The sequence below is a fragment of the Thalassospira sp. MCCC 1A01428 genome, from assembly GCF_002115825.1.
In the GTDB taxonomy this organism is placed as follows: domain Bacteria; phylum Pseudomonadota; class Alphaproteobacteria; order Rhodospirillales; family Thalassospiraceae; genus Thalassospira.
Genome location: NZ_JFJZ01000020.1, coordinates 1 through 57,671 on the forward strand (window position 1 = coordinate 1; position 57,671 = coordinate 57,671).

49 protein-coding genes (1 of these 49 running past the window's edge) are annotated in these 57,671 nt (G+C 52.7%); 23 read left to right on the plus strand and 26 right to left on the minus strand.

The annotated features are described in order from the left end of the window. Positions 1–276 precede the first annotated feature (276 nt). Together THS27_RS15185 and THS27_RS15195 are read left to right on the plus strand one after the other, a co-directional pair. Positions 277–786 carry a group III truncated hemoglobin gene (locus THS27_RS15185; protein WP_085592322.1) on the plus strand — a complete coding sequence of 170 codons (510 nt, stop codon included), beginning with the start codon at positions 277–279 and terminating at the stop codon, positions 784–786. Positions 787–1,157: 371 nt separating this feature from the next. After that, a complete protein-coding gene (locus THS27_RS15195) occupies positions 1,158–1,850 on the plus strand; it encodes a cysteine hydrolase family protein (protein ID WP_085592326.1) in 693 nt (230 codons plus the stop codon). Here the strand turns inward: THS27_RS15195 and THS27_RS15200 are convergent. The 5 genes from THS27_RS15200 to betI form a co-directional block, all read right to left on the minus strand. Next, on the minus strand, positions 1,847–3,160 hold the full coding sequence (locus THS27_RS15200) for an FAD-binding oxidoreductase (protein WP_210402918.1): 1,314 nt from the start codon (positions 3,158–3,160) through the stop codon (positions 1,847–1,849). The genes THS27_RS15195 and THS27_RS15200 overlap by 4 nt on opposite strands. A gap of 84 nt (positions 3,161–3,244) precedes the next feature. Beyond that, positions 3,245–4,855, minus strand: a complete 1,611-nt coding sequence (locus tag THS27_RS15205) for an L-serine ammonia-lyase, iron-sulfur-dependent, subunit alpha (protein ID WP_085592331.1) — start codon at positions 4,853–4,855, stop codon at positions 3,245–3,247. Between the two features lie 168 nt (positions 4,856–5,023). Next, positions 5,024–6,703 (minus strand): choline dehydrogenase, encoded by a 1,680-nt coding sequence (gene betA, locus THS27_RS15210; RefSeq protein WP_085592333.1) that lies wholly within the window; start codon positions 6,701–6,703, stop codon positions 5,024–5,026. A gap of 55 nt (positions 6,704–6,758) precedes the next feature. Further along, positions 6,759–8,216, minus strand: coding sequence for a betaine-aldehyde dehydrogenase (gene betB, locus THS27_RS15215; protein WP_139835600.1), 1,458 nt, complete (start codon positions 8,214–8,216; stop codon positions 6,759–6,761). A gap of 57 nt (positions 8,217–8,273) precedes the next feature. After that, entirely contained in the window at positions 8,274–8,864 is a 591-nt protein-coding gene (gene betI, locus THS27_RS27415; RefSeq protein ID WP_139835601.1) for a transcriptional regulator BetI, read from the minus strand. 344 nt (positions 8,865–9,208) lie between these two features. Here betI and THS27_RS15225 point away from each other — a divergent pair, with 344 nt between their 5' ends. The 3 genes from THS27_RS15225 (at position 9,209) to choV (ending at position 12,349) form a co-directional block, all read left to right on the plus strand. Further along, positions 9,209–10,171, plus strand: a complete 963-nt coding sequence (locus THS27_RS15225) for a choline ABC transporter substrate-binding protein (RefSeq protein ID WP_085592337.1) — start codon at positions 9,209–9,211, stop codon at positions 10,169–10,171. A 146-nt stretch (positions 10,172–10,317) separates the two neighbouring features. Next, on the plus strand, positions 10,318–11,166 hold the full coding sequence (gene choW / locus THS27_RS15230; protein WP_085592339.1) for a choline ABC transporter permease subunit: 849 nt from the start codon (positions 10,318–10,320) through the stop codon (positions 11,164–11,166). A 1-nt stretch (position 11,167) separates the two neighbouring features. Next, entirely contained in the window at positions 11,168–12,349 is a 1,182-nt protein-coding gene (gene choV / locus THS27_RS15235; RefSeq protein WP_085583424.1) for a choline ABC transporter ATP-binding protein, read from the plus strand. Positions 12,350–12,426: 77 nt separating this feature from the next. Here choV and moaD read toward each other — a convergent pair whose 3' ends face one another. Both moaD and THS27_RS15245 read right to left on the minus strand, forming a co-directional pair. After that, positions 12,427–12,678 carry a molybdopterin converting factor subunit 1 gene (gene moaD / locus THS27_RS15240; protein WP_085583426.1) on the minus strand — a complete coding sequence of 84 codons (252 nt, stop codon included), beginning with the start codon at positions 12,676–12,678 and terminating at the stop codon, positions 12,427–12,429. 71 nt (positions 12,679–12,749) lie between these two features. Beyond that, positions 12,750–13,694, minus strand: coding sequence for a LysR family transcriptional regulator (locus THS27_RS15245; RefSeq protein ID WP_085583428.1), 945 nt, complete (start codon positions 13,692–13,694; stop codon positions 12,750–12,752). Positions 13,695–13,868: 174 nt separating this feature from the next. Here THS27_RS15245 and THS27_RS15250 point away from each other — a divergent pair, with 174 nt between their 5' ends. From THS27_RS15250 to THS27_RS15305, 12 genes are all read left to right on the plus strand, one after another. Further along, complete coding sequence (locus tag THS27_RS15250) at positions 13,869–14,744, plus strand: ABC transporter permease (RefSeq protein ID WP_085592341.1); 876 nt, start codon at positions 13,869–13,871, stop codon at positions 14,742–14,744. Between the two features lie 13 nt (positions 14,745–14,757). Next, positions 14,758–15,564: an ABC transporter permease gene (locus tag THS27_RS15255; RefSeq protein WP_085592343.1), complete on the plus strand. Its 807-nt coding sequence runs from the start codon at positions 14,758–14,760 to the stop codon at positions 15,562–15,564. A 75-nt stretch (positions 15,565–15,639) separates the two neighbouring features. Next, on the plus strand, positions 15,640–16,794 hold the full coding sequence (locus THS27_RS15260; protein WP_085592345.1) for an extracellular solute-binding protein: 1,155 nt from the start codon (positions 15,640–15,642) through the stop codon (positions 16,792–16,794). Between the two features lie 96 nt (positions 16,795–16,890). Next, complete coding sequence (locus tag THS27_RS15265) at positions 16,891–17,988, plus strand: ABC transporter ATP-binding protein (protein ID WP_085592347.1); 1,098 nt, start codon at positions 16,891–16,893, stop codon at positions 17,986–17,988. Between the two features lie 27 nt (positions 17,989–18,015). Continuing rightward, a complete protein-coding gene (locus tag THS27_RS15270; protein ID WP_246832979.1) occupies positions 18,016–19,407 on the plus strand; it encodes an aspartate aminotransferase family protein in 1,392 nt (463 codons plus the stop codon). Next, complete coding sequence (locus THS27_RS15275; protein ID WP_085592349.1) at positions 19,400–20,329, plus strand: 3-keto-5-aminohexanoate cleavage protein; 930 nt, start codon at positions 19,400–19,402, stop codon at positions 20,327–20,329. Before THS27_RS15270 ends, THS27_RS15275 begins: the two co-directional genes overlap by 8 nt. Positions 20,330–20,403: 74 nt before the next feature. Further along, positions 20,404–21,438 carry a histone deacetylase family protein gene (locus THS27_RS15280; protein ID WP_139835602.1) on the plus strand — a complete coding sequence of 345 codons (1,035 nt, stop codon included), beginning with the start codon at positions 20,404–20,406 and terminating at the stop codon, positions 21,436–21,438. Further along, positions 21,435–22,571 (plus strand): FAD-binding oxidoreductase, encoded by a 1,137-nt coding sequence (locus THS27_RS15285; RefSeq protein ID WP_085592353.1) that lies wholly within the window; start codon positions 21,435–21,437, stop codon positions 22,569–22,571. The genes THS27_RS15280 and THS27_RS15285 overlap by 4 nt, the downstream gene beginning before the upstream one ends. A gap of 18 nt (positions 22,572–22,589) precedes the next feature. Next, positions 22,590–23,879, plus strand: a complete 1,290-nt coding sequence (locus THS27_RS15290; protein WP_085592355.1) for an ArgE/DapE family deacylase — start codon at positions 22,590–22,592, stop codon at positions 23,877–23,879. A 43-nt stretch (positions 23,880–23,922) separates the two neighbouring features. Next, a complete protein-coding gene (locus THS27_RS15295) occupies positions 23,923–24,267 on the plus strand; it encodes a RidA family protein (RefSeq protein WP_085592357.1) in 345 nt (114 codons plus the stop codon). A 363-nt stretch (positions 24,268–24,630) separates the two neighbouring features. Beyond that, entirely contained in the window at positions 24,631–25,119 is a 489-nt protein-coding gene (locus tag THS27_RS15300; RefSeq protein WP_085592359.1) for a MarR family winged helix-turn-helix transcriptional regulator, read from the plus strand. A 2-nt stretch (positions 25,120–25,121) separates the two neighbouring features. Then, a complete protein-coding gene (locus THS27_RS15305; protein ID WP_210402919.1) occupies positions 25,122–27,197 on the plus strand; it encodes an FUSC family protein in 2,076 nt (691 codons plus the stop codon). 47 nt (positions 27,198–27,244) lie between these two features. Here the strand turns inward: THS27_RS15305 and THS27_RS15310 are convergent, their stop codons facing one another. Next, a complete protein-coding gene (locus tag THS27_RS15310) occupies positions 27,245–28,498 on the minus strand; it encodes a bifunctional alpha/beta hydrolase/OsmC family protein (protein WP_085592361.1) in 1,254 nt (417 codons plus the stop codon). 110 nt (positions 28,499–28,608) lie between these two features. On the opposite strand from THS27_RS15310, the gene THS27_RS15315 reads away from it, so the two are divergent. Continuing rightward, positions 28,609–29,136 (plus strand): GNAT family N-acetyltransferase, encoded by a 528-nt coding sequence (locus tag THS27_RS15315; protein ID WP_168184910.1) that lies wholly within the window; start codon positions 28,609–28,611, stop codon positions 29,134–29,136. A 15-nt stretch (positions 29,137–29,151) separates the two neighbouring features. On the opposite strand, the gene THS27_RS15320 is transcribed toward THS27_RS15315, so the two are convergent. The 8 genes from THS27_RS15320 to THS27_RS15355 all read right to left on the minus strand — a co-directional run bounded on the left by THS27_RS15320 (position 29,152) and on the right by THS27_RS15355 (position 36,226). Next, positions 29,152–29,649: a thioesterase family protein gene (locus THS27_RS15320; protein ID WP_085592365.1), complete on the minus strand. Its 498-nt coding sequence runs from the start codon at positions 29,647–29,649 to the stop codon at positions 29,152–29,154. Beyond that, positions 29,646–30,587 carry an ornithine cyclodeaminase family protein gene (locus THS27_RS15325; RefSeq protein ID WP_085592366.1) on the minus strand — a complete coding sequence of 314 codons (942 nt, stop codon included), beginning with the start codon at positions 30,585–30,587 and terminating at the stop codon, positions 29,646–29,648. Before THS27_RS15325 ends, THS27_RS15320 begins: the two co-directional genes overlap by 4 nt. 137 nt (positions 30,588–30,724) lie before the next feature. Then, complete coding sequence (locus THS27_RS15330; RefSeq protein WP_085592368.1) at positions 30,725–31,573, minus strand: alpha/beta hydrolase; 849 nt, start codon at positions 31,571–31,573, stop codon at positions 30,725–30,727. Positions 31,574–31,605: 32 nt separating this feature from the next. Further along, positions 31,606–32,292 (minus strand): ABC transporter ATP-binding protein, encoded by a 687-nt coding sequence (locus tag THS27_RS15335; RefSeq protein WP_085592370.1) that lies wholly within the window; start codon positions 32,290–32,292, stop codon positions 31,606–31,608. Next, a complete protein-coding gene (locus THS27_RS15340) occupies positions 32,292–33,053 on the minus strand; it encodes an ABC transporter ATP-binding protein (RefSeq protein WP_085592372.1) in 762 nt (253 codons plus the stop codon). The genes THS27_RS15335 and THS27_RS15340 overlap by 1 nt, the downstream gene beginning before the upstream one ends. Then, positions 33,046–34,053: a branched-chain amino acid ABC transporter permease gene (locus THS27_RS15345; protein ID WP_085592374.1), complete on the minus strand. Its 1,008-nt coding sequence runs from the start codon at positions 34,051–34,053 to the stop codon at positions 33,046–33,048. The genes THS27_RS15340 and THS27_RS15345 overlap by 8 nt, the downstream gene beginning before the upstream one ends. Further along, complete coding sequence (locus THS27_RS15350; protein ID WP_349594604.1) at positions 34,046–34,966, minus strand: branched-chain amino acid ABC transporter permease; 921 nt, start codon at positions 34,964–34,966, stop codon at positions 34,046–34,048. Before THS27_RS15350 ends, THS27_RS15345 begins: the two co-directional genes overlap by 8 nt. A gap of 69 nt (positions 34,967–35,035) precedes the next feature. After that, entirely contained in the window at positions 35,036–36,226 is a 1,191-nt protein-coding gene (locus THS27_RS15355; RefSeq protein WP_085592378.1) for an ABC transporter substrate-binding protein, read from the minus strand. A gap of 236 nt (positions 36,227–36,462) precedes the next feature. Here THS27_RS15355 and THS27_RS15360 point away from each other — a divergent pair, with 236 nt between their 5' ends. Further along, positions 36,463–36,951, plus strand: a complete 489-nt coding sequence (locus tag THS27_RS15360) for a hypothetical protein (RefSeq protein WP_085592380.1) — start codon at positions 36,463–36,465, stop codon at positions 36,949–36,951. Between the two features lie 73 nt (positions 36,952–37,024). On the opposite strand, the gene THS27_RS15365 is transcribed toward THS27_RS15360, so the two are convergent. The 5 genes from THS27_RS15365 to THS27_RS15385 all read right to left on the minus strand — a co-directional run bounded on the left by THS27_RS15365 (position 37,025) and on the right by THS27_RS15385 (position 42,666). Continuing rightward, entirely contained in the window at positions 37,025–38,089 is a 1,065-nt protein-coding gene (locus THS27_RS15365; RefSeq protein WP_085592382.1) for a D-TA family PLP-dependent enzyme, read from the minus strand. 16 nt (positions 38,090–38,105) lie between these two features. Next, on the minus strand, positions 38,106–39,572 hold the full coding sequence (locus THS27_RS15370; RefSeq protein ID WP_085592384.1) for a M81 family metallopeptidase: 1,467 nt from the start codon (positions 39,570–39,572) through the stop codon (positions 38,106–38,108). A gap of 127 nt (positions 39,573–39,699) precedes the next feature. Beyond that, on the minus strand, positions 39,700–40,758 hold the full coding sequence (locus THS27_RS15375; RefSeq protein ID WP_085592386.1) for a DctP family TRAP transporter solute-binding subunit: 1,059 nt from the start codon (positions 40,756–40,758) through the stop codon (positions 39,700–39,702). A 109-nt stretch (positions 40,759–40,867) separates the two neighbouring features. Then, on the minus strand, positions 40,868–42,148 hold the full coding sequence (locus tag THS27_RS15380; protein ID WP_085592387.1) for a TRAP transporter large permease: 1,281 nt from the start codon (positions 42,146–42,148) through the stop codon (positions 40,868–40,870). Continuing rightward, positions 42,145–42,666, minus strand: coding sequence for a TRAP transporter small permease (locus THS27_RS15385; protein WP_085592389.1), 522 nt, complete (start codon positions 42,664–42,666; stop codon positions 42,145–42,147). Before THS27_RS15385 ends, THS27_RS15380 begins: the two co-directional genes overlap by 4 nt. Positions 42,667–42,849: 183 nt before the next feature. On the opposite strand from THS27_RS15385, the gene THS27_RS15390 reads away from it, so the two are divergent. From THS27_RS15390 to THS27_RS15400, 3 genes are all read left to right on the plus strand, one after another. After that, positions 42,850–43,236 (plus strand): RidA family protein, encoded by a 387-nt coding sequence (locus THS27_RS15390; protein ID WP_085592391.1) that lies wholly within the window; start codon positions 42,850–42,852, stop codon positions 43,234–43,236. Positions 43,237–43,298: 62 nt separating this feature from the next. Next, positions 43,299–44,183: a MurR/RpiR family transcriptional regulator gene (locus THS27_RS15395; RefSeq protein ID WP_085592393.1), complete on the plus strand. Its 885-nt coding sequence runs from the start codon at positions 43,299–43,301 to the stop codon at positions 44,181–44,183. A gap of 90 nt (positions 44,184–44,273) precedes the next feature. After that, the gene (locus THS27_RS15400; protein ID WP_085592395.1) at positions 44,274–45,275 is read left to right on the plus strand and encodes a sugar kinase; all 1,002 of its coding nucleotides are present in this window, start codon (positions 44,274–44,276) and stop codon (positions 45,273–45,275) included. Between the two features lie 87 nt (positions 45,276–45,362). Here the strand turns inward: THS27_RS15400 and THS27_RS15405 are convergent, their stop codons facing one another. Together THS27_RS15405 and THS27_RS15410 are read right to left on the minus strand one after the other, a co-directional pair. Beyond that, entirely contained in the window at positions 45,363–49,793 is a 4,431-nt protein-coding gene (locus tag THS27_RS15405; protein ID WP_085592397.1) for a translocation/assembly module TamB domain-containing protein, read from the minus strand. Next, positions 49,793–51,826: an autotransporter assembly complex family protein gene (locus THS27_RS15410; RefSeq protein WP_085592399.1), complete on the minus strand. Its 2,034-nt coding sequence runs from the start codon at positions 51,824–51,826 to the stop codon at positions 49,793–49,795. The genes THS27_RS15405 and THS27_RS15410 overlap by 1 nt, the downstream gene beginning before the upstream one ends. Positions 51,827–52,189: 363 nt before the next feature. Between THS27_RS15410 and THS27_RS15415 the strand changes: the two genes are divergently transcribed. After that, a complete protein-coding gene (locus tag THS27_RS15415) occupies positions 52,190–54,151 on the plus strand; it encodes a GNAT family N-acetyltransferase (protein WP_085592401.1) in 1,962 nt (653 codons plus the stop codon). Between the two features lie 68 nt (positions 54,152–54,219). Here the strand turns inward: THS27_RS15415 and THS27_RS15420 are convergent, their stop codons facing one another. From THS27_RS15420 to THS27_RS15435, 3 genes are all read right to left on the minus strand, one after another. Then, a complete protein-coding gene (locus tag THS27_RS15420) occupies positions 54,220–55,329 on the minus strand; it encodes a GNAT family N-acetyltransferase/peptidase C39 family protein (protein ID WP_168184911.1) in 1,110 nt (369 codons plus the stop codon). Between the two features lie 108 nt (positions 55,330–55,437). Next, entirely contained in the window at positions 55,438–57,174 is a 1,737-nt protein-coding gene (locus tag THS27_RS15425) for a SulP family inorganic anion transporter (protein ID WP_085592405.1), read from the minus strand. A 211-nt stretch (positions 57,175–57,385) separates the two neighbouring features. After that, positions 57,386–57,671: the 3' portion of a TIGR01244 family sulfur transferase gene (locus THS27_RS15435; protein WP_085592409.1), read on the minus strand. The gene runs 128 nt beyond the window's last position; 286 of the gene's 414 nt are visible here — the last part of the coding sequence; the start codon falls outside the window, past its right edge; its stop codon occupies positions 57,386–57,388.

Sequence of the window (57,671 nt, forward strand, 5' to 3'; positions counted from 1 at the left end):
ATTGAGTCCAGACCCTAGTGATATTGGCCCGATTATGGGTACCCCGCCAAAAAGGTTTCCCTTCGCCGGATTACGCCGCCAATATCGATGGATGGCCTATGCTGCCTATGGTTTGCGCGACCGGTTTCTATAATGGCACTTTCGCTGACTTGCCGCCGTCATTTTATGACATATGTCATGTTAAGATCAAAAATCACGTTTTATAAGCACCCAAAAATTTGCCTGTATGCCGGTTGCGTACATGGGCACTTCTGACCAAGGGATAATATTACTATTATGACGGATCGACCCCATTCCATCGATGATAACGGCGATAACGACGGCCTTAGCCATCAGGAACGCCGCGAACGGGCAACGCGCAAAATCATGGATGAAACGGGAATTGACCAGCAAATGATCCATAATGTTGTCCATGGATTTTACACCAAAGTCCGCGCCGATCCGTTTTTAGGCCCTATTTTTGATGCCCGCATTAGCGATTGGGATGGGCATTTGCAAAATATGTGTCAATTCTGGTCGTCGGTGGCTCTGGCCAGTGGCGCTTATTACGGGCGCCCCATGCAAAAACACATGCCCCTTCCCATTGACCGCCACCATTTCGATCAGTGGCTGGCCCTGTTTGCTGAAACGCTGGCCGAACTTTGCCCCCCGGTTGCCGCCCGCCATTTCATGGAACGTGCCCTGCGAATTGCACAAAGTTTTGAAGTTGGCATCGCCGCCCATAACGGCGTTATCCTTTCCAAAGGCGAACGATACGATCCGGTTTCCAGTTGGCAACCGAAATAACATTGCCTGAACAGACCAAAATATCATCATACACATAACCCGATCAGCGTTGCCAACCGGGTTGACAATGATTTGCGTATCCCGCCTAATACAAATATGGAAAACCAGCGTAACCTAACAAAGGAAATACGCAATCGTGTCCGGCTAAAGGCACGATCCCTGTCGCAGCGCGCAACATCGAAACGGAATACTTTTCAAAATCTGACGAATACCAAAAATATTTCTAATATTCCGGCAATTTTGGTTATTCTGATTTACCGTTACTTTCAACGCCTGAAATGCGTGTGCGATGCACTTGAACATACAGCCAGTTCGCTGTTCCTGTTTCAAAATACTCGCCCCCTGACCTACCCGACGCGGAGAAAGACAATATGTGGCTTGTAATCCTTCTTGCCGCCCTTCTGATAATCGGCTTGATCGGCTACACCATTTATGGACATCGCCGTCACCTGATGACAACCACCGGAACAAAAATAGACCTGAAATCCCGCCCCAATAGCGCGCTTCTGATTATCGATCTTCAGGAAGATTTTACCAATGCAACCGGACGACACAGTTACGATCCAGACCTGGTTAAAAAGGTTATTACCGCAATCAATGATCTTGTGATGTTTGCCAATGAAAACGGGCACCCCGTTATTTCCATCCGGCAAACATTTGCCGGGTGGTACATCAATTTACTGGTCAGGTTCCTTAACAAAGGACGGGGCGGCCCCAAATCCGGTGGATTGGATATTGACGCCCGACTGGATGGAGATATCGACCATGATATCGTTAAATCGCACGCAGATGCCTTTCGTGAACCCAAACTGGAAGCTGTTCTTGAACGGCAAAAAGTTGGCAATCTGATCATTGTCGGGCTTGATGGCAATTATTGTGTAAATGCTACTGTCACAGCCGCCCTGAACCGCGGTTATAAGGTCGCCTTTAGCGACGCAACCACACTGGCTATCAAACCGTCTTCGTGGCAGGCAACAAAATCCCGTCTCATGGCACGGGGCGCTTACGATCAGATAAAAAACACACCGGCCCCATCGGAAGTTACATCGCAAAAATCGGCTTAAAGCCGGTCACGCAATGAAAACCATGTCATCGCCAGCACCAGCAACGGGTATCGCAGGCTTTTACCTCCGGGAAATGTCGGAACAGGCACTTTAGCCATTATGTCGAACCGCTCCATTGTTCCCGAAACAGCTTCAGCCATGATTTGCCCGGCAAGTGTTGCCATGGCAACCCCGTGCCCGGAATAACCGCTGGCGGAAAACACCCGGTTTTCAACCCGGCGAAAATACGGCATCCGGTTCATGGTAATCGCCAGTGTCCCCCCCCAGCCATAATCAATCCGGGTATCGCGTAATTGCGGGTAAACTTCCAGCATATAGGGTTGAACGAAACTTTTGATGTCTTTGGGAAAATGATAGCTATAGGTTTCGCCACCGCCAAACAGCATGCGGTTATCGGCACTTAACCGGTAATAGTTGATCACGAATTTTGAATCCGCCACCGCAACATCATCGCGGATAAGTTCACGGGCGACATCATCGTCCAGTGGTTCGGTTGCAATAATAAAATTATTAATCGGCATCACGCGCCGGGCCACCCGGTCATCCAAACTGTCAAGATATCCGTTACAGCCCAAAATCAGCATTTGGCCCGTAACATTCGGGCCACCGCGCACCTTTACATTAACATTTTCACCCGTGGTATATTCGCTCACCATGGCATTTTCGTAAATGCGCACCCCCGCCTGACGCGCCGCCACAGCCAGACCAAGGGCGAAATTTAACGGGTGCAGGTGCCCTGCCCCCATATCAAGCGATCCGCCATGATAAAATTCAGACCCGACCATTGCGCGTATCTCATCGCAATTCACCTTGCTAATCTGGTCATAGCCATATTCATCGCGCAATTTGTCGGCATATTCGTGGGTACCTTTTACAAACCGTTCTCTATGGTCGGCATGTAAAATGCCCGGTTTCCAGTCGCAATTAATGCCATGTTTTTCAATCAGGCTTTTTACAATATCCTTGGATTGTTCGGCGATATCCCACAATTTGCGGGCATCATCCACACCCAGCATTTTTTCAAGCTCGTCCTGTTCGCGCCGCTGGCCGGACCCAACCTGCCCGCCATTGCGCCCGGACGCACCCCAGCCAACCTTGTGGGCTTCAAGCAACACCACATCATAGCCCTGTTCCGCCAAATGCAATGCCGACGACAAACCGGTAAACCCGCCCCCAATCACCACAACATCACATGTGACGTCCCCATCAAACGTATCAAAACCATAAATGGGATTTGCCGATGCGGCATAATAGGATGCCGGATAAGCACCGACCTTGTCGTTCGCCGTTAAAAAATTGGGGGTAAACACAATTTGCCTCGGTGTTATGGAGCGTGCCCAAGTGTGCGCCATTCGCGATGAAAGGCCAAGGGGGCAGGTCAATTATTTGCGCATTCACTGCACCTTAGCGGTCAATTCTTCAACCATTTTTTGCGCTGTCTTTGTTGCGGCACAGCCCCCGCGTGCCGTGCAGCGTAAATCGGGGTGCATCATGCTGCCAATTTTAACAGTTTGATCGACCAGTTCGTCATATCCCAAAACCGCATCAAACCCGGCAATCACCGCCATCGCAGATGAATAGGCGTGCGATACCCCCGCAACATTGCGCGCATGACAGGGAATTTCAACATCTCCCCCCACCGGGTCGCAAACCAGTCCCAATGTATTCATCAGGCACATGCTGGCCGCATCAAAACATTGTTCCGCACTGCCGCCATAAGCCTGCACAACCCCGGCCGCCGCCATGGCCGCCGACGCCCCGGTTTCCACCGAACATCCGCCGCATTCAGCGGCGAATGTGCCACGTGCGGCAAAAACCGCACCAATCAACGCCATCACCTGCAGAGCATCCGTCGCACCATCAATGTCAATGCCGTGGCGCACCAGCCCATACAACGTGCCTGGCACGACCCCGGCACTGCCAGCCGTTGGCGCCGCTACTACCAAACCCCGGTTTGAATCACGCTCCATCGCGGCCAGGGCCCCGGCAATCGCATCCTGCAATACAGTGCCCCCCAACCCGGCAGGTAAATTGGCATCACGCACCCGCCGTGCGCGCAAGGTCAAAAACCGCATCACATTGTCAGCTTCGCGGGCGGCAAACCCTTCATCAACAACGCGCAGCATCAATTGCGCGCGGTCGACAAACAATTGCCGGGTTTCATCACGCCCCAGGCCCAGACGCTGCGCCTCCAGTGCCAATGCTGTTTCTGCCAGCGATCCGTGATGGTCCTTCACAACATCAAGCACACCGTCTGTTGTTGAAAACAGATCATCCGTGGCACAAACCGGATATTGCGCCGCATCTGCCACCAACACCGTATCGATCCCGGCAGTAGCGCGCAATTTTGCAATAACATCACTATCCGGTACGCGCTGTAACGATATTTCCAGCCGTTCCGTCGCCGCGCCCCCCGTCGTTACGATGGTCGCTATATTGCTCCCCAGAAACTGGTTATTCGGTGCAGACAGCGCAACAATGTCCTGTGCCAATGCGCCCGTTTCCGGACCATATACAAAGACACTCGCCGTTTTCCCGGTCAGATAAACATCCTGCCCGTTCATCTGATCGATATAAAACATGCCACCGCCAACTGACGCGCCCTGATACACGTCCGTTCGTACTGTGCCATCAGCCTGCTTTACCTGTAATTCCAAATCAACCCGGTTGGGGTGGTTATTCCGACCCAGTTCTGTAATAGACACGGTAAAGGCAAAGCCTTCGCCCTTGATAACTTTCCCCAGAACATCGCGAAACCCCGGATCGGTCAGAGCTACATCTGCAAGCCCGGCGGCAAAATTCTCGTCCGAACTTTGCGCCTGATAAACCGGCGCAAACGACCCACGCGGATCAAAACGGATTTCGGCACGCGTTAGCACTTCGCCATTCGATGTTGAAAGCTGACGCACCAGCCGCGCCATCATATAGGGTGCTGCACAATGCGAACTTGATGGCCCGCGCATTACCGGCCCGATTACGGAATTTAACAGGCTGATTTCCTGCATGGTCCCTCGCCTATAATTAATTGCATAAAATATTCGCAATCATTGCTGCAATGATGCGAAAAAGCAATGCAGGCGGCACATCGATGACACCAGAAAACCCCAAAGGCAAAAGGCCGGGTATCTGCTATGGTGATACCCGGCCTGCACAACATGGAATTGCAACAAGTATTATCGTTGCTGTGTTTCCCATTCGGGGTTTACCCAAAAGGGCGCATCTGATGGTGGCAAGGATTGACCACGAATAATATCAGCGGCTTTTTCACCAATCATAATCGTTGGTGCGTTCAAATTGCCTGATGAAATAGTCGGCATGATCGAACTGTCAACAACCCGCAAACCTTCAATACCATGCACTTTGGTATCACCATCCACGACCGACATATCATCGCTGCCCATTTTACACGAACAGGACGGATGATAGGCACTTTCGGTATGTTGGGCGACCCAGGCATCAATTTCAGCATCGGTTTGCACATCCTTACCCGGTGAAATTTCGCCACCACGCAAATCATCAAAGGCATTTTGAGCAAATATTTCCCGGGTTAATCGCACCGATGCCCGCATTTCTTCCCAGTCTTCCGGGTGGCTCATGTAATTAGGGTCAACAATGGGGCGGTCTGCCGGGTTGGCCGATGCCAAACGAATTGTCCCGCGCGATTTTGACCGCATCGGGCCAACATGGGCCTGAAAACCATCATTTTCCGCCGCACCCGAACCATTATAATTCATGGCTGCCGGCAAAAAATGATATTGAATATCAGGATGCTGCACGCCGGCACGCGACCGGATAAAACCGCCAGCCTCAAAATGGTTGGATGCCCCCAACCCGGTTTTAAACAGATACCATTCCAGCCCAACCTTCAGCTTGCCCCACGGGTTCAATACCCGGTGCAAACTAATCGGCTGGCTGCATTCCTGCTGTACGTAAAGTTCCAGATGGTCCTGCAGGTTTTCGCCCACACCGGGTAAATCCTGCACCACCGCAATATCATGTTCTTTAAGATGTGCCGCTGGGCCAATGCCCGAAAGCATCAACAGTTTGGGCGAATTGATCGACCCGCCCGATACAATAACTTCGCGGTCGACCGTGGCGCGTTTAACCCCGCCCTGATGCTGGTAATCCACCCCAACCGCACGTTTGCCATCAAACACAATGCGCAATGCCAGCGCCTTGTGATGCACGGTCAGGTTTGCCCGTTTCATCGCCGGGCGTAAATAAGCCCGGCTGGTGGACCAGCGACGGCCTTTGTAAACCGTCATATCCATGGTGCCGACGCCTTCCTGACGATAACCGTTCTGGTCCGACGTCACCGGGTAACCGGCCTGTTCGCCTGCCTTTATCCATGCCTTGTAAAGCGGGTTTTTACAGGCCCCGGTCGTTACATGCTGCGGGCCATCGCCACCGTGATAATCATCACCCTGGCTATCCTGATTGCGGGTATTGGCCTTGCGAAAATAGGGCAGGCAGTTGGCATAATCCCACTGGGCCAACCCCGGGTCCGTTGCCCAGCGATTATAATCCAGTGCATGCCCGCGCACATAGGCCATACCGTTAATCGAGCTGGACCCGCCATAAACCCGGCCACGCGGTGTTTCCATGCGGCGATTGTTCAGGTTTTTTTGCGCCGTGGTCCAATAGGCCCAGTTATAACGTTCGGACTGCATCGGATATGACAGCGCGGTGGGCATATGAATGCGCCAGTCCCACGTATGGTCCACCGGCCCGGCCTCGATCACCAGCACATTCACATTGCGGTCTTCGGTTAACCGGTTGGCCAAAACAGCCCCGGCCGACCCGGAACCGACAATGACGTAATCGTAATTGCGTGTAGGGGGAGAATTATTCATTTTCAATCCTTGTGTCTGGCAATACGGGGGAGCGGTGGCGCGTCACGCTGAACGCTTAATAGGGCGCTTCCACATCCCCGGTTTCGACATAAACGGATTTAACACGGGTATAATGATCAATTGCCGCGCGGCTGTTTTCCCGGCCCACACCCGATTTTTTAACCCCGCCAAACGGCATTTCAATCGGAGTGATGTTATAGGTATTGATCCAGCACGTACCGGCTTCCAGCTGTGCGACCACCCGATGCCCGCGCGACAAATCACGGGTAAACACACCCGCCGCCAGCCCGTATTCGGTGTCATTGGCACGGCGAATGGCTTCTTCCTCGGTTTTGAAGGTTAAAACCGACATGACAGGGCCAAAAATTTCTTCGCGCACAATGGTCATATCATCGGTGCAATCGGCAAATACGGTGGGTGCCACATAATAACCGCCCTTGGGCATGTTCTCGCTTACGGCTTCGCCGCCCAGAACAACGGTCGCGCCTTCTTTTTTACCGATTTCGATGTAGGACATGATCGTGTCAAACTGCGTTTTGCTGACAATTGGGCCAACCTGGGTTTCGGGTTTTTCCGGGTCGCCCAGCACAAGGGTGTTGCTGCGCGCCACCAGCTTTTCCAAAAATGCATCCTTGACGCTTTCATGCACAAACACCCGCGTCCCGTTCGAGCAAATCTGGCCGGACGAATAAAAATTCGCCATTTGCGCACCCGAAACCGCATTATCAAGATCGGCATCTTCAAATACAATCATCGGCGATTTACCGCCCAGTTCCATGGTCACGGCCTTCATGCCGCCCGCCGCGACCGATGCCACCTTGGCGCCTGTTTGCGCCGAACCGGTCAATGAAACCTTGTCCACACCGGGATGTTCGACCAACGCCGCCCCGCATTCACGCGCGCCCTGCACCACGTTATAAACCCCGTCAGGCAAACCGGCTTCCTGCAAGGCCTGCGCCACGGCAATGGCCGATAACGGCGTTACTTCAGACGGTTTGTAAACAACCGCATTGCCACATGCCAATGCCGGGGCGGCTTTCCAGCACGCAATCTGAATCGGATAATTCCACGCGCCAATGGCGGCACAAACACCCACCGGCTCGCGCCGTGTATAGGCAAAATTCCCGGCAAGGTCGATATGCTCGCCCGTGATGCTGCCTGCCACACCGGCAAAATATTCCAGGCATTCAACACCCGAAACCACATCAACAATTTCGGTTTCCTGAATGGCACGGCCAGTGTCGCGGGTTTCAACCAATGCCAGTTCGTCGTTACGGTCACGCAAAATCTGTGCGGCCTTAAACAGCACCCGGGCGCGCTGTGCGCTCGGGGTGGCCTTCCAAACCGCCAAACCTTTGCGCGCGGCTTTTACGGCGGCATCAACATCGCCCGCCGTGCTTTCAAAACCCGATGCAAGAACTTCGTTATTGGCCGGGTTCAGGGTCGTCATGGCAACGCCGTTGCCTGGCTGTAATTTACCGTCGATAAAATTTCTAATCTGATAAAGGGTCATATTCATAAACTCCTGCAAGCATCGCGAAAGGTGCAACGCGCTTTGGGATAATTTCTGTTACGGGGCCGCGGCCGCGTTTAATCGCAGGTGCAGCGTATCAAGCACCATCTTGCGCGCAGCCGTCACATCCGCCTGCCCTGGCGACAAACCGGACCGCACCCAGATGCCGTCAATCATTGCGGCCATCACGTCGGCAATTTCATTGGCCTTTTCATCGCTGGTCAGAATGCGCAATTCATGGCGCAGGTTCGAGGCCAACCGGCGAAAATACACGGTGTTCAACCGCCGCAACCCTTCGGAAAAAGGCACCTGCGCCCAAAAGGACAACCAGGCAACTGTCACCGGCGGCGTGCATTGTTCTTCATTAAAATTGGTGTTCACAATGGCTTCGAGACGCTGCATGGGCGTTGCGCATTGTGCCACCCGCTTTAAAAAGTCGGCTCGCAATTCCTGCAATAAAAACAGCATCGTTGCTTCAAGCAGGGCATTTTTGCCGCCGAAATAATGCGAAATAATTCCCGATGACATTCCGGCAGCACCGGCAATGCGACTGATTGTCGCATCGGCAAAACCATACTGATGAATGGTCGTAATCGTCGCGTCTATCAATTGCCTGCGACGGACAGGCTGCATTCCAACCTTGGGCATTCTGGTATCCAAAAACGTGCGATCCGAAGAACCAAAAACCTCGATATCGGGTTTTTTGTCCTTCGCAATTGACCTTCCGTAAATATGCTGTACTTTAATTGAACATTCAATCAATAAAAACAGACAGGGCTGTCATCCGCATCACAGCGCGCATTTGCGCCCTTTTCAGTATGTGTCTCTGTTTGTTTATATTTATTCCGGCCCGCAACACCGTGTTGTGTTGTGGTTCTGGACGGATATTGGCGAGTAAGACCGTTGATGTTCGTCTGGCCTCCGGAACCGAGAGTCTGTTGCCATGTTTGGCAACAGTAACCGTCAGGTCCACATAAGGGAGAACCAGAAGCATGATCCGTCACAAAACCATCAACCGCCTTCTGTGCAGCACCATGATTACCGGTGCCGTATTATTTGGCGCATCCACTGCACAGGCCGAAGTCACCGCCGCTTGTAAAACCGTTACGTTTTCCGATGTTGGCTGGACTGACATTACCGCAACCACGGCGACCGCATCGGTGATGCTTGATGCGCTGGGTTACACCACCAAAACCGAATTGCTGTCCGTCCCTGTGACCTATGCCAGCCTTAAAAACGGCGATGTTGACGTGTTTCTGGGCAACTGGATGCCGACCATGTCTGCCGATATCAAACCTTATCTTGACGATGGATCGGTCGAAAAGCTGAAAGCCAATCTTGAAGGGGCAAAATACACCCTGGCAGTCAGCAAGGCGGCCTATGACGCCGGTTTGAAAAGTTTTCAGGACATTGCCAAATTTAAAGACCAGCTTGATGGCGAAATTTACGGGATCGAACCTGGCAATGACGGCAACCGCCTGATCCAGGACATGATCGACAATAACCAGTTTGAGCTCGGCAATTTCAAACTGGTTGAATCATCCGAGCAAGGCATGCTAGCCCAGGTAAAACGCAAAACATCGCGCGATAAATTCATCGTCTTCCTTGGCTGGGAACCGCACCCGATGAATGCCAAATACGATATGAAATATCTTGATGGCGGCGACGATGTTTTCGGCCCCAACTATGGCGGGGCCACGGTTTACACCAATGTCCGCAAGGGTTTCCTTGCTGATTGCCCGAATGCCGGCAAATTCGTCAATAACCTGAAATTCAGCCTGCCGATGGAAAACCAGATCATGGATTCCATTCTCAACGACAATCAGGACCCGGCAAAAGCCGCCACGGCATGGCTCAAAAATAATGCCGATACCGCTTATGGGTGGCTTGATGGTGTGACCACCGTTGATGGCGGCGATGCCAACGCTGCCTTGAAAAAAGAACTCGGCCTTTAATCTGGCGCCAAAAAACTGCACGACGACCCCTGCCCCGGTTTTACCGTGGGCAAGGGTTGTGCCTGACGCACATGAAACGGCATAAACAAACACCGATCTGCGTTTGAATTTGTAAATACCCAATCATAATTGATGGAATTAATTCTATGGAATGGCTCACGGAAACCAAAATTCCGCTGGGAAGCTGGATTGCATCCTTGATGGATGGCCTTAATGAGCATGCCGACTTTGTATTTTATGCCATCTCGGATGCGCTGGGCTTTGTTATTGACCACACTGTTGATGCACTTGTCTGGCTGCACCCGCTGGTAATTATTGCGTTTTTTGCTGGTCTGGCGATCTGGCTGCATAAATCATGGAAGCTCACGGCATTTACCGTGTTGTCCCTGCTTTTGATCGTTAATCTTGGCTATTGGGAAGCCACCATGGAAACATTGGCGATGGTGTTTTACGCCACGTTGATTTGCATGGTCATTGGTATTCCGCTCGGTGTGGCAGCGGCCCACCGGCCATGGTTGTCTCATACGCTGCGCCCGGTGCTTGATCTGATGCAAACCATCCCGACATTTGTTTATCTTATTCCAACCTTGATCCTGTTTGGTCTGGGCGTGGTTCCCGGGCTGATTTCGACAATCATTTTCTCTATCGCCGCTCCGGTTCGCTTAACCCAGCTTGGCATTGCGTCCACCCCAAAAGCCTTAATCGAGGCCGGGCAAAGTTTTGGCTGCACCCCGCGCCAGCTTTTATTCAAGGTCGAACTGCCTTCCGCCATGCCATCGATCATGGCCGGGCTGACCCAGTGCATCATGCTCTCGCTGTCAATGGTGGTGATTTCGGCCCTCGTCGGTGCCGATGGTCTGGGTAAGCCGGTTGTCCGCGCGCTTAACACCGTTAACATCGCACAAGGTTTCGAGGCCGGTTTGGCGATTGTCATTCTTGCCATCGTGCTGGACCGCATATGCCGCCGCGACAACAGTGAAAATACGGGGCAATAACATGACCAATGCCGTTGAATTCGATAATATCGACGTAATTTTTGGCGACCGTCAGGCCGATGCCCTCGCCCTGCTGGATCAGGGTAAAAACCGCTCGGAAATTCAGGAAGCCACCAACAATATCCTTGGCGTTGCCGATGTCAGCTTTAACGTGCCGCAAGGTGAAATTTGCGTGCTGATGGGGTTGTCTGGCTCGGGCAAATCATCATTGTTGCGCTGTGTAAATGGCCTGAACAAGGTCTCGCGCGGGTCATTGCGCGTGCGCCATGGCGATGAAAACGACGTTACCGATGTCACCACATGCAATGCACAAACCCTGCGCACACTGCGCCGCGAACATGTCGCGATGGTGTTTCAGCAATTTGCGCTGCTGCCGTGGCGCACCGTTGCCGAAAATGTCGGTTTCGGGCTGGAACTGCGCGGCATGAATGCCAAACAACGCGACGAAGTGGTACGTGAAAAACTTGCTTTGGTGGGCTTGGATGAATGGGCTTCAAAATACGCCCATGAACTTTCAGGCGGTATGCAGCAACGTGTCGGCCTTGCTCGCGCCTTTGCCACCGACGCGCCAATCCTGCTGATGGACGAACCCTTTTCCGCCCTTGATCCGCTTATCCGCAATCGCTTGCAGGATGAATTGCTCGATTTGCAGGACAAGCTGAACAAAACCATTTTATTTGTCAGCCATGATCTTGATGAAGCCATGAAACTGGGCAATTCGATTGCCATCATGGAAGGTGGTTATGTGGTGCAGCATGGCACGCCCGAGGACATCGCCCTTCGCCCGGCCAATGACTATGTCGCCGATTTTGTTGCCCATATGAACCCGGTTAACATTTTGCGGGGCCGCGCCATCATGCAACGCGCCACCAAGGAACAGCGTAACGGTTCTGGCAATTTTGCCATCGAGGACGAAGATATCCAGATCACCGTGGAAAATGGTGTGATCAAATCGGCCCAAAGCGGCGAAAATGGCGCGTTAAAGCTGATCAATTATGACGGCACCTTGCCCGCCCATCTGGATGCAACGGACAACTCGATCATTTTTGTCGCCGATGATACGGTACTCTTGAAAAATCTGGTCGAAATGCGGGAAATCACCCAAAACCCGGTGATTTTAACCCGCGAAGGCCGCCTGTCTGGCACGCTGGGCCGCCGCGAATTTTTTGCCAGCCTGACCTAGTTAAAACAAACGTACCCACGACACAAAAACGAAGGGCGGCCTGTATATATCCGGGCCGCCTTTTTCATGTTTGGCTGTTAGCCACCTGTAACCGGCGGAAATAATGCGATTTCGCGTGTTTCGCCAATCACCGCATCGGGCTGGGCAAATTCCTGATCCAGTGCCACACGCACCAAAGCCGGGTCTTTCATGGCATCGGCATAATTAGCCCCGCGTGTTGGCATCCATGCCAGCAAATCGGCAACGGTTTTAATATCCGTTGGTAAATCCAGTGTTTCTTCGGCAATGCCGATGCGGTCTTTGACCCAGGCAAAATAAACAATTTTCATGATGTTCCCGGTGTTTGATAATGTTTGGCGCATGCTGGCCCAAAGGCCCGGTGGGCACAAGCCCGCAATCCCTACGAATAGATAAAAAACCCGTCAGGGGCGGCATCCAGCCGTGATGTCAGATTATCGATAAAAAAGCGCTCCGCCCGGCCCAGCGACATGCGCGGGTTGGTGACCAGATAAATATCAATCGCGGGCGGCGCATCATAGGGCGGCAATTGCCACAAAATGCCGCGATCGCGGGCATTTTTAACCACATGGATCGGCAAGGGGCCAATCCCCAGCCCGGCATTGATCAAACGCCGTACTTCTTCCAGATGCGGGCTGGTGGCAATGACCTTACCTTTCATACCTTCGCGCGCACGCAAGACGGCTACGGGTGCCAAGGCATCTGATAACTGGTCGGTGGAAAACGACACGAACGCCTCGTGGCGCAAATCGGCAAGGGTCAGGTCTGTTCGGCCAAACAAATGATGGGTCGGCCCGCAAAAAAAGCCAAAATGTTCGCGATACAGCCGACGATATTCCAGTTTAGGGTGCTGTTCATTAACCAGGCAAATGCCAAAACTGGCCTGTTGCGACAAGACCTGGCTGACAACATGCGCCGATGTCGCAACATTGATTTCGTATGTCACGCGCGGATGGCCCCGGTTAAATTCAAACAGGGCGTCGTCCAGTGGGGGAAACACCACATGGCTTGCCATCCATAAATGCAAATGGCCGGTTAATTGCCCGCCGCTATCTTGCATTACATCGGACAAACGGCCAATCGCCCCGCAAATTTCGCGGCATTCGTGATAAAGTGCCAGTCCTTGTTCGGTCACTTCAAACCGGCCCCGCTCCCGATCAATCAGGCGCGCGCCAATCTGGTCTTCCAGCCGTTTTAAGGCATTACTAACACTGGGCTGGCGCAATAACAGGCGGTTGGCCGCCCCGGTGATTGATCGTTCTTCGACAATCACGGTAAACGTGTGCAGCAAATTCCAGTCAAACCGGCGTTTTAAAATGTCGTCCATACGGCCCCCATAGCAAACGGCTATGAGATACATTCTACTTATCTATTTGCGCTATAGGCAAGCATAAGGTGGAATGGGTGAAACAGCCATAATCGGCAGCGCAGGCTGCCCGGTTGAAAACGGATATCAGGGTAAAAACATAGTCCGTTCCAGCCGCAAAAACGGGAGGCCCATATGGCCGCAGATATCGCAAGTGCGCAAAAACGTGCGCCATGGATACTGCTATCGCCGTCATTGACGACGATCGGATTGCTGCTTGTGATCCCCATGATGTTTATCGTGGTGTATTCGTTCTGGCTGCGCACCGCCACTGGTGCCGATCAGGTCGGGTTTTATGTCGATAACTGGCAGGAAGTTCTTAGCGACGTTTTTTATCGCGACATCCTGTTTCAAACCCTGAAAATTGCCCTTTACACTACGGTCATCTGCGCCTTTGTCGGCTATATTCCCGCCTATTTTGTTGCCAACACCAAGATGCGGTCCAAAACATTGCTGTTGCTGATGTTAATGCTGCCCTTCTGGATCAGCTATATCATCCGCACCATGTCGTGGATCAATATCCTTGGCACATCAGGCGCGTTAAATGGCCTGCTTTTATGGGCTGGTATCATCGATAGCCCGCTCAACATGCTTTATAACCAGACCACGGTTGTTCTGGGCCTTGTGCATTATTTGCTGCCTTTTATGATTTTAAATGTCTATGTCAGCCTTGAGGGCATCGACAAAAACCTGACCGAAGCCGCCGAAAGCCTTGGCTGCAACGGGTTTCAGGCCTTTCGCGAGGTCACCCTGCCGTTGTCTTTTCCCGGCCTCGCTGCGGGCTCGCTTTTGTGTTTTGTGCTGGCGGCGGGCACCTATATCACCCCGCTAATTTTGGGCGGGCCGCGCGATGCGATGTTCGCCAATCTGGTCTATGAAGCCATCATTACGCAGTTAAACTGGCCGCTGGGTTCAGCACTATCGCTGGTGCTGCTGGCATTTCTGGGCGGGCTGGTTGTGATTTACACCCGTTATCTTGGCGTTGATCAAATCGCCAAAAGTTTCCGGTAAGGGGGATATGGTCATGACAAACGGCTGGTCCTGGATCCGCATTGCCACCATTCTGGTCTATCTGTTTTTATTCGCGCCCGTCGTGGTGGTCATTTTGCTGGCTTTTAACGCCAACCAGTTTGGCAGCTTCCCAATCGAAGGGTTTTCGCTGCGCTGGTTTAATTCGCTGCTGCATAACGATGCCATCGTGCGCGCCTTTAAAACATCGCTGTTACTGGGGGCCTTAACCAGTGCCATTTCCACAACAATTGGCACCATGGCCGCCGTTGCCATGGTCCGTTATGACTTTCCCGGCAAAAAGGCCATTTCCAGCCTGTTGATCGCCCCGATCCTGATCCCCGAAGTGGTTCTGGCGGTGGCTTTGCTGCTGTTTTTACAGTTTCTGGAACTGCCAAAAAGTTTCGGCCTGCTGTTAATGGGGCATGTGGTGTTTACCCTGCCATTTGTATTGCTGGTGGTGCAGGCACGCCTGGTATCGATCCGCCGCGACGTTGAAGAAGCCGCCATGAGCCTGGGTGCCACACCCATACAAACGTTTTTTGAAATCACCCTGCCGCTGATGCTGCCTGCAGTGATGGCGGGAATGCTGTTTTCCTTCACCATTTCGTTTGACGATATTACCGGCACCCTGTTTTGGAAACCGGGCGGTGTTGAAACCGTCCCCACCCAGATTTTTGCCATGCTGCGCAATTCCATCAGCCCGGAAATCAATGCGCTGGGGGCCGTTATGGTGATTTTCACCGTCGCCCTGCCCCTTATTGCCACCGCCATTGCCCGGCACATGTCGGCGCAACGCATGAAAGCCAAAACACAAAATTAACGAAACGGGAAAACCCGTCGCCAATTGCCCAAACAAAATACAAAAACATCAAAACCTTTATCAGGAGGCTACCCGATGGATGACACAAAACGTTATGAACGCCTGTTAACCCGTTTTAAAAACGGCGAAATCAGCCGCCGCACCTTTTTAACTGTACTGGGTGCCGCCGGGGCCACCGCCGGCATTATGGGCGGGCCAATGGGCATGTTGGTTAATTCGGCCAAGGCCGCAACACCCGAACAGGTCCGGTTTGACGGCTGGGGCGGCGTGGTTTCCGAAGCCTTTGAAAAATACGCCTTTGCGCCTTACACCCAAAAAACCGGCATCAAGGTTGTATCGGGCACGTTTGGCGGGGCCGATGAATATCTGGCACGGGTTAAGTCCAGCCAGCCCGGCGAATTTAACCTCGCCCATCTTTCCGGTGTGTTTGACTATGCCCGTTATCACAATATGGAGCTTAGCTCCGAACTGAACGAAGATAACATTCCGAATTTGAAAACCGTGATCCCCAACCTGATCACGCCGCTTCGCAAAATTTCTAACGGCAAACTTTCCGCTGTTCCCTATGACTATGGCACCACCGGCATTGCCTATAATCGCAAACATATCAGCGATGACGAAGCCAAAGCCAAGGGCGCGAAGCTGATGGTTGATGACGCCTATAAAGGCAAAATCGGTGGCTGGGCCGAATGGAAAACCCGTATCTGGTACGGTGCCCTGCAATCGGACCAGAACCCCAACGACATTCACGACATCGAAGCCGTTTGGGACATGATCCGCAAGCACCGCGACCTGGCCCTGAAATACTGGACATCAGGTGCCGAACTGATGAGCCTTCTGGCCGAAGAAGAAATCTATGTCACCGAAGGCTGGTCGGGCCGTATTCGCGCCTTGCAAGATCAGGGCCACGATATTGGCTATTACGACCCCAAAGGCGGACTGGGCTGGCAGGAATGCATCTTTGTTCTTAAAGGCAGCCCGATGGCGGCCTGTGAAGAACTGTTGAATTTCATGCTGGAGCCAGACGTCGCCATTGCCGTTGCCGAAGGCCAATCCTACCCGCCCGCACTCGACCCGAAAAAGGTTGAACTGGGCAAAGTCATTCCGACCCTGCCCGCCTTTGACCCCAGCGGCACCCTTGACGGGCTTAGCTTCTTTGATCCGGCATACTGGAACAAAAACGAAGCGGACTGGTCCAAGAAATTTTCGCGGGTCCAGCGCGGCTATTAACACCGCTTCAAACCTGTGACGACACCCCGGCCCCGGTGGCCTCTCCCTGTTGCGGGGCCGGGTTGTTTTTACTACCACGAACGAAGGTATGGAAGAATGGGCGAACGCCAGAATGCTGTTGAAATGCGCAATGTCGTTAAACGATATGGCGACTTCATCGCCGTAAAACGGATGGACCTGACCGTCCCCGACAACAGCTTTGTTACGTTTTTGGGGCCGTCGGGCTGTGGCAAAACCACCACGCTGCGTATGATCGCGGGGCTAACCGACATCACCGAAGGCGATCTTGTGATCCGCGATAAACGGGTCAATGAATTGCCCATTCACAAACGCAATCTGGGGCTGGTGTTTCAAAATTACGCCCTGTTTCCCCATAAAACCATTTTCGATAACATCGCCTTTGGCCTGAAATACCGCAGGGTCAGCAAAGCCGACATTGCCCAAAAGGTCAAAAATGCGCTCGACCTTGTGCAATTGCCCAATGTTGGCGACCGCTACCCCAACCAGCTTTCCGGTGGGCAGCAACAGCGCATTGCGCTGGCCCGCGCCATTGTGATCCAGCCCGATGTTTTGTTGCTTGACGAGCCTTTATCCGCCCTTGATGCCAACCTGCGCGAAGAAATGAGGGTGGAGCTAAAACGCATTCAGCGCGAACTGGGCGTTGCCACCGTTTTTGTCACCCATGACCAGTCCGAGGCCCTGGCCATGTCGGACAAACTGGTGGTGATGAACAATGGTGCGATCGAGCAGGAAGGGGCGCCCGAAGACGTTTACAACAACCCGGTTTCCGCCTTTGTTGCCGATTTTCTGGGGCACTCCAACATCATCGCCGGTGCCTTGGCCGGTGACGGTGGCGAGGTGACGCCGGTTGAACTGCACGGCGGACAAACCTTGCTGACCACCGCCCATCAGGTCAGCCGAGTGAACAACCAGCAGCAGGTTCGTGTCGTTATCCGCGCCGAAAAAATTGCCCTCTCGGACCAAGATAACAGCAATGCCGATACGGTTGCCATTCCCGGCAAGGTCAAAACCGTTGATTATCTGGGGCAAATGGCCCGCTATTTTGTCACCGCCGCCGGGCGCGACTGGCAGGTTATCAACCCCATTGATCACCGCCCCTTTGGCGAAGGTGCCGATATTTTTATGCATATCGCTGCGCGTAATTGTGTGTTGTTACCCGGTCACGCAGACTGATCGACCGGTTCAGGAAAGCCCCACGAAATGACGTCCAAAATGACACCTCAAAAGACAAAACCCGGACATAACCGGGAATCTCGCCTGTTTTATCAAAGCCGATCCCGCCGCCCCCTGATTGATCACGCCAAGGGCGTTTACATGTGGGATGTGGATGGCAAACGCTATATTGATGCGTCAAGCGGGGCCATGGTCAGCAATATTGGCCATAGCGACCCGCGCGTGATTGCCGCCATGCAAGACCAAATGCAAAAGGCGACCTTTGCCTATCGCCTGCATTTTGAAAACGATGCCGCCGAAAACCTGGCCTGGCGTTTGGCCGAACGCGCCCCGGGCGATCTCGAACGGGTGTTTTTTGTATCAGGCGGGTCCGAAGCCGTTGAAAGCTGCCTGAAACTGGCACGCCAATACGCCCTTGCCATTGGCGAAGCACAGCGTTTCAAGGTCATTTCGCGCTTTCCCAGCTATCATGGCTCAACACTCGGCGCGCTCGCCATTACCGGCTATACCCCCATGCACGCGCCCTTTGCCCCGATGATGGTCGATCAGCCCAAAATCCCGGCCCCCACCTGCTATCTTGACCGCGATGATCTTAGCGATCATGACCGGGGCCTGAAATACGCCAACATGCTGGAAGCCGAAATTTTACGCCAAGGCCCGGAAACGGTGTTGGCCTTTATCATGGAACCGGTTGGCGGGGCCGCGACAGGCGCACTTGTGGCACCCGACAGTTATTATGGCCGCATTCGCGAAATTTGCGACCAATACGGCATTTTGCTGATTTACGATGAAGTCATGACCGGTGCCGGGCGCACCGGTACCTATTTTGCCGCCGAACACTGGAACATCGTGCCCGATATTCTGGCCGTCTCCAAGGGGCTGGCGGCGGGTTATGTGCCACTGGGTGCCATGATCGCACCTGACCGCATTGTCGGCCCGGTGCTGGACCATGGCGGGTTTATTCACGGCTATACCTATGCGGGCAACCCGATTGCCTGTGCCGCGGGCAATGCCGTGCTTGATGTCATTGAACAAGACGACCTTCTGGCCAATGCCGCCCAATCAGGCGCGGCGTTAAAGGCCGAACTTACCAAGCTGATGACCCAACACGCCATGATTGGCGATGTTCGTGGCCTTGGCCTGATGCTGGCGATTGAGCTGGTCGCCAATCGCGACACCATGGAGCCGATTGCACCGAAGCACATGGCGGCGGCCCGGCTGGTTGATATCGCCTATGACAAGGGATTAATCATTTACTGGCGGCGCACGCGAGGCGGCTATCGGGGCGACCATGTTATGATTTGCCCCCCGCTCACCATCACGCCAGACCAGTTTGACGATATTCTGGTCCCGCTAAACGAAGCCCTGATCGAACTGGCAGAAGAATTAAAACAGGCGGGAGGTTTGGATCATGGCTGATAAAGTTATTATCACCTGTGCAATTACCGGGTCGGTTCATACCCCGTCCATGAGCCCCCATTTGCCAATCACCCCCGATGAAATCGCCGATCAGGCGATTGCTGCGGCCGACGCCGGTGCGGCAATTTTACATTTGCACGCCCGCGACCCTAAAACAGGTTTCCCCGCCCCAAACCCTGATTTGTTTATGCAGTTTCTACCGCGCATCAAAGATGCCACCAACGCCGTTATCAACATTTCAACGGGCGGCGGCATGACCATGACGGTCGAGCAACGCATACAAGCTGCACAACAAGCCGCCCCCGAAATGGCGTCGCTAAACCTGGGCACCATGAATTTCGGCCTGTTTCCAGCCCTTAATCGCAAAACAGAATGGCTACATAACTGGGAACCCGAATTTCTGGAAAACAGCCGGGATTTCGTATTTAAAAATACTTTTTCAGATATAGAAATAATGCTGGCGAAATTGGGCGAAGCCAACGGCACCCGGTTTGAATTTGAATGTTACGATGTCGGCCATCTTTATACCCTGGCCCATTATGTGGATCGCGGTTTGGTCAAAGGCCCCATCTTTTTGCAATTCGTGCTGGGTATTCTCGGCGGCATTGGTGCCGACCCTGAAAACCTGATCCATATGAAAGCCACTGCCGACCGGCTTTTTGGTGATCAATACCGGTTTTCCGTCCTGGGGGCCGGGCGGCATCAAATTCCCTTTGCCACCATGTCGGCCAGTATGGGCGGGCATGTGCGTGTCGGGCTTGAAGACAACCTTTATATTCGCAAGGGCCAACTGGCGCAAAATAATGCCGAACAGGTGGTGAAAATTCGCGAGATATTGGCCGGATTGAACCTTGAAATTGCCACCCCTGACGAAGCCCGTGTGATGCTGGGCCTAAAGGGTGCGGATAACGTTTCGTTTTAACTGATCCGGTTCTGATAAATCCATCGCGCCACCACCATGACCACGACCACCATCAGCAATGAAAGGGCGGCCCGATGATGCATGCCTATTTTTCACCCGATCAAATGTTGCACCACGGCCAGACTTTTATGGTGGGTGGCGAACGAAAACCCATTCCCGAGGTGCCCGAACGCGCCGAAATCCTTAATTCGGCGCTTGGAAAACTCGGCATCATCCCGCAAAGCCCGGCTGATTTCGGGCTGGCGCCAATCGCACAGGTACATTCGCCAGAATATTTGCGGTTTTTGGAAAACATTCATCGCGATTGGCGCGCTGCGGGCGGGGCCGAAATTGTGGTTCCCCATATTCACCCGCTTGACCGTACCGGCCCCTATCCGCAAACACCCGCGGCACAAGCCGGTTTTCATTTGGGCGATACATCCTGCCCGGTTTCGGCCACCACATGGCAATCGGCGCGCAGCAGTGCCAATTGTGCTGTCGCCGCAGCCCGCCATGTGCGCGATGACAATAATGCCGATTGCGCCTATGCCCTATGCCGCCCACCCGGGCACCATGCCAGCCGCGATATTGCCGGGGGGTTTTGTTATCTTAACAATTCCGCCATAGCCGCCCGGCAACTGCGCGAACAATTTGGCCGCGTCGCCATCCTTGATATCGACCTGCATCATGGCAACGGCACCCAGCATATTTTTTATGATTGCGACGATGTTTTAACCGTGTCGATCCATGCCGACCCGGCGCAATTTTACCCCTTTTACTGGGGCCATGCCCAGGAACGCGGAACAGGCCGGGGATTGGGATATAACCACAACATTCCCCTGCCCCTTGGCAGCGGCGATGATGTGTTTTTATCGGCCCTGGATCGCGCAACCGACATCATCCATCATTATGCGCCCGGCGCTTTGGTTCTCGCCTGCGGGCTGGATGCCTCACGCGATGATCCGTTTGGCGGCTTAACCGTCAGCACCGGCGGGTTTGGTAAAATCGCCCGTAAAATCAGCTTGATCGGTCTGCCCACCGTGATAGTTCAGGAAGGGGGCTATGTCAGCCCGACACTGGCGAATAACCTGGTGCAGTTTTTAGAAAGTTTTGCGGAGGCACGATCATGACCACAACCGACATTATCATTATTGGTGGCGGTATTGCCGGAATGTCTGCGGCATATTTTCTGGCGCAAAAGGGCAAAAAGGTTGTGGTGCTGGAAGGTGAAGATCAACCGGGCTATCACAGCACCGGGCGTTCGGCCGCCCTGTATAGTGAAACATACGGCCCCAAAATCATCCGCAAAATGTCGACTGCCAGCAAGTCGTTTTTCCTGACCCCGCCCGATGGTTTCACATCCCACCCCATCTTGACCCCGCGTGGTGTTATTATTACCGCAATGCCGGGCGAAGAAGCCAAATTGGACGAGCTTTTGACAGAAGGCCGTGCCAACGGGGCAAATGTGATTGCGCTTAGCCCCGAACAAATTACCGAACTGGTGCCAATTGTGAAGCCCGAATTGCTGATCGGCGGCGCGCTTGAAACCGATGCCATGGATATAGATGTTCATGCCCTGCATTGGGGCTTTATCACACAGTTTAAAAAAATGGGCGGCACTGTTGTCACCCGCGCTGATGTCAGCGCTGTTGAAAAAACAAATGACGGCTGGCAAGTGACCATTGGTACGGGCGAGGTGTATAACGGCACCATTGTTGTGAATGCCGCAGGGGCATGGGCCGACGAAATTGCAAAACAGGCACAGGTCAAACCGCTTGGCCTAACCCCGAAACGGCGCACGGCTGTCATGGTCGACCTGCCCGCCGGGATAGAAGCCGATCATTGGCATATGGTCTGCACCGTCGACGAAGGCTTGTATTTCAAACCCGATGCCGGACGTTTGCTGGTATCGCCCGCCGATGCCACCCCCACCACCCCGCAAGATGCACAGCCCGAAGAACTCGATATTGCCATTACAATTGACCGGCTGATCACTGCCACCACATTAACGGTTAATCGCCCGGGCGAAAGCTGGGCCGGGCTGCGCAGCTTCTTTGCCGATGGCGACCCGGTTTCGGGTTTTGACCCCGATCATACCGGTTTTTACTGGCTGGCCGGACAAGGCGGATATGGTATTCAAACTGCACCGGCAATGGGTGAATATGCCGCCAGCACAATTTGCGGCGAAGACGTTCCCGCTGCAATGCAAAAGCTGGGCGTCACCCGGGCTGCATTGTCGCCCACCCGACCCTCATTGTCCTAATCGCGAAAGTTTTCGGCCATGTCACACCCAAAAGCCGACAGAACCGCATTGCGCAAGGCCGTTCGCGCCAGGCAGGACCAAATCATTGCCGATTTGTCGGAACTGGTGGCATTGCCCAGCCTGCTTGGGCAGGAACAATCAGCCCAAAACTGGATGGCGGGCAAATACCGCACGATGGGGCTGGATGTTGAAACCGTTGCCATTGATATTGCCGCCTTGCACGATAAACCGGGCTTTTCCCCACCGGTAATCGATAATTATAACGGGCGTGAAAATGTTGTGGGCATTCACACCCCGGCCACAACAACAGGCCGAAGCCTGATCCTGAACGGCCATATCGATGTCGTCCCCACCGGCCCGGCAGAGCTGTGGCAACAACCGCCCTTTACCCCGCATGTTATCGGTGACTGGCTGTATGGCCGTGGGGCCGGTGATATGAAAGCCGGCCTCATTGCCAGTTGCCATGCCCTTTCAGCCTTGCATGATGTTGGACTTGAACCCGCCGCGCCGGTCATTTTACAATCCGTCGTCGAGGAAGAATGCACCGGCAACGGTGCGCTTGCCTGCCTGCATGCCGGGTATCGCGCCGATTGCGCCATTATCCCCGAACCGTTCAATCAAACCCTGATGACAGCCCAGCTTGGTGTGATGTGGTTTCAGCTTCATGTTACTGGCAGCCCCGCCCATGTACTTGATACATCGGCAGGCAGCAATGCTATTGAGGCCGCCTATGGCTTTTTTGAAACGCTAAAGGAAGTCGAGGAACTGTGGAATCACCCCGGGCACCGGCACGAAGCCTATGGTGCACATAGCCATCCGGTTAATTTCAATCTGGGTAAAATTTCGGGTGGCGAATGGGCATCTACCGTGCCGACAACCTGTGATGCCGACATTCGCATCGGGTTTTATCCGGGCATGGATATGGGCGAAATTCAATCAATGATCAACGACGTTGCAAAATCGGCAATTGATAATCATCCCGCCTGCAAAGGGGCCACAGTCACCGTAGAATATCGGGGTTTCCAAGCTGAAGGGTGTGTGATGGATGAAACCCACCCGATGATGACAATGATTGGCGATTTGCACCGCGAAGTTACGGGAAACATGATAAAAAATTATGCATCTACGGCAACAACGGATGCACGTTTTTTCCAGATTTATGGCAATATCCCGGCCACCTGTTATGGGCCAAAGGCGGAACGCATTCACGGCATTGATGAACGGGTTTCAATTTCGTCGGTGATGGAAGTGACCGAAGTTCTGGCCCTGTTTATTGCCGACTGGTGCGGTACCAACCCGCAGGCCTGAATTTTACACCGATACTTTAAACCAAAGAAAAACGGAGCATAAAATGAGCATCGAACGTTTCCATACCGGCCCGCGGATGAGCCAGGCAGTTGTCCATGGTGACACCGTATATCTGGCCGGTCAGGTTGGCGAGCCGGGCGCATCGGTTACCGCACAGACCACAAAATGCCTGGAACAGGTTGATGCCCTTCTGGCCGAATGCGGCTCAAAAAAGGAAAACATCCTGCAAGCCGTGATCTGGCTGGCTGACATGAGCGATTTTGCCGAAATGAATGCCGTTTGGGATGCCTGGGTGCCACAGGGCCATACCCCGGCCCGCGCGTGCGGCGAAGCCAAACTGGCAACCCCGGACTACAAGGTCGAATTCATTATTACCGCTGCCAAATAACAAACAATCCATCCGGGCGGCATTTTTTGTCGCCCGGTTCCACCCCAAAGCTGTCTCATTCATTTCTTCGTTTGCCTTAGCGATCGGACCCCGGCCAAACAATCTGGTCCGCCCCCGGAAGCAAAAACCCTTTTGGCGACGCAATATAATCACGGCTTGTGGCGTCAGCTTTGCGGAAATCCGCCTGATAAATGACCCTTACGACACCTGCGCCAAACAATGGTTTGATCGCACACCCTAAAACCTTCTCCCTCCGCCAAAACCACCATTTTGATGCCTCTCGCGTTAAAACACCGCCCCCAAAAGGTTCTCCTTATTCCAATTCATATTGTAAGCATATAATTTGTATGCTTACAATATTTTATGGAAAACATCGACCTTTTACGCCAAACCGTAACCACAAACCTGTTGCAAACCGGGCGTCACTGGCGCCGGGCAGCAACACAGGTTTTGGGTCATCACGGTATATCCGAAGCCTGTGCATCGCCGCTTATCTGGATCAGCCGTATGGGCGGTGGTACCCGGCAGGTGGTATTGGCGCATTGCATCGGTATCGAAAGTGCATCTCTTGTGCGCTTGCTAGACCAGTTGGAAGCCAACAACCTGATTGAACGCAAGGCAGACCCCAGCGACCGGCGGGCAAAATGTATCTGGTTAACGCAGGAAGGCCAGGAACTGGCGACCAAGATGGAAGCATTATTGATACAGCTTCGCAGTCGTATTCTGGCAAATGTCACCCGCGAAGACCTTGAAGCAACCCTTCGGGTTTTTCAGGCGTTTGACGACGACACCAGCGAGAGCGTGGCGGCACCTGCACCCGCATCACAAACTGCAAAGACGGCCGGAGCCTGAATGTGAGCTTTCCCACCTGGCGCGACTGGATTTTTTCCAGCAAAGCCTTTGTTGCTTCCATGCTTGCGCTTTATATCGCGCTGTTTTTTGACCTGCCCCGTCCCTATTGGGCGATGGCGGCGGTTTATGTTGTGTCAAATCCGCTGGCAGGTGCGACCGGGTCCAAGGCAATGTATCGCGCATTGGGTACCGTGATCGGTGCCTGTGCTGCCGTGTTTTTTGTTCCCATTTTTGTCAATTCCCCCGAATTGCTGAGCCTTGTGGTCGCACTTTGGACCGGGGTTTTGCTTTATATTTCTATGCTGGACCGTACCCCGCGCAGTTATGTCTTCATGCTGGCGGGATATACGTTACCGCTTATCGCCCTCCCCGATGTTGGTACACCGGAACTGATTTTTGACACCGCCCTGGCGCGCAGCGAGGAAATCATTCTGGGCATCTTGTGTGCCAGCATCGTCAATGCTGTTGTTTTTCCTGTGAGTGTCAACAGCCTGCTCGATGGCAATATTTCAAAATGGCTGAACGATGCCGCAAGCTGGGCCGATGAAATTTTGCGCGGTGAAGGGGCCATTCCGGAAACACCGGTAAAGCGCCAAAAACTTGCCGCCGACATTACCGGGCTAAATATGTTGCTGAGCCAGTTGCGCTATGATGTGAAAACACGCGAAGTCGTCAGGCCAACACGCGAATTGCGCGGCCGCCTTTTAATGTTGCTGCCGCTGTTTTCATCCCTGGCGGACCGGCTTCACGCGCTAAAACAAAACAATCACGGTTTGCCTGCCGATATCAGCCCTGTTTTATGTGCCGTGGCCGACTGGTTCGACACACCGCAAAACATCAATGATGAAACAACACACGCCTTAATCGCGCGGATAGATGCCGCCGACATATCCGACCCGACAAAAACCCATGTTTGGGATAATATGGTCCGCGCCAGCGTAATGGCGCGGCTGCGCGAAATTGTTTATCTGTGGCGCGATTGTAATTCCCTGCGCGATATCATCGCCGATGGCAAACACAAACGCCATTGGCGCGCCCTGTTTCGTCATCGCAAGGTTATTGGGCAAACCCGGTATTATGATTACGGCATGATGCTGTTTTCATGCGGATCAACCGTTTTGGCAACCTTGATTGCAAGTTTGGCGTGGATCCAGTCTGGCTGGCAATATGGGGCCGGGGCAGTATTAATGACGGCGGTAAGCGGATCGTTTTTTGCCGCGATGGACAGACCGGCCCCATTCATTATGATTTTGCTCAAATGGTTTTCCGCCAGTCTGGCGTTATCATTTGTCTATCTGTTCCTGATTTTGCCCCGCATCGATGGCTTTCCATTGCTGGTTCTGGTTTTTGCCCCGCCTTTCCTGATTTTGGGCACCCTGATGCCACGCCCGCAATACGCAATTATTGCCATGTTACTCACAGTATCAACGGCATCATTCATCGCCCTTCAAAACCGTTTCAGCGTTAATTTTGATTCGTTCCTGAACGGCGGGATCGCCTCGCTGATCGGGATCGCATTCTCGCTGGTCTGGACCCTGCTGGTGCGCCCGTTTGGCAGCGAACTGGCCGCACGCCGCCTGATGCGTGCGGGGTGGGCCGATTTGGCCAATACTGCCGCCGGGCAACATGGCGGCGACCACGCCGCATTGTCGGGCCGCATGCTTGACCGATTGGGCCAACTTGTTCCAAGGCTGGCCAGCCTTGAAGACCGCGAACTGGCAAAGGTTGATGGTTTTGCCGAAGTACGTCTGGGCTTTAACATCCTGGTTTTGCAACGCGAACGCCGCCGCGTTGGCCCGGCCAGCCGCGATGCCATTGACACCGTCCTTTCTGCCATTGCCGGTTTTTTCACCCAACGCTTAAAACAGGGCAAAGCCCTGGAACCTGACGATGCGTTGCTGTTTGATATCGAACACTGTCTGAAACAGGTCGCAAATGAACCTGCCGGTAAACGGGCCGAAGCACTGGATGCGCTGGTGGGGGTCAAACGGGTATTGTTTCCCAACGCGACAAGCGCCAGCGGGATACTTACCCACATCAACGCCAATGACCGTGCAGATTTCAAGGCGGCGCAATAATCTGAATATCAATACGGATCGCGACGGTTAAGCTGCCGCAAACCGCGTCATTGATCGCGGCTGTCCCGGGTAACAATAACCGCATTGCTTTCAAGTGTGCGGTGAACCGGGCATTTATTGGCGATTTCAATCAACTTTTTGCGCACGTCATCGCTTAAATCACCCTGCAAGGTAATAACCCTTTCAAACCGGTCAATCCTGGCGGTGTCCTGATGCGGCCCGTCGCCGCAATCCGCGCAGTCTCGTGCATGGATTTTCTGATGCGTGACCTGCACCGAAATACCATCAAGGGCGATCTGTTTGAAATCGGCATACATGCGGATCGTCATTGAGGTGCAGGCCCCCAATGACGCTGCCAGATATTCATAGGGCGAAGGACCGCTTGCAAGGCCGCCTGCCCCCTCGGGTTCATCGGCCAGCATCCGGTGCGGGCCCGCCACCAGCATGGTTTGAAATTTTCCAAGGCCAGTTTCACGCGCCAGAATACCTTCATCTGCCCCCGCCGGGGTGGTGCCGGATGATGCGGCGGCATCCTTTGTCACCACATAGGGGCGGGCCCAGGTCGCAATAACATTGGCGGCATAGGTCGCGTCGTCAGGGTCGCGCAGCAAATGATCAGCTTTGTTTAGCGACACATAACTTTTGGGGTGCCGCGCTGCGGTGAAAATGCGGCTGGCATTATCAATGCCAACGGTTTGATCCATCGGTGCATGCAACACCAGCAATGCCTTATGTAAAGACGCGGCCGATTTTTCGATATCATGCGCGGCAAGATCATCAAGGAACTGTTTTTTAATCACAAAGGGACGACCGCTTAGCGACACATCGGCCTGCCCTGCTGCACGAATTTCGGCCAGTTTATCGGCAAAATTTTCGGTTACATGGTTAATATCCGCTGGTGCGGCGATGGTGGCAACGGCCATTGCTTCGGGAATATCCCCGGCAACGGCCAATATGGCAGCGCCCCCCAGTGAATGACCAATCAGCAATTTGGGGGCTTCATACTCGATCCGCATATAATCCGCCGCCCGGCGCAAGTCTTCAAGGTTGGAGGTGAAATTGGTCGAGGCAAAATCACCGCCGGAGCCGCCCAGCCCGGTAAAATCAAACCGCAAGACAGCAATTCCCTGCTCGTTCAAGGCTTGGGCAATTTTACGCGCTGCCGTCAAATCCTTGGTGCAGGTAAAACAATGGGCAAACAGGGCATAGGCCAAAACAGGCCCTGCAGGCAAATCCAGCCGTGCTGAAAGCGATGCGCCCATTGCCCCTTCAAAGCCAAGCCTGATCGGACGAACTGCCATGTTTTTCTCCGTCGCCAAAGGTGAAATATGCCTTGATAAGATGTTGTTACTGTACCATTTTAACGGGTAACATTTGCATGTTTTTTACGCTGAAAGACAGGCGATTTCAGATGCTGCGAATTAAAACACCCCGACTGACCTTGCGCCCGGCAACGCCGCATGATGCCGATTTTATACACAGATTGTTAAACCAGCCGGACTGGATTGAATATATTGGCGACCGCAATATTGGCGATCTGGCAACAGCGGCGGTTTATATTAATGAACGCCTGATCGCGGCGTATCACCGCGATGGTTTTGGCCTGTATCTTGTCGATTTACAAGCAAGCGGGGAAACAATTGGCCTTTGCGGGCTGGTCAAACGGCAAACCCTGCCCGATCCCGATATCGGCTTTGCCTTTCTTGATCAATGGCAAGGCCAGGGTTTTGCCCGCGAGGCCGCACAGGCCACCTTGAAATATGCCTATCAGGATTTGGGCCTTAAACGGGTTATCGGCTTTACCTTGCCCGGCAACAACCGGTCGATCCGGTTGCTTGAAAGCATCGGCATGGTGTTTGACAGCACCGTTTATGTCGATGGCGACCGCGAGGCCTGTAACCTGTATGTGCCCGCCAACCAGAACAATCCGGTGCCCTGAAAAATCACGGCAGGATTACGTGCGCCGGATACCAATGGTGCGACCCACGCCAGATGGGACGGGTAAATCGCGCTGTGCGACCCGAATACCGTCAAGCGTTTTGAAAATATCGTCAGGAAACGGGGCTGATCGCCGTGTTTCCATATTGATATGCATCGTAATTATTTCGTTGGTCGCCGCCAGCCAGCCTTCATTTGCGTGGCGCATTTCATGATACATGTGAATGCGCTTTGAATCGCAATCAAGCACCCGGGTGTGAAGTTCAAACGGGTCATTCAAATGAATTTCACGGTCATACGTGGCGTGCATTTCCAGTGCAAAGGTCGATCCGCCGCGCCGCGCCGGATAGGTTCGCCCCAAACCGACCGCATCAAGAAAACCCAACGACCCCAGATTAAAGGCAACGATATAATAGCCAACATTTACATGACCGTTAAAATCGATCCATTCGGGCGCAATATGCCCCCGATAGCTAATCAACATATCGGGGCCAAACAAATCGGTGCTGATCATTTATCCATCGCCTCGACAACACTGACAGCGGCAGCAAAATCTTCCAATGCATGGCCGACCGATTTAAACACCGTGCATTCCCCTTCGGATAATCGACCTTTAACCTGTTCGCGTGTCAGGCCAAACAAATCACCCACAATATCATTTTTGCTAATTGCGCCTGACTGAATAGCCTGCACCACATCCCCGCCTTCAGCCGATGCCCCGTCAAAACTGTCAACAAAGATACGGCATTTTTTCATCACATCATCATCGGTTTCGCGCATGGTGGGTTTAAACGCCCCAACCAGATCAACATGAACACCATCAGGTAACCACGCCCCGCGCACCAGCGGTTCATTGCTAAGGGTGGCGCAGGATATGATATCCGCTGTTTTACAGGCCATTTCCAAATCATCGGTGCCCGAAGCTTCAAAACCCAGCAATTCAACTTCGCGGGCCAATGTTACTGCTTTTTCCGGGCGGCGGTTCCATAGGGTCACTTTTTTGATCGGGCGCACCGATGCATGTGCCGCAATCAGGTTGGGAGCCATGGCACCAGTACCAACCATAACCAAATGGCTGGCGTCCTTGCGCGCCAGATAATCCGCTGCCAATGCCGATGCCGCCGCAGTGCGACGTGTCGTCAGACGCGAGCCATCAAGCACCGCAGCAGGTTGCCCGGTAACGCCATCCAGTAAAATGTAAATCCCTGAAACAGCGGGCAGGTTGCGGCTGGAATTTCCCGGTACGACTGCCGCCACTTTTACCCCGGCAGCCCCGTCTTTTTCCCATGATGGCATAATTAACAGGGTTGCGTCGTCTTCGCCGGTTCGTTCCATGTTAAAATGACTGCGAAGCGGCGTTTCACAGCCTTTTGCAAACCAGCGGCGCAGGGCTTCAACCATGTCGCGCGGGGGAACGGAACGGTCAATGTCTTCGGCGGTAACGAAACGCATGGGGCCTACCTGTAAAATTTGTGATTATTCAATTGGTAACGCAGGTTTACCTTATCACAACGGGTCTTCTACGTCACCGCATGTTGAGCTGAATATCACACACAGAACAGGCGTATTCTTGCCATTTCCCGCCCGTTTCAGCCGATAATACGCTTAAGATTTCCATATAGCGCACCATCACGAAGATACAGTTCTTCCAGCACCGTAAAATGGTTGGCACCCCATGCCTGATGCACCGGCACGATCAACCCCGCTTTCGCACAATATGCAGCATATGCCTGACTTTGTCGGACAAATTCCGGCGTTTCAACCGCTCCGACTACCAACATCATTCTGGCCCCAACGGGCACGGCGTCCAGCATTGGTGAATTATCGGCAGCACTGTCTTCGGTCAGGCGAATATCGATATTCATGCTGGTAAAACGCAAGGGCTCCAGGTCAAACACACCCGACACCGGCACTACGGCGTTAAAAGGGGTCGCATCACCAATTTCGTTTTCCCAGTCATGGGCGGCCAAACGGGCCACAATTTGCCCCCCGGCCGAATGCCCGGAAATACTCAGCCGATCACGATCCCCGTTAAAATCGCCAATATGTTCGTAAACATATTTAATGCAGCGAATGGCCTGGGCAGTGATGTCCTCGACCTTAACGTCGGGGCATAAATCGTAATTGGCACAAACCACTGTGTAACCATCGGCTACCAGATCACGAACAATAAAGGCGTAATCTTTTTTGTCCTGGCTACGCCAATACCCCCCATGAAAAAACACGTGAACCGGTGCATCAGGGCTACCGGCAGGAAAAACATCAAAGGTTTCTTTGGGTCCAGGCCCAAAACGCACATCAGACTGATGGTCAAGTTTTGCCCGCACATCATCTGATGCAGCAACGAACCGGGCAAAATGATCGGCAAAATCCGGCACGGTTTCGCGCGGATTATACTGCCATTCGACTTCTGCTTCTGTAAAACCGCCCCAGCCCATTGATGATATATCCCTGTTAAAAGTGCCTTTTGTTAAATTCCAAGGTGATTTTTCTTTATTTCCGGGGCATTTGCAAATTGTTCAGAAGAACCATTCCAAACTATTTGCCCTTTTTCCAATACATAATGCCGGTCACATACCGCCATTAATGCATCAAGATTGCCATCAATGATCAAAACTGTCTGGGCCAAATCGCGCAATTTACGAATGCAAGCCCAGATATCGGTCCGGATCACCGGTGCCAGCCCTTCGCTCGCCTCATCGAAAATCAGTAAATCAGGGTTGGTTAACAATGCGCGGCCAATTGCCAGCATTTGTTGCTCCCCGCCTGATAACTGATTGCCCATATTATTTTGTCGTTCGGCCAACCTTGGAAAAAGGTCGTAAATTTTTTCCAAATTCCATCCCTGCCCCCGGGCTGTTGCCACCAGATTTTCGCGCACCGACAAGTTCGGAAAAATCTGTCGTCCTTCAGGCACCAAACCAATACCGGCACGGGCAATGCGAAAGGATTTATGGCGTGAAATTTCCTGCCCCTTAAACCGGATGGATCCTGCTTTGGCCGGGGTTAACCCCATTATGGATCGAACCGTGGTGGTTTTCCCCATACCATTACGCCCCAAAAGGCTAACAATCTGGCCTTTTTCTACTTGCATATTTACGCCAAACAAAACCTGGCTGCCGCCATAACCGGTTTCAACGTTTTGCAGTTCCAGCATCAGTATCCCTCCGCCAGATAGGCTTTTTGAACGTCTTCGTTTTCGCGAATCTGATCAACACTGCCCGATGCAATCATGGCCCCGTTAACCAATACCGAAATCACATCGGCCAACCGAAAAACAATATTCATATCGTGTTCGACCAGCAAAATGGCGAAATCCGGTTTCAGCCTTTCCAGAAGCTCCGCCAACTGGTTGCTTTCCGTCGGGCCCATACCCGCCATAGGTTCGTCCAGCAACAAAACCTTTGGGTCCAAAGCTAGCGCCATGGCAATTTCCAACTGGCGTTTTTGCCCGTGCGCCAGATCGGCGGCACGTCGGCTGGCAAAACCGGCCAGACCAACCTGGTCAAGCAATGCTGCTGTGCGTTTATTGATTTGCACATCGCGCGTAACCGCACGCCAGAAGGAAAAATGATGCCGGGTGCGCGATTGAACGGCCACAGCAACATTTTCTGCCACGGTAAAATCATCAAATATCGCGGTAATTTGAAAAGACCGGGCCACCCCCATTCGGGCGCGTTTGGGCATGGAAAAACGGGTAATATCCTGTCCGTCAAACCAAACCTGCCCGCCATCAGGGCGTAATTCGCCCGATAATTGCGACAGGGCCGTCGTTTTGCCAGCCCCGTTCGGACCAATCAGGGCATGGATTTTACCAACTTCAAGCTGGATCGATAAATCATCTGTGGCACGCAACCCGCCATAACTTTTATAAAGGTTGCGTGCTTCAAACACCGGGCGATCTTGTGCATTATCCATGATCACCCCCTGACTTTACCGTTGCCTTGCCCGCGCCCGACAAAAAACCAACGATGCCCCCCCGGAAAAACACCACCACCAATATTAAAACCGGCCCCAAAATGACCTGCCAGTGTTCCGTAAAGGACACCAGGCTTTCTTCCATCAGGAACAATGCCAAGGCCCCGTAAATCGGCCCGACAAGGGTGCCCAGCCCGCCCAAAATAACAATCACCATCAACTCGCCCGACCGCGACCAGTGCAACAGCCCGGGACTGACAAATTCGGAATGATTGGCAATCAAGGCCCCGGCCAGTCCGCCAATGGCGGCGGAAATGCAAAATGCGGTCAGCTTATAAAGCAGAGGATCATAACCAAGCGCACGCATCCGGCGTTCATTTTGTTTACAGCCAATAATAACGCGGCCAAACCGCGACCCGACAAGGCGCGACAACAAAAACCACACTGCCAGCAAGATTGCGCAACACAGATAATAAAACGTATTGCGATCATACAGATCAAGGCCGGGAATAGCGTTTCGGTCCCACAAAGACAGCCCGTCTTCCCCACCATACTGAGACAGGGAGACAAAGAAAAAATAAAACAGCTGGGCAAAGGCCAGCGTGATCATGATGAAATAAACGCCCGATGTCCGCAGACTGATCAGGCCAATAATCAGCCCGAAAAACGCCGCCACCAGCATTGCCAACGGCCAAACAACAAAAGCATCATTACTGCCCGTCCAGCCAAAGATAAAATCGCTGCCATCAAAGGCGTGGGTGCCTAAAATACCCGCTGTATAGGCGCCGATGCCAAAAAAGGCTGCATGCCCAAAGCTGACCATCCCACCAAAACCAATGATCAGATCCAGCCCCACAGCCGCCACCGCATAAATAACCGCACGGTTAAACATCGTTATTAAAAACGAATTATCAAACGCATGTGCCACCGGTGGCACCAGTGCCAGCACCACAAAAATTGTGATCGTCGACCAGCTTTTACGGGAAATATTTTTAACCATGTGTCTGAAACAACCCCCGGGGACGGAAGGCCAGAACCACGGCCATTAAAATATAAATCATCATTGATGCCAGGGATGCGCCCGCCCCGTCAGCCACCGAGGGTGGCAACCATAAACGCATCAGGTCAGGGATATAAACCCGGCCCAGGGTATCGGTAAGGCCAATCAACAGCGCACCGGCAACCGCCCCGCGAATGGAGCCAATGCCGCCAATCACAATCACCACAAAGGTCAGGATCAGGATATTTTCACCCATGCCGGACTGAACCGCACTGAACGGGGCCGCCATAACCCCCGCCAACCCGGCCAGCGCTGCGCCAAAGCCAAACAGCAAAGTATAAAGCAGGGAAATATTAACCCCCAAGGCCCCAATCATTTCGCGGTTGGATGCCCCGGCCCGTATCCACATGCCAATACGGGTTTTCATCACCAGAAAATACAAAAAACCGGTTACCAGAATACCGGTTGCAATAACGGCCAAACGGAAGGCCGGATACGGCGCACCTGGAATAAATTCAACCGTGCCCGATAAAAATGCCGGCGGGTCCATGGCAATGGGCTGACGTCCCCAAACGATGCTAACCATTTCATTAAAAAACAAAATAAGGCCAAAGGTAGCCAAAACCTGATCAAGATGGTCGCGGCGATATAGCCGGCGCATGATGACAAATTCCATCACCATCCCGGTAATGGCAGCCGCACCAACCCCGGCCAGAAGGCCCAGAAAAAAGCCCGAACCATGCGCAATGGCCGTCGCGCCGACATAGGCACCAACCATGAACAACGACCCGTGCGCCAGGTTGATCAGGTTCATGATCCCGAAAATCAGGGTCAGTCCTGATGCCATCAAAAGCAGGGTCACGCCAAATTGCAGCCCGTTTAAAAGCTGTTCGAGAAACAAAAGCATTATTATTTTCCGGTGCAAGTGCGAAAACACAATGGCCGATACGGGACCGGCCATTGGTTAAATTGCGTGGGCAAATTACATTTTGCACTCGGAGGCGTAGGCATCGACATGGTTTGAAAATACCTTGCCGACCAGTTTATTGGTAAAGCCACCATCGGGATCGGCGACAACCTCGCGGACATAGAAATCCTGAATCGGATGATTGTTATTGCCAAATTTGAAATTCCCTCGAACCGAGGTAAAGTCGGCTTTTTTCAAAGCGGCACGGAAATCATCCTTTTTGGACATATCACCTTCCACAGCAGCAATGGCACTGCCAATCAGATTGGCGGCATCATATCCCTGAACCGAATACAGGCTGGGTTTTGCACCGTATTTTGCGACATAACCGGCAACAAATTTCTTTGATGCCTCGTTATCCATATCGGGCGACCAATGGGATGTGTTTTTCATGCCCACCGCGGCCTCGCCAACGGCATCAACCAAATGTTCATCGGCTGAAAAAGCCGGGCCAAACAACGGAATTTCGTCTTTCAAGCCAGCCTGGGCATATTGTTTAATAAAATTAATGCCCATGCCACCGGGATAGAAGAAAAATACTGCGTCGGGCTTTGCGGCACGCAGGGATGCAATTTCAGCGGCATAGTCTGTTTGACCAAGTTTGGTGTAAACTTCGTCGGCGATATCGCCTTTGTAATACCGCTTGAAGCCTGCCAGGGCGTCTTTACCCGCCGGGTAATTCGGGGCGAGCAGATAAACTTTCTTAAAGCCCTGATCCTGCACATACTGGCCCATGGCTTCGTGAATATTGTCGTTCTGATAGGCGGCATTAAAATAATTGGCATCACATTTCGCACCCGCCAGCACACTGGGGCCGGCATTGGTGGAAATATAAATCATGCCATCGCGTACCACCTTGGGCACCACGGCCATCGCGACATTGGAAAAGATAATGCCGGTCATAAGATCAACATGTTCGCTTTCCATCATGCGGGTCGCAATTTGACGCGCACTTTCGGGTTTCAAACCATCATCCTCGACGATCAAATCAATGTCCGAGCCGCCAAGTTTGCCATCATGTTCGGAAATTGCCAGTTCAAATCCCTTGCGCATATCATCACCCAAATAGCCTGCCCCAGTCGAAAGGGTGGTGATCATGCCAATTTTAACGGGTTCGGCCGCCTGTGCGGAAATCCCCGCCACACAGGTGCCCATCATCAGTGTTGCCACCCCTAAAAGGGCTGCCTTTTTGCTTTTTGCCAACATCTTACAGTCTCCCTGAAGCCTGATTTTGAAGAGTTTGTTTTGATTTGTTTTTGTTGCCTTTCTATTCATCCCCAATTCGCGCGCCGTTGCAATAACCAGTTTGTTTAAGCTTAAAGTTTTTTTATTTCTTCTACGTATAAATACGTACTTTTTGCCCATATTCCTGTCATCAGCACTGGAAAAATGGCACAGTGCGCCGCTGAAAAATGTAATACTGCCAAGAACAGGGACCCATTATGACAGCCGATCAAACCTGCCCGTTCCCCACCAAGGATGCCGACCGCAATGCCATTTGGGACATGCTTGTCCCGCGCGATATCACCGCCTTTGTGCTGGCAGACTGGTCACTGGTGGAAAATGATTTTGCAGCCAACGGCTTTTACGGGATTGATGCCCACACATCAGCCAATCCTGATGACTGGACGCTGGCCTTTCCCGACTTGTTAGCCTATCGAGAAACATGGCTTTCCCAAGCGCATGCCAGCCAAAACACCGACTACGCCGAACCGTTATTTGATGCCGTTTTTGCCGCCACAAAACTGGAACAGATTGAAATTAACGGCGACCGTGCCCTTGCCCGCAAACATTTTAACGGCAGCATTAAAAAATCCGACGGCAGCGAAGACCGCCTTTTGTGGAAAACGCATTATTATTGCCAAAAAGGTGCCGATGGAAAATGGCGCATCACCGGATTCATCGGCTATTTACCCAATAACGACGTCTAATACGGCAAAACGGCATTCCCGATAAAACAGGAATGCCGTTTTTTGTGTTCCAACCCTGCAACGACGTGCAGATTTAAACCATTTTGCCCCGTGCGGCGACAAAGGCAGGGTTTTCGAAAATACCGTTTCGGCACAGTTGCACATAATCGAACATGTTGCTGACCACACACACATGATTGGGAATAATCTGTATCCGTTGACCAATTTTGAAAGGCTGACTTTCCGGATCAAATGTCAAAATGCCGTGTTCTTCGCTCAGCGACTTTACCGTCACGTCACCATGACCAACAACATGGCCAAAATGCTCCAACCCGAACAAATCGGATGTTAAAGCCTTTGACCCGGCATCAATAATTGCCCTGCCCGGTGCCGGTAACGACACGATTTCGCTCAGCACACGCAAGGCACAATCTTCTTCCAGACAACCGCCGCGCGCCATTACCGATTTGTCGTTATAAATATAGGTTCCGATGCGATATTCGGTCACGACCGGGGCTTCATGCGCCTGCCACATATCGGGCGTGCCGCCCGAACTGCGCACCGGGCATTCCAGCCCGGATTTTGCGCATTCATCCATCGCATCCCGAAAAAATTTCTCTACCTTTGCCATACCGCCATTAGGCGGATACGTCATCAAGCCAATAAACTTCAAACCCGCGAGGTTATCGACAATGCGGGCCAGACTGGCGGCGTCCGCAGGGGATTGGACCCCACAACGACCAGCACCGGTATCGCATTCCACCAGCACTTCCAGCGGTTGTTCGCGACCTGAAAATGCATCTGACAGGCCTTGCGCCACTGTTTCGCTATCAACAACCACGCGCAGCAAATCAATGCGATCCGCCAGAGCGCGCAACCGGGCGAGTTTACGGGCCCCAAGAATATTATAGGTAATCAGAATATCGCCGATACCCGCATCTGCCATAACCTCGGCCTCGCCGATTTTCTGACAGGTAATGCCCTTGGCCCCGACCGCAATTTGCTGCAAGGCAAAGTCGGGGATTTTGTGGGTTTTAATATGCGGACGCAAGGCAATGCCATGTTCGTCGCAATATTCCTGAAACGTACGAAGATTGCGTTCGACGCAATCAAGATCGACGATGGCACAGGGTGTGTCGAGTTCGGCAAATTCGGTCATTCTTTACTCGATTTCATCATGATGCTGTTGCAAACGGATCATCTACAATCGGCCAGACTTGACGCGTCAAATGTTTATACCCGTTTGTTTTCGGGTCTGACGGATACGGCCCGTGAACATTTACATAGATAATCTCGCCCGCGATTTTGGCAAATGCATCGTAGAAGTGATTGGTGGATTTGATAAACAGATAATTCTTTGCTTTAGGGTCAACGCCCATATTGGCAAAAAGATCCGGGTCAAAACTTTGCGCCCGGTTGCTGTTTAAAATCACCTCTCCACCATCTGGCAATTCAATCAACGCGCAATCGCCCAATGGCACAATGCTGTCGCCAAAACTTTGCCAGGAATTGCGCTGCAATTTTTTCACCCGAACAACGGCATCAACCGGGGCGCCCCCGGTCGAGGAGGTTTTACCGCCAAACCGCAACGGCAAGACACCGCCCTCACCTGCAGAAAAGCAGATCCGCACGGCCATCGGGTCCCATATCGTGCCAAAGGCATAGTTCTTCAGGCCACTATTCATGACCCGGCCTAGCAACAACGTCGAATCACCCGGCACGCCCCCGCCAGGGTTATCCCACACATCGGCGATCACAACCGGCGTTGCGATAATGTCAGGCAATTTTGCCATCGCCTGTTCCGGGGTAATAAAATCGGGCCGGGTGGTGCCACGAAAACCAAACAGCTCCATCCCCAGATCCTTGGCTGTCTGTGTTGCCAGATCAGGTTTATTATCGGTAATGACGATAACATGAGACCCGATTTCGGGCACATCCCCTGCCATAAAACCATGAATGACCGAGATCGACAAAATGCCATTATGACCTTCCATGGCTTTGATCCGGTCAACAAAAGACCGCATGGGTTCACGCGAGGTCGGCAGAACCTCGATCATTTTGCAATCAAACACGGCTTTGACCGGTTTGATTTCCCCGCGAATTGTCCGCAAAACCAGATCAACCGTTGCCGCACCGGCCTCGACAAAATCTGTGTGGGGAAATTCCTTAAACGCGACCAGGACATCAGCGGCATTAAAGCGCCTGGCGCTTAAATGGCTGTGCGGATCAAAGCTGGCACCAATCACGACGTCAGGACCAACAATGTCCCGCACGGATTGTAACAAATCCCCTTCACAATCGAGGTAATCCTGCGCGACCATCGCCCCATGTAAACCAAGCACAACGCCATCTACCGGCATGGCGGCTTTTAGCTGTGCCAGCACTTCGTCGCGCAGATATTCATAGGTATCACGGTTCACGATCCCGCCTGGTTCGGCCCAGGTTGCTGTACCTTCAATCAGGTCCCATCCTTCGGCCTTTGCACGTGCGCGCGCAACGGTAAACACCGCACTGCACAATGTAGGCGTTTCGGGGTGGTCCCCCGGGCCTGCATAAAAACTTTCGCGGAAATCGGAAATATCGGTGCGCAGGGGTGAAAACGTGTTGGTTTCAGTCGCGATGGAAGCGCAAAAAATTCGCATACCCGGGTCCTTCTTGGTCTTTGTTTTGGGTAAATGGATCAAGGAAATAGAATAAAAATAATCAGACAGTTCATAAAAGGGTGGCGGGAGGGAACCGGGAGGAAGCCCCCTCCCCGCCAGACAGAAATTAATCTGTCAGATATTGTTTTTCGTTGGCTTTCTTGACTTCAGTCTTAAACAGGTCAAGCAATTTAACACCATCTTCGCCAAGGGTTTCCTTGACGTGTTTTTCCATCACCGGCTGGGTAACTTCCTTGAACTGTTCGCGCTCTTCCGGGGTCAGGGCATCGATTTCCATTTTGCCCATCAGACCTTTAAGACCACGATCAGATGCTTCGATCACGCGCGATACGCCACGGCTGGCAACAACACAGGATTGTGCAGCATAACGGATAATGCGCTGCTGATCTTTGGTCAGATCATCCCAGAATGCTTTGGACAGCATCATGGTGTAGGGCGAGAACAAATGGTTGGTCAGGGTCAGGTATTTCTGTACTTCGTTAAACTTCGCGAAGGTAACAGTCGGAACCGGGTTCATCTGACCATCAATCACGCCGGTCTGAAGGCCGGCATACACTTCGCCCCATGCCATCGGGTAGGCTTCAGCACCCAGTGCCTGCATGATTTTCTGATGTGACGGCAGGGCCATGGTACGAATACGAACGCCCTTGAAATCTTCCAGGTTTTTGATCGGGTGCTGCGAATTGGTCACAGCAAAGAACCCGCCAGTATCTGGGAAACCCAAAACTTCCACATCACCCAGGGTGGCTTCGATGTCTTTGGCCAAAGCCACACCAAACGGCCCGTCATAGACGTCATAGGTGGCAGCGTTGCTATCAAATGCAAATGGCAGGTTCAAAACGTCAATGCGCGGGTAATAAGATGCGATGGCGCCGGTCGAGGTCAGCGTTGCCTGAATAAGGCCATCACGCACCATCTGGACATGTTCGGCAGCCGAACCCAGCTGGTTGGACGGATAAACTTCAACCTTGATCGCACCATTGGTGTCGGCTTCGACGATATTGGCGAAAACTGCGGTGCAGGCCTGGGCCGGGTTTTCAAACGGGTCCAGCTTATTGTCGTGGGCGAATTTCAAAATTTTGGCTTCGGCGTGGGCGGTGCCCATGGTGCCTGCCAGCAGTGCCGTCGCAGCCATAGCGGCCCCGAAACGTTTGAATGTGTTCATAACACCTCTCCTGATTGGATTGATTTTCATTGCGCCCCAAAATCACCCTGTCCCCCAGGGTGATCCGCCCGGGGCCAGGGCGGAAAACCGTAACGTCGTTACATTGGGGTTATCGGAACCCCAACAATCTGGGCACCAGAAGCGCCAGATCGGACCAGAAAGCGAACAACAACAGCACCCCGATTTCAGCAATCAGGAAGGGCCACAACTGCGCCGCAATTTTTTCAAGTTTTTCACCTGTCACTGATGCCAGCACAAACAGGCAGGCCCCCACCGGTGGCGTCATAAGGGAAATGTTAAGCGCCAGCACAAAGATGATGCCTGCATGGATCGGGTCCATACCGATTTGCACGGTTAACGGCACCAGAACCGGGGCCAGAATGATCAGAATGGCGTTGATATCCATCACCATGCCGATCGCCATCAACAACCCGACAATCATTAAAATGACCATGTAAGGATTGCTTGAAACGCCCAGTACGGCCGCGGCAACTTCTTGCGGGATGCGGTTAAAGCTAAGCCACCAGCCCAGGATCGAGGCAAAGGCGATGATGATGAAAATCACCCCTGTCACACGTGCCGTTCTGATCAGCATCTGGATAAAATCGGCCACAGTCAGGGCACGATACACAAACACGCCAATGAACAGGGCATAGGCCACCGCGACAGATGCCGCTTCGGTAGGCGTTACAATCCCCCCCAAAATACCCCCCAGAATGATCAGGGGCATGATCAGGGCCGAAATGGATGATTTAAAGATTTTCCAGATTTCAAGCAGACTGGCGCGGCGTTCTTCCTTGGGCAGATTTTTACGACGCGCAGTCACGGCAATCACCGTCATGCAGATCAGACAAATCATCAGGCCAGGTAAAATACCCGCAGCAAACAAGCCCCCGATTGAAACACCCATTAGCGAGCCATACACAACCATCAAACCGGACGGCGGAATGGTTGGCCCGATTATGGAACCCGCAGCGGTGACCGCACAGGCATAATCGCGGCGATATCCACGTTCGACCATGGCAGGAACCAATGTTTTGCCAAAGGCCGCCGCATCGGCAGTCGCCGCCCCGGTAAGGCCTGCAAAGAACACACTGGCCAACATATTGGTATGGGCCAGCCCCCCGCGAAAATGACCGACCAGGGATTGGGCGAATTTGACCAGCCGGCTGGTAATGCCGATATGGTTCATGATTTCGCCAGCCAGAATAAAGAACGGCATGGCAAGAAACGGAAACACATTCAGCCCGTTAAAAACCTTGCTGGGGCCCTGCACCAGAAACAGCCCCCCGCCCATGTCATAAAGACCTGCCACACCGGCAACGCCAAGGGCAAAGCCGATTGGCATGCCCAAAACCATTAGAACAACAAAAATAATGGCGATGATCATTCCGCGCCCTCCGTCAGATCGACCGGGATGTAGCGCCCCTGATCGCGCAGGGCGACCAGCAACAACTGAATAGCCGCAAGCAAAGCTGAAACCGGCACGGCGGCATATGGAAGGGCCAGCGTCATGCCAAAGATCATGGCGTGGCGTTTCATGCCACCAACAGCAAAATCAAACCCGTAAAATGCCAGGTAAATAAATGCCGCAAGTGCAATGATATCGACGGCAAACAGGACTGTGCGCTGTAGTGCCATGGGCAGGTTAAGAACAAACAGGCCAATGCCAATATGTTCACGCCGGGCAATACCAGCTGAAACCGCCAGCAATGCAGCCCAGATCATAAGATATCGCGCCAGTTCCTCGGGCCAGTTCAATTGCCAGTGAACAAGGTAGCGGTCAACCACACCCAGCCAGACATCAAGCACCAGGGCCAGCATTAAAACGGCAATAATCCGCTCCACACCCCAGTTCAGTCCGTTGCTAAGCGTCCGGGCAGAAGCCTCAACGCGCTGCAAACCCATTTTTTGTCTCCACTGATTAGGTGTTTGTATTTTTCCTACACTTTGGTCACATAATTGTAGCTTGTCTACATATTTTTCTAGAAAATCCGATAAAACTAGCGCAAATTAAAATCAATCACCCTTCAAATAAGTAGCTAAGCTACTTTTGCGGCAAAAACATCTATCAAAATCAAGGAGATTTTCATGACGATCAAACATTTCGGGAATGAACGCAGTGGTGCTGGCGGGCAGAAGCTGCCGTTTTCGCCTGCAGTACGTGCAGGTGATTTTGTATATATTTCCGGTCAGGTTGCCATGCAGGAAAATGGTGAAATTGAATATGGCAGCATCGAAGCACAGACACGCCGCACGATGGAAAATATCAAATCTGCGCTGGCATTGGCCGATTGCACGCTGGACGACGTATTTAAAATGACCGTCTGGCTGGATGATACCCGCGATTTTTGGACTTTTAACCGGGTTTATGCCGAATTTTTCCCTGGTGAACGCCCGGCACGCTCAACCGTACAGGCAAAACTGATGGTCGATGCCAAAATCGAAATCGAGGCTATCGCCTATAAACCTGAATGATGGTAGCAATCAACAGGGTGCCGCAAAACGCACCCTGTTGATTAAAAACCGGGACACTTCACATGCAACGCCCAGCCGATATTATTAGCCAGCTTAACCGTGCGCCCGGCATTCTGCCCGCCCGCGAACAAAAAGTAGCCGATTATGTGGTGGAGCATCTTGAAGACGTCACATCCATTGCGCTTTCCGATCTTGCCAAACAGATTGGCGTTAGCGAACCAACCGTGATCCGGTTTTGTCGCAGTCTTGGCTGTGAAGGTTTTCGTGATTTCAAACTGAAACTGGCACAAAACCTTGCTGTCAGTATGCAGTATCTGGCCCCGGAACCAATTGAAGACCACATTACCGACCCGGATTTACTAAGCAGCCACGTTATCGGCACCATTATCGACAGTTTACGCCTGTTACGTGAACAGTTACCGCAGTCTGACATTGATGCCGCTGCCGATATCCTTGCACGCGCCCGACAAATTGCATTTTTCGGGGTTGGCGGCGGGTCCAGCACCGTGGCGTTTGACGCCGCCAACCGATTTTTCCGTCTGGGTATTCCTGCGCAATCGCAAAATGATGGTTATTTACAGCGTATGCTGGCATCCACGCTGGGCGAGGAAGATGTTATCGTCGCCATATCCACCAGTGGCCGCCCGGCAGAACTGATACACAGTGCTGCGATTGCCCGCCAATATGGGGCCAAGGTAATCTCCCTAACCAAACCCGATAGCCCGCTTGCCGTTGAAAGCGACATCGTTATCAGCCTGATTATGCCCGAAAGCCCCGACATTTATAAACCCACTGCCACCCGGCATGTGTTTATGGCAACGATTGATGTTCTTGCCACCGCCGTTGCCCGGCGCAATACCGTCCGCAGCAAGGAAAAGCTCCGCCGTATCCGCTCATCGCTGTTAACCTTGCTGCCAACAGTGGGCCGCCTGCCCATCGGCGATTGACCCGCATCAAACTTCACGGCAAGTTGCTCTGCAACCAGATTGAAAACCGGTTTTACTTTTCACGGTAAACCCGCAAACAGGATTGTTTAAATGACCAAAACTGCCTTCATCGGTGAATGCATGATCGAAATTTCGGCTGCCAGTTCCAGTAACAGCGCCGAACCTTCATCCGCGTTTGGCCCTGCCAAGCTGTCTTATGCGGGCGACACCCTGAATGCAGCGGTCTATATGGCACGCGCAAGCAAGCTGATTTTACAACAGGGTAAAACAGCCCCGACACCATTGGATACGGCGCAAAACGATGCTGCCATTTCCTATGTCACAGCCCTGGGAACCGACCCCTATAGCACTGCAATGATAACCGCCTGGCAGCAGGATGGGCTGGACGCCAGCCTTGTGCGCCAGATTGACGGGGAATTGCCCGGGCTTTATGCCATTCAGACCGATAACAGCGGCGAACGCAGTTTTAGTTACTGGCGGCAAAATGCTGCAGCAAAACAATTGCTAAAAGACGGTTATGAAACTGTCCTAACCGGCAAACTGGCCCATTATGGCATGGTTTATCTTTCGGGTATTTCATTGGCTATCCTATCCGACGCAGACCGCGCCAAACTGTTCACAATGCTGGCAACGTTACGGCAAAACGGCACCCGGGTTTGTTTTGACAGCAACCACCGCCCCCGCCTTTGGGCCGATACAACGGCCGCCAAAAACGCCTATGCCACGATGGCACCGCTGTGCGATATCCTGATGCCGACATTCGATGATGAAGCAGCGCTTTTTGGCGATGAGACACCCGCAGATTGTGCCAGACGCTGGCTTAAGGCCGGGGCGGGTGAAGTGATTGTCAAAAATGGCGCGCAACCATCCACCTATATTACCCAGACCGGCGAAAGCGGCACTGTAACACCCCCCAAAATCGACCGCGTTGTTGATACGACGTCGGCTGGCGATTCGTTTAATGGCAGTTACCTTGCTGCCCGCAAAAATGGCATCGACATTGAAAATGCCATTCAAATTGCCCAGAAAGTTGCAGGTCGTGTCATTGGGACACGCGGCGCACTGGTTGATATCGACGATCTGGTTCTTTAGCCCACCACTCCAGCCCGTCGTATCATCCATTTCATAAAAATGCCCCGGCGCAATAAAGCAGCCGGGGCATTTTTCGTAGGATACCGCTTAGTAATCCAGTTTGAACTGAATGCCGGCCTTGCTGTCTATCTCGCTGGTTTCCGTGGTGATTTTAATATGCGGAGATAGTTCTATTTCCACTTCAACCCCGCTGGAACCTGGCGTCGTGCCCTGTTTGGTGCCAACATAAATATCATCTGTCAGATATTTACCCGCCTTGACTGTTGGTCCTTCGTCACCACCATCAACACGCAAGACATCAGCACCGATGAAATTGCGAATGCTGCCAATAACATCGAGCCCGCCGCCACTGCCCGAAAGCTGAGCTGCGGCATTCGCCAATTGCACGGCTTCCACAGCACTTAGGCTGCCTTGCGATTTACCAAACAATACCTGCGACAAAATTTCGTCCTGCGGAAGGGCGGGTTCGGAACTCAGGCTTAATTGCGGGTCGTTGGCCGGGCCTGACAAGGATGCCGTAACCGTCAAATCATCTGTTGTATAAACACCGGCGATATCAAGCAGCGGATCAGGTGGTTGTGCCCCGGAAAACGTAATTTTGGAATCCTTGATAACAAAGGTTTTACCAATCAGATCCAGTTGCCCGCGCAAGGCACGCAATTCACCCACAATTTTCGGGTTATCCGCCCGACCGGTAATATCAAGGTGGCCGCCCCATTCGGAATCAAGCCCCTTGCCCCGCACAAACAGGCGCCCAGGCACATCGACCCTGGCATTCAGGTTAGCGACAAAACCACCCTTATCAGCATCATCCCTTTTCTGTTCTTCAGTCTGCGTTTTGGCAAGGTTTTGAACATCAAGCTCCGGCACTGATGCCGGCAAGGCAACACTTAAATCGACCTCGCCCCGGCGTAATGTGGTTTTGCTTTCAATATCAGCTTTGTTTTCATCGCCTTTTACATCCACATCAACATCCGTCCAGACACGCAATTCATCCATTCGCGTTATCGCCATATTGCGCATGGTGATATTGGCGGTGTAATTTATCCCGTCACCAAGTTCGACGTCAGCCTTACCTGTCAGCGTGCCCTGCCCGCCATCATCGGCTGTTAATTTTGTCAGTTTAAACCCGTCATTGTTAAACACACCGTCAAGTACGATATCCTGAACAAGCGTACCATATTGCATATGTTCATAGCGCCCGTCGCGCAACGATACGGTACCCTTCCATTGTGGATCGGACAAAGTTCCGTCAACACTGGCATTCAGCTTTACTTCCCCGGCAAGCGCATGGTCGGGTAAGGGCACATAGGGCCAAAACTGCCCTATTTCACCATCCATTTTTACCTGTGCAGAAAGGGGCTGGTCTGGTGAAACGGCAAACTGCCCTTTTAGAAAAGACACATCCACCGGCAATTTGGCGGTTGCGGTAATGATGCGCATATCAGGTCGGCCCATATCAACATCGGCGGAAACCCCGCCGTCGCGCAAAGATGCCGTAAGGTTCAGGGCCAGGGGCGGCAATTGCGCCGCCGCAGCAACACTGATATCGCTAATTTTACCATCAATATTGGCGCTGGCAGGTTTTCCCGGTTTTTCATGGGCATCCGCATTCAAGGTTAAGGTGCCATCCAGCCCGGCAACATCAAACATTGCCCCCCACGGTCCTAACACCAGCGACTTGATATCGGCGGTTGCCTCAAAACTTTTGCCCGGCGCAAGGTCAAGTTTCGCGTCAAGCTGACCTTTCCCGATAGACAGCATTGCATCGGCGGTCAGGCTGCCATTTGCGCCCTGACGAAAAACCAATGGCTGGCGCAAGGCAATATGCTGGGTACCGACATCGGCGTTCAATTTATTCGCAGTGACCGATATGTCATTGGAAAGGGCAATTTCAGCCGCGGCATCAAGTTTGACCGGGATACGGTTTTGCACCATGGCCTGCGCCTTTACCGTCGTTTGCAGTTTCGCCAGAACCCCCTTGATCGTGGCTGAAATTTTTTCAACCCGTGCCTCGGGAACACCAATATCCGTACCGGAGACCTTTAAGTCCAATTCCGGGTCGGCAAAGGCGTTTTCGATGGTGCCATCAATAGCAACATCATCCAGCCGGGTGGTTTCGATCCCTTGCGGGTCCACCATGCGCAAGCCCTTGGCGGAAAGTGATGCCGTAATATGTTGCGCCGCATTTTTTGCCGAAAAATCAAGGCTGGCAGTGATTTTACCATTGGCAAATGGCACCCCGAAACCCTGCGCCATCATGGCGTCAAACCGGGTTAACGCGATGTTCCCACTGAGTGGCACGGCATTGCCTGGCAAGGTCACACGCCCCGTCAGGTCGATATGCTCTCCTGTCAGGCTGATATTGGATACCTCAAGGCCGGAGGCAGGCAAACCGACATCGGCATCCAGATGATAAGGGGCGCCTCGCCAGTCAAATTTGCCTGTATTCTCCAATTGCAATGCAGGGGCATTCTTACCGGTTTTATCGTGTTGCCACGCCATATGGCTGGTCAGATTAACGTTTTTAAAGGCCTCGCCCGATGTACCAAGCATTGGAACCACCAGCCTGATATCACCTTGTGGCTCGGCCAGCGGGCCATTAAGACGCACCGTTAAACGCCCGGCTTTGTCCTTTAAGGATACCGGCACCGATGGCGGCACAATACCTGGCGCCAATGCCAAATCAGCATCAAGCGACAGAGTATTAAAATCATTGGTTATCGCCAGTTTGGCGCCGCCGTTGACATTCGCGGTTTTCACACTATTCACATCAACCATCAGATCCATTTTCGGGCTGATGGTAACCGCAGCCTCGATGGCCGGGCTGGAGCCAACAACATGGTCCAGTTCGGCAATGCCAAAACCGGTGTCGGCGGTTTGCAGGACAATATTTGCTTTGCCCCCATCCGCCATATTCCAGGCGGCATCGGAAATATCCAAAGTACCCTGCCCCTGCAGGTCCATGCCCGAAATGGGTGCAAAGGCAACAAGGTCTTGGATATTGGCATGAAGAGATGCCTGGTTCACATTGCCCTGCGCATCAATTACCGCCTGCCCGTTCGCCGATAGCGTTGGTGTTTTTAATGTGAAATCATCAACAGTAACCTGTGAAAAATCGGCAGGGGCACTGGCATTTATCGTCACATCTTGCTGCGTTCCAACCATTGCCCCCAGGCTTTGATCATCAAACGTGTGGCCTGTGGTCTGGGCCGATGCCTGCACGGCAAAGTCGCCATTTGTTGGTACCAGCTTTGCGTTAACAACCAGCGTTTCAAGATGCGACACAGGCGTTTTAACATTCCGCGCTGAAATTTCCGCGTCGACATCGGGCATTGCCAAATCGCCACTGGCATGGGCCGTAACCTGCATGCCCTGCCATGTTGCCGCATCATCAATCAAGGTACTGGCGGCACCATCAATATCAGATGTCAATTCGGCATCAATCTGGCTGTTGGCAAGGTCAATATCCGCCGAACCTTTCAGGGCCAGTAATTTGTCCCTGGTAACGTTTAATGACGTAATTTCAAGTTTCTCGTGTTCGCCGTCATACCGTCCGGCGGTTTTTATACCGACATCACCTTGCAATGGCGCAGGCAATGCAGATGCCAGCTGGCCCAGCGTGGTTGCGGCAACATCCAGACCAAAACCAATATTTCGATTTTCACCCAACTGCACATTTACAGCACCGGCAACTTTTGCAAGATCACTGGCAGTTAATGTCAAATCGCCATGCCAGTCGTTTGCCGGGCCTCTGCCCTTTAACAACAGCGTAACATCAGGGGCCTCGTCCGGATTTAACCCGGCCAAGGCCATAACCAGACCGGTCCGGTCCAGTTTGGCGTCAATATCCGCCTTTAATTTTTGGGCATCGGCATCAAAATCCAGATTTGCGCGGATATGATCAACACCGCCATCACGGGGTTGCAAATTAACCCCCAGCACCGCCGACAAATTTTGACTGGCCGAAGCATTCGCATTTAATTGATAGGAAAAAACACGTCCATCCACCGGGTTGGTGATTTGGATGTCCGGAATTTCGAGGGTGCCAAGTTTTACCGACACAGGCAAAACAAACCCCGACCCGGTTTCATCTTCAGGCTCGACCGGTGTTTCGGGGCCCGCCCTGTCTGGTAAGGTCACAGCCATGTGCGATGCAGATATGCGATCAATATCAACTTTTGCGCCAAATAACGCCCATGGCGACCACGCGAAAACCAAATCATCACCCTGAACTGCCAGGCCGGTTTCCGGCATTTCCAGGGTCACCCCCGACACGTCCAGTTGGCCCCACAGGCTGCCTTCAACCCGGCCCAACACAAACGTACCATTCACGGCATCCGATACCGTTTTATTGATCCAGGGGGTGAGTTGACGTAGAACCGGGCCGGTTCCAACCAGCACTATTATGCCAACCAGCACAACAAACAGTGCCAGAACAGCCAGCACAATACGCTTAAACCACCGCCATACGGGGCGTTCAGGGATCGCACCGTTTGAATTATTCATATCAGCCATTAAAATGCCTGACCCAGGCTAAGATAGATTTGGAAATCGTCATCAATATTTTCACGTTTATCGAGCGGCACAGCAAAATCAAACCGGACCGGGCCAATGGCGGTGTAATACCGTAGGCCAAGCCCCGTCGCCCACATCAGGCTGACATCTTCGGGTTTCACCCCTTCATAAACATTGCCCCCTTCAACAAACGGCACCAACCCGATGCTATCCGTGATACGTGCGCGAAATTCCAACCCGGCTTCGATCACCGACCGTCCCCCGATCGGGTCGCCATCCTGGTTAAGCGGCCCGACGGTCTGATATTCGTAACCCCGCACGGAACCGCCGCCACCCGAATAAAACCGTTTGTTAGACGGCAACGATGATCGATCATCGCCAATGATGCTGCCAATACGGCCACGGCCGGCCAAAACATAATGCCCCCTGTCATCGAAAGCATAATATTGCGACCCGTTAAGCGCGATCGAGGTAAACTGTGTGTGCGCCCCGGCAAGGCTGATATAGGGTGAAACGCTAAGTTCCATCCGGTTGCCTGTCGTCGGATCAAGGGCATTGTTGGTGTTGTCGTGGCGTAAAACACCGCGTAACCCACCCAGGTAAAATTCCTCGTTCGGAGAATCGGCACCTGTCAGGTCGGAATATTCAACCGTCACGCCATAGGTCGCCGACCAGTTTTCCCAAAATTCGCGCTCAATCCCGGTAAAGGCATTTGCAAGGTCACCGTCATAGGCATCGGTGCTATATTTTGTAACTTCGCTTTCCGCGATAAGGGCCTGACGGCGGCGCAAAAACTGGGGTTTTCTAAAACTGGCCGACGCCCCTTGCTGCAACCCTGATCCTTCCAGTTTCAGGCGCAGTTTTTCACCTTCCCCAAACAGGTTTCGGTGTTCCCAAAAAGCATTGGCACCCGGACCATCCGCCGTTGAAAAATCTATCCCGCCACCGATCGACCGGTGGTCGCGTTCCTGCACGCGCATTTCAACGGGAATTTCGCCATTTTCATCCACCGGCCCCACCGGTTTGACAATCACGGAATTAAACAGGTTGGATTCCGCAAGATCACGGCGCGTGGTGGTAACTTCCTGTGGCGAATAAACCTGCCCTTTTCCCCAGCTATGATAACCACGAATAAAATCGGCATCGACATCCTGTGCGCCAACTACGCTGATTTTGCCAAAACGCGCCTGTTCACCGGTAATAACTTCGTAAGTCACGCGCATGGTTTTTTCGGCGGTATCCGCCAGAACCTTTTTGTTACCAGCCTTGGCGAGCGGATAACCCTGATTACGAAAAACATCGAGAACACTTTGTTCGGCCAAAATGATCGGGTCGGCCTCGGCACGCATTCCAATCGAAAGATTTGCCGTTTTTAATTCCTCGTCCGTCATCGACCGCGTTTCACGGCTGTCATCAGGATGAATTATTGTTATTTCGGCATCGGCCAGCAAATAGGGCGTGCCGGTATCGATCCGGTATTCCAGAATAACCGGTTCCGGGGCTGCCTTACTGGCTAATGCCGGCGAATCCGGGGCTTTATCCTTGTTATCGGATGCCTCTGCTTTACCCGCTTTAACAGCCGTTTTTTTATCGGTATCTGACGTCGGCTCAGGATTTGACGCATTTTGCGCACCAGTCGGCGCCTCAATTTTATCGCCATCAGGGGTAATGTCGGTTTCGCCATTTGGCAGGCCAATATCAGCATCGCGAATATCATAATTCACAACCGCATCATAAAAACCAAATGATCGTAAAACACGAACAAACCGTTCAACATCATCGTCCGCACGCCGTTCAAGGCCAGCCCTGGTCGGTGTTGGTCGTGATTGCAAGCGAATGGCGGTGCTATTTTCCTTAAGCGCGGCTAACAACCGTTCTTCATGAGGGTCCATGCCCTGATAGGTTACAGAATAGGGAATGGCGCGACCAACATCCTGTGTTGTGGCTGAATCCGCACCGTCACCGAATGGCAGGCTTTCAGTAAAGGAACATGCCGACAGCAGCGATGCCCCGACCCAAACCGACAGCATCATCCTTCTTTTTCTGCATCCGCCCGAAAACGGATCAAATCTTTTTGGCAACGCCCCAGTCCCTTTTGTCCCTGTACCCGAAATTGTAATCCGGTATGTTATACGCAGTGCCGCTGGAAATGTTTCAATATCACTTTGCAGTTCAATGCGAATTCGCGATGGCTACCATTAAAAAATGGCAACCACATGACCGTAAATTCAACGCTATTGTGCGTAACCTGTTACCAGAACACCGTCACTAATGCTGATATTTAACACAGCAATGTGTTACAGGCTAATGATCGAAAATATATAGTCATTCCAGTTATCGCAGTCAGGCGTTTTCGTGCAACGACTGTCACTGTATCGGGCCAGAAGGTTTCTTTTATGCCACATTCACAAACTACCCCGATTGTTGTACGTACCGCGCAAAAAGCTGATATTGACGGGCTATGCGCCATCGAAGAGGCCGTTTTCACAACCGACCGCATGAAACGCGCGACATTTTCGCGATTTTTACGCCAACCCACCGCGCGGGTTCTGGTTGCGGATGCCGGAGAGGATGGCGTTGTCGGTTATGGCATGTTGCTCTTACGCTCAGGCAGTGGCACGGCACGTATTTATTCGCTGGCCATTTCCGAAAACTGGCGTGGCAAGGGTTTGGGAACACAGCTTCTGGCCGGGCTGGAAAGTGTCGCAATCGAGGCTGGTTGCGACAAGATGCGCCTGGAAGTGCGCGACGACAACCATTCCGCCCGTGCCATTTATGAACGACATGGCTATATCGACGTCGCCCTTTTGCCCGATTATTATGAAGACGGTGAAAACGGCAAACGCATGGAACGCCATTTATTTGATGCGACGTCGCAACTTTCGCCCGCCGTTTCAACTGGTGCACCGCTTATTCTGGTCGACCATTTGCGCGACCTACCGTTTAACGTGGCCGGTGCGCGGGTAATGAAGGTGCGCGATTACCTTGCCCTTGACCATGGCATTCGCAATCGCCGGGTGATTAACCTGTGCCATTCCTATGAATATTTGTCGCGCGGGTATTATTGCAGCCTTTTGGCCGCAGCACGCAGCGAACGCGTGATCCCCGAAGCCGACGTATTACTGGATTTAAACTGGAAGCGACTGCAAAAAACTGCCCGCGCACAAATTGGCCCCATGATTGCCGATGCGCTTAACAAACCCGGTGCCGAACGACCCGACCATATAGATGTTTATTTTGGCCGAACCACCGATAAACGCTTTCGCGACCTTGCCCAGCGCGCGTTTGACCAGTTTCGCTGCCCGATTTTGCGGCTGCATTTAAATGCAGGTGATAAAAAGCTGTTGCGCGAAATAGAGGCCCCATCGCTTCATCATCTTGATGCCAGCGAAATGCCCGCATTTGAAATCGCCCTGAAAGCCTATTTGCGTGGCCGGGTGCGCAAGCCGTCTCATGGGCGGGCACCCACTGCGCTTGTCGCCATTCTGTACGATCCCGACGAAATCCTGCCACCATCCGATAGCGATGCGTTGGCAAACTTTGTACAGGCTGCCGCCGATCTTGGCGCGCGGGCAGAACTGATAACGGCAAAGGATTTTCATCATTTATCTGAATTCGATGCCTTGTTGATCCGCGAGACCACAGCCCTGGACCACCACACTTACCGGTTTGCCAAACGGGCACGCAAGGAAGGCATCCCCGTAATTGACGATCCCGACTCAATCCTGCGCTGTACCAACAAGGTGTATCTGGCTGAATTGTTAAGGACCCATCATATCCCCGCCCCGCGCAGTGCGATTTTTGATAAACGCCGGATCGACGAAATTGGCAGCCAGTTTAACTTTCCCAGTGTCCTGAAAGTTCCGGACGGGTGTTTTTCACGTGGTGTTCGCAAAGTGACCTCGCGCGAGAATTTGCATCAGATCGCCGGAGAAATGTTCAAAAATTCCGAATTGCTGGTGATACAGGAATATGTCGAAACCACGTTTGACTGGCGGATTGGGGTTTTGGGCGGCGAACCGCTTTATGCCAGCCGCTATTTCATGGCACCCGGTCATTGGCAGATCGTAAAACATGAAGATGACGGCAAAAACTACGAAGAAGGCGGGTTTGAAACCGTTCCGGTCGAGGAAGCCCCGGCCGATATCGTATCAACCGCCCTTTCTGCCGCACGATTGATGGGCAACGGCCTTTATGGTGTAGACATCAAGGAAACGCCCTATGGCCCCATGATTATCGAAGTAAACGATAATCCCAGCATTGATGGCGGGGTAGAAGATGCGGTGATTGGCATGGATTTATATCGCCGGATCATTGCCCACCTGCTAGGCCAGATTGCCCAGCCCTGGACATTATAGACCAATCCACAAACACCTGCTTTAAGGCCCCTGCCATAAACAGCTATCGCCAGATAGTGGCAGGGGTTTTATTTTGGCATGTTGATAAAAACAGCAGCCTGCAATTTGGACCTGCCATAACGCGCCATCAAATCAAATTCATGACGCAGGATCGGCACCGAAACACAATCGCTGCCATTGTAGGGTTCGTCATCCTCGCCAATGTCGGGGTCGGTGACATAAACAAACCGGTCATCAAAACCAGACACCACAACCCAGTGCGGAATTTTATCACCGTAAATGCGATACTGGCTGATCAGAACCAGTGCCATTTGCCCATTGCTGCTATGGCGTTCAATTTCATCAATGCCAAACGCGCCTGCCGTAACCGGGATACCCGCCTTTGCAGCCTGATCCGTAAAATCATGATGCACCAGTTCAACCACTTTACGGTTTTCAGGCTTGCGCACCGTATCAACAAATAATGGTCCTTCACGCGATACCAGCACCTGCGCACCAAAACCGCGCCGATACGCCGCCAATGCCAGCCCCAACGGCCCGCAACCGCCATGCCCCGATGTCATGAAAATGGTGGTGGCTTCACGCCAGATCGCAATTTCGCTACGACGGTCCATTTCAATGGCCGGGTTCAACGCATTCATCGCCATCATTAACGATGCCGGGCCACAGGTGAACGGCAAAGTTTGATGGTAAAAATGCAAGGGAGACGGACGGTGCATTAATTGCGGAACCAGCACCTTTTCCATCCGCAAGGCAGGGCTATGATCGGGGAAATAATCAGGATACAGGGCAAATTCCTGATAGCCGTTTTTACGATACAATGAAATTGCTGCATCATTCTGCGGATGAACTTCAAGGCGCAGCATCGGCGCACCAAAATCCAGTGTGGCCTCTTCAGCGTGCCTCAGTAACATCTGCCCGATGCCCGCACGCTGAAAGGCCGGGGCCACCGCCATGCTGTATAAACGCGCCAATGCCGTATTGCGGCGATAAATCACCACAACATAGGCAATCACGACATCGGAACAAACCGCCACCCAAAAACCGGCCGTCGCACTGGCGATGAAATGCCGCATCGTCCGACGCGACATTCGATCCTGGTCAAAACAGATATTTTCGATACGCACCAGGTCGGCAAGGTCAACATCCGTTGCAGGGCGCAAAACGGTATCAGACATACACTTTAAACCCACAATCATCAGGGGTTTCGCACAAAAACAATGGCGATATTCCGGTTGCGAAACACGGCATATTGCCTCTGAAGCCCTGCCGTTGAACAGTGCAATTTACGCAATACGGCACGGCGTTAGCGCCGCCGGGTCCAGTTTGGATAGCGCATCATATTGCGATAAAAAAACCTGCCCGGCCAATTCATCAACAAAACCGCTAGGTGCCAAACGATCCATCACCGGGCCTTTGACTTCGGATAAATGAAACATTACCCCGGCATCGCGCAAGCGCGCATTTATTTCACGCAAACTTTCAAGGCCGCTGGCATCAATTTCATTAATCGCCGAACACATCAACACCACATGTTTCAATACGGTATTTTCCGCAATCAACGCGTAAATCCGATCTTCAAGAAACCGGCAATTGGCAAAATACAGGCTTTCATCGGGGCGCACGGTCAAAACCGATGTTCCCGTGGCCACATCATGGCGCAAAATATTGCGGAAATGCTCTGTCCCGGGCACCTGGCCTACCACGGCAATATGCGGGCGGCTGGTGCGATGCAAATACAGCATCAGCGACACCACAACCCCACCCATAATGCCAGGTTCGATCCCCAGAAACAACGTCAGTACAATGGTCACCATCATCGCGCCAAAATCGGCCCGCGAATAACGCCAGATGTGAATAATCGTTTTAAGGTCAACCAGTGTTAACACCGCCACAATAATAGTAGCCGCCAATGTGGCCTGGGGCAGATAATACAAAACCGGGGTTAAAAACACTGTCGCCCCGGCAATACCAACCGCGGTCATTAAACCGGCAGCAGGTGTTTGTGCCCCGGCATCAAAATTAACCATCGAACGGGCAAAGCCGCCGGTAACCGGCAAGCCCCCGGCAAAACCGGCACCCAGATTGGCCATTCCCAGCGCGATCAGTTCCTGGTCAGGGCGAATGCGCTGCCGCCGTTTTACCGCCAGCGTCTGGGCCACCGATATGGTTTCAACAAAACCGATCACGCTGATCAAAAGGGCGGGCAACGCCAGTTGACGCCACAAATCGGGGTTAAAAGACGGCGCGGAAAATGCCGGGAAACCTTGGGGAATGGTACCAACAATTTTAACACCCTCCGCCGCCAGATCGAAATACCAGCTCGCCAGCGTGGTAATAATAACGGCCAACACCGGCCCGGCCCGAACCACAAAAGTCGCCCAAACACCGGCTATGCCCAACCGGCACAAAACACGCCGCAGACCGCTTCGCACCCAGAACAAAAAACCAAGGCAGCCAAACCCCAAAAATGCGGTCAGGACATTCACCTTATCCGCGTGCGACACCAATCCCGCAAGAATCTCGGGCAAATTGCCGTCGGTTTTGGGCAAACCAACCAAATGACGTACCTGCCCCACCGCAATCAAAATGCCAGATGCACTGACAAAGCCGGAAATAACCGGATGGCTTAAAAAATTGGCGATAAACCCCAATCGGAACAGGCCCATTGCCAGCAACATAACCGCCGAAATGATTGCAAGGGTCATGGCGGCTAAAACCGGGCTTACCCCGGCAGGCAAATGCACAGCGCCAATAATCGAAGCCGTCATCAGGGAAATAAGGGCAACCGGACCAACCGCCAATGTCGCCGACGTGCCAAAAATGGCATAAGCGACCAGCGGCAAAATACTGGCATATAGTCCAACCTCAGGCGGCAATCCTGCAAGCATGGCATAGGCCAGACTTTGCGGAACCAGCATGATGGAAACAATAACCGCCGCGATAAAATCATTGACGGCGGTCTGCCGGTTATAATGCCGGCCCCAATCCAGAATGGGGAAAAAACGGGAAAGCGGGCGCAAATTTCATTCCTTTATCAGGGTGTTTACCTGCCGGTCTCCGTTCTCGCCATTTTCGCTGTTGCCCATATTGCATCGCCACACTTTGCCAGAATGATTGCAATCAAAACAGGGTGCCCGCAGACACCCTGTTTCCGTTCGGGCCCGACCGCATCCAGCATGCCCCAAAGCGGTGACATTGCGTGTCTGCCCGGCCCGAAATAATGGCTATATTCTAGCGGCGTGCATCGATCCGCGGGGCCAGGCCTACCATGTCATAACCGGCATTGGCAGCAGCGGTGACAATTTCTGGCGTGGTCATTTTATCGGCACTGGCAAGCGACCACAAAATGGTGCAGCGCGTACCGGTACGGCAATACGCGAAAACAGGTTTGGCAGCATTGGCAAGCGCAGTAGCAAAGGCATCTGCGTCACTGTCCTGAACATTGCCGCTAACAACAGGTAAAAATACTGTTTCAAGACCACACTGTGTTGCCTTGGCGCTTATTTCGTCAAAGGAT

Bases quoted from the DNA above. Each gene is read 5' to 3' on its own strand.
- betA (WP_085592333.1), bottom strand. From the start codon at position 6,703: ATGAATAATTCTCCCCCTACACGCAATTACGATTACGTCATTGTCGGT.
- THS27_RS15275 (WP_085592349.1), top strand. From the start codon at position 19,400: ATGGCTGATAAAGTTATTATCACCTGTGCAATTACCGGGTCGGTTCAT.
- betB (WP_139835600.1), bottom strand. From the start codon at position 8,216: ATGACCCTTTATCAGATTAGAAATTTTATCGACGGTAAATTACAGCCA.
- THS27_RS15300 (WP_085592359.1), top strand. From the start codon at position 24,631: ATGGAAAACATCGACCTTTTACGCCAAACCGTAACCACAAACCTGTTG.
- THS27_RS15255 (WP_085592343.1), top strand. From the start codon at position 14,758: ATGACAAACGGCTGGTCCTGGATCCGCATTGCCACCATTCTGGTCTAT.
- THS27_RS15335 (WP_085592370.1), bottom strand. From the start codon at position 32,292: ATGCTGGAACTGCAAAACGTTGAAACCGGTTATGGCGGCAGCCAGGTT.
- THS27_RS15250 (WP_085592341.1), top strand. From the start codon at position 13,869: ATGGCCGCAGATATCGCAAGTGCGCAAAAACGTGCGCCATGGATACTG.
- THS27_RS15315 (WP_168184910.1), top strand. From the start codon at position 28,609: ATGCTGCGAATTAAAACACCCCGACTGACCTTGCGCCCGGCAACGCCG.
- THS27_RS15265 (WP_085592347.1), top strand. From the start codon at position 16,891: ATGGGCGAACGCCAGAATGCTGTTGAAATGCGCAATGTCGTTAAACGA.
- THS27_RS15260 (WP_085592345.1), top strand. From the start codon at position 15,640: ATGGATGACACAAAACGTTATGAACGCCTGTTAACCCGTTTTAAAAAC.
- THS27_RS15375 (WP_085592386.1), bottom strand. From the start codon at position 40,758: ATGAACACATTCAAACGTTTCGGGGCCGCTATGGCTGCGACGGCACTG.
- THS27_RS15355 (WP_085592378.1), bottom strand. From the start codon at position 36,226: ATGTTGGCAAAAAGCAAAAAGGCAGCCCTTTTAGGGGTGGCAACACTG.
- betI (WP_139835601.1), bottom strand. From the start codon at position 8,864: ATGCCCAAGGTTGGAATGCAGCCTGTCCGTCGCAGGCAATTGATAGAC.
- THS27_RS15345 (WP_085592374.1), bottom strand. From the start codon at position 34,053: ATGGTTAAAAATATTTCCCGTAAAAGCTGGTCGACGATCACAATTTTT.
- THS27_RS15310 (WP_085592361.1), bottom strand. From the start codon at position 28,498: ATGGCAGTTCGTCCGATCAGGCTTGGCTTTGAAGGGGCAATGGGCGCA.
- THS27_RS15205 (WP_085592331.1), bottom strand. From the start codon at position 4,855: ATGCAGGAAATCAGCCTGTTAAATTCCGTAATCGGGCCGGTAATGCGC.
- THS27_RS15195 (WP_085592326.1), top strand. From the start codon at position 1,158: ATGTGGCTTGTAATCCTTCTTGCCGCCCTTCTGATAATCGGCTTGATC.
- THS27_RS15390 (WP_085592391.1), top strand. From the start codon at position 42,850: ATGACGATCAAACATTTCGGGAATGAACGCAGTGGTGCTGGCGGGCAG.
- THS27_RS15410 (WP_085592399.1), bottom strand. From the start codon at position 51,826: ATGATGCTGTCGGTTTGGGTCGGGGCATCGCTGCTGTCGGCATGTTCC.
- THS27_RS15245 (WP_085583428.1), bottom strand. From the start codon at position 13,694: ATGGACGACATTTTAAAACGCCGGTTTGACTGGAATTTGCTGCACACG.
- THS27_RS15360 (WP_085592380.1), top strand. From the start codon at position 36,463: ATGACAGCCGATCAAACCTGCCCGTTCCCCACCAAGGATGCCGACCGC.
- THS27_RS15415 (WP_085592401.1), top strand. From the start codon at position 52,190: ATGCCACATTCACAAACTACCCCGATTGTTGTACGTACCGCGCAAAAA.
- THS27_RS15295 (WP_085592357.1), top strand. From the start codon at position 23,923: ATGAGCATCGAACGTTTCCATACCGGCCCGCGGATGAGCCAGGCAGTT.
- THS27_RS15365 (WP_085592382.1), bottom strand. From the start codon at position 38,089: ATGACCGAATTTGCCGAACTCGACACACCCTGTGCCATCGTCGATCTT.
- choV (WP_085583424.1), top strand. From the start codon at position 11,168: ATGACCAATGCCGTTGAATTCGATAATATCGACGTAATTTTTGGCGAC.
- THS27_RS15290 (WP_085592355.1), top strand. From the start codon at position 22,590: ATGTCACACCCAAAAGCCGACAGAACCGCATTGCGCAAGGCCGTTCGC.
- THS27_RS15380 (WP_085592387.1), bottom strand. From the start codon at position 42,148: ATGATCATCGCCATTATTTTTGTTGTTCTAATGGTTTTGGGCATGCCA.
- choW (WP_085592339.1), top strand. From the start codon at position 10,318: ATGGAATGGCTCACGGAAACCAAAATTCCGCTGGGAAGCTGGATTGCA.
- THS27_RS15270 (WP_246832979.1), top strand. From the start codon at position 18,016: ATGACGTCCAAAATGACACCTCAAAAGACAAAACCCGGACATAACCGG.
- THS27_RS15285 (WP_085592353.1), top strand. From the start codon at position 21,435: ATGACCACAACCGACATTATCATTATTGGTGGCGGTATTGCCGGAATG.
- moaD (WP_085583426.1), bottom strand. From the start codon at position 12,678: ATGAAAATTGTTTATTTTGCCTGGGTCAAAGACCGCATCGGCATTGCC.
- THS27_RS15225 (WP_085592337.1), top strand. From the start codon at position 9,209: ATGATCCGTCACAAAACCATCAACCGCCTTCTGTGCAGCACCATGATT.
- THS27_RS15400 (WP_085592395.1), top strand. From the start codon at position 44,274: ATGACCAAAACTGCCTTCATCGGTGAATGCATGATCGAAATTTCGGCT.
- THS27_RS15370 (WP_085592384.1), bottom strand. From the start codon at position 39,572: ATGCGAATTTTTTGCGCTTCCATCGCGACTGAAACCAACACGTTTTCA.
- THS27_RS15340 (WP_085592372.1), bottom strand. From the start codon at position 33,053: ATGGATAATGCACAAGATCGCCCGGTGTTTGAAGCACGCAACCTTTAT.
- THS27_RS15385 (WP_085592389.1), bottom strand. From the start codon at position 42,666: ATGGGTTTGCAGCGCGTTGAGGCTTCTGCCCGGACGCTTAGCAACGGA.
- THS27_RS15320 (WP_085592365.1), bottom strand. From the start codon at position 29,649: ATGATCAGCACCGATTTGTTTGGCCCCGATATGTTGATTAGCTATCGG.
- THS27_RS15405 (WP_085592397.1), bottom strand. From the start codon at position 49,793: ATGGCTGATATGAATAATTCAAACGGTGCGATCCCTGAACGCCCCGTA.
- THS27_RS15420 (WP_168184911.1), bottom strand. From the start codon at position 55,329: ATGTCTGATACCGTTTTGCGCCCTGCAACGGATGTTGACCTTGCCGAC.
- THS27_RS15280 (WP_139835602.1), top strand. From the start codon at position 20,404: ATGATGCATGCCTATTTTTCACCCGATCAAATGTTGCACCACGGCCAG.
- THS27_RS15330 (WP_085592368.1), bottom strand. From the start codon at position 31,573: ATGGGCTGGGGCGGTTTTACAGAAGCAGAAGTCGAATGGCAGTATAAT.
- THS27_RS15395 (WP_085592393.1), top strand. From the start codon at position 43,299: ATGCAACGCCCAGCCGATATTATTAGCCAGCTTAACCGTGCGCCCGGC.
- THS27_RS15325 (WP_085592366.1), bottom strand. From the start codon at position 30,587: ATGCGTTTCGTTACCGCCGAAGACATTGACCGTTCCGTTCCCCCGCGC.
- THS27_RS15185 (WP_085592322.1), top strand. From the start codon at position 277: ATGACGGATCGACCCCATTCCATCGATGATAACGGCGATAACGACGGC.